This window comes from Pararhodobacter sp. CCB-MM2 (assembly GCF_001691415.1).
In the GTDB taxonomy this organism is placed as follows: Bacteria; Pseudomonadota; Alphaproteobacteria; order Rhodobacterales; family Rhodobacteraceae; genus Pararhodobacter.
The window spans coordinates 171,706-228,347 of sequence record NZ_LRRR01000005.1 but is presented as its reverse complement, the minus strand read 5'-3'; the positions used below and the strand labels follow the sequence as shown (position 1 = coordinate 228,347).

Here is a 56,642-nt window from a genome sequence, read left to right as displayed (position 1 = left end):
CGATCAGGTCGCCGGGCCCGGTCAGGCCCACGCGAAGGCATTGCTCGGTGTTCTCAAGGATCTCAAGCCCCAGCGCCAGCCGCTTTGCCCGGTGGCGGGCAAAGTCGTCCATGCTGGCGGGTTTCAGCTCTCCGCTGAAGCCGAGGATCGCGCGTTCGCTCATCAAAGTCGCATGTCTTGCTGCAGTGCAACGTGACTGTCCGACGCGAGCGCGGGGGCGTCAAGGGCGGCGCGGCGTCAGCGGTGACGCGGGGCGCGCGGTCTCGACAAGGGCGGCGCGATGGCCGATCATCGCGGCACAGGTTGGATAGGGGATCGTCATGGCCGAGAAAGCCGCCTTGGATCAATGGTATTGCATCGACAACCTCGATGACATTCCGCTGGGCGGCAGCCGCAACCGGCTGCTGGGTGTGGACCTGTCCGTGGGCCGCTCGGGCGACACGATCAGTGTCTCGGCCGAGGGGCGGAGCCTGCCGACCCGGGTACGTTACGGCTATCTCTGGACGACGTTGGGCGAGCCCGCCGCCGAAGGCGCACCGCCGATCCCCGAGGCCGATGAGCCCGACCGCCGCTATGTCCCCTGCGGCGCGATCACGGTGAAGGCCTCGGGCCTGAGGATCGTCGAGAACTTCCTCGATATGGCGCATTTTCCCTTCGTGCATACGGATATCCTCGGCTCCGAGCCGCATACCGAAGTCGAGCAATACAATTGCGAGATCCGCCGCGATGTGGACGAGGTCTGGGCGACCAATTGCACCTTCGTGCAGCCCAAGGCCGCGCTGTCGGCGGGCGGTGCGATCAAGACGGATTACATCTACCGTATCACCACGCCCTTCTCGGTGCTGCTGTACAAGACCTGCCCGAATTCGGACACGCGCTGGGACGTGATCTGCCTCTTCGTGCAGCCGCTGGACCCCGACCGGTGCCGCGCGCATCCGGTGATGTTCCTCTTGGATGATACCTCGAAGCAGGAGGATCTGATCGCCTTCCAGCAGGTGATCTTCCTGCAGGACCGCATCATTCTGGAGAACCAGCGACCGGTGCTGCTGCCGTTTGAGCCGCGGGCCGAAATCCCGACGCGCGCCGATGCCTCCTCGGTCGCCTATCGGCGCTGGCTGAAGGAGAAGGGGCTGACCTACGGCACCTCGCAGGGGGAACCAGCGCTGGGTGCGGCATGAGCCTGCGCGGCCGGGCTGTGCTGGCGCGGGGCTTCCACGCGCCCGAGGCGCCGTTGGAGGAATTCCGCGACGCGGTGATCGAGGTGGACGACGCGGGCGTGATCGCTTCGGTCCGTCATCCGGGGTCTGATCTGTATTCCGTGCCCTCGGATGTGCTGCGCCTGCCTGAGGGCACGCTGCTGCTGCCGGGCTTCGTCGACCTCCATGTTCACGCGCCGCAATATCCGCAGCTGGGCACGGCGCTCGATGAGCCCTTGGAGGTCTGGCTGCAGCGCTACACCTTCCCGCTGGAGGCGCGCTATGCCGATCTGGCCTTTGCCGAGCGAGTGTATCGGCGGCTAGTGAAGGATCTGCTGGCCTCGGGCACGACGACCGCGCTGTACTTTGGCACGGTGCATCTGGAGGCTACGCAGCGGCTGGCCGAGCTGTGCCTCGAACTGGGCCAGCGCGCGTTGGTGGGCAAGGTGGCGATGGATCATCCCGAGAATTGTCCGGATTTCTACCGCGATCCTTCGCCAGAGGCCGCCGTCGCCGGCACCCGCGCGCTGATCGACCATATCCGCGCGCTGCCGGGGAACGAGGGGCTGGTCCAGCCGGTCGTGATGCCGCGCTTCATCCCGGCTTGCAGTGATAAGGCCTTGGAATTGCTGGGCGCCTTGGCAGAGGAGACGGGCTGCCGGGTGCATACTCATGTGTCCGAGAGCGATTGGGAGCATGGTTATGTGCTGGAGCGGCACGGCAGGACGGATGCCGAGAGCCTCGCGCATTTCGGCCTGCTGACGCCGCATTCGGTGCTGGCGCATGGGAATTTCCTCTCGGCCTCGGATTTCGCGCTTTTGCAACGGCGGCAGGTCGGCGTCGCGCATTGCCCGCTGTCCAATGCCTATTTCGCGGGCTCGGTCTTCCCGCTGAGGAAGGCTTTGCAGGCGGGTGTGAGTGTGGGGCTGGGCTCGGACATTTCAGGCGGGCCGGCGGGCACGGTCTGGGAGAATGCGCGTCAGGCGGTGACCGCGGCGCGGATGCTTGAGAGCGGGGTTGATCCGTCCCTCGCGCCTGATGCGCGAGGCGGGCAGGGCGGCGCGCGGGTCGATGCGGTGAACGCGTTCCGGCTGGCAACGCGCGGAGGGGCCGAGGCTTTGGGGCTGCCCGTCGGCGCGTTCCGTGAGGGGATGGCGTTCGACGCGATGCTGGTCGACCCCTCGGTTGAGGCCGGAACGCTGCGCGTGTTCGATGAAGATGTCGAGGGCGCGCGGCTTCTGGAGCGGGTGCTCTACGGGACGTCGAAGCCGAATATCACGAGCGTCTGGGTGAACGGCGAGGCGGTGGTGGGGTGAAACCCCACCCTACGGCTTTCCGCGTGAATGGACCCACGTAGTGATCAGGCGGCTCTTGAGTCTTACCCCGGATCGCCCCCCTATCCCGCCGCGTAGGGTGGGGTTTCACCCCACCTTTCGCTCATGCCTTCAGCGCCCGCGCCAACAGGCCGCCCGACTCCTGCAATCGTTCTTCTGCGGCCGCCGCATCCATCCCCAGCGTCAGCATCACCACCGCGCGCTTGATCGTGCCTCCGGTCTCCAGCGCCCTGGCCGCGACCTCACGGCTCTCGCCGGTCAGCTCGGCCACCATCGCCACCGCCCGCGCATGGAGTTTCACATTCGTCGGCCGCATCTCGACCATCCGGCCGCGATAGACATAGCCCAGCCGGATCATCACCCCCGTCGACAGGCAGTTGAGCAGCACCTTCTGCGCCGTCCCGGCCTTCATCCGGGTCGAGCCCGCGATGATCTCGGCCCCCGTCTCGGCCACCAGCGCGATCTCGGCGGCGGTTGCCAGCGCGGCCTCGGGCGCATTGGTGATCGCCAGCGTCAGCGCACCTTGGTTACGCGCGAAGGCGAGGCCCGCCAGCACAAAGGGTGTCCGTCCCGAAGCGGCAACGCCGATCACCACGTCCTCAGGCGCCAATCCCAGCGTGGCCAGCGCCTCGGGCGCTTCGGTCAGGCTGTCTTCGGCCCCCTCGACGGCCTTGATCAACGCGCCCGCACCGCCTGCCATCAGGGCCACGGCGCGCTCATAGGGCCAGTCGAAGGTTGGCGGCAGCTCGGCCGCATCCAGCGCCGCAAGCCGACCCGAGGTCCCAGCTCCGAGGTAGATCAGCCGCCCACCGCGCCCAAGGCGCTCGGCACAGGCGTCGATCGCCTGCGCCAAGGCACCCTTGGCGGCGCCGGCGGCGGCCACGGCGGCGAGCTGCGTTTCCAGCAGGGCCGACGCAAGATCGTCCGAAGACCAATCCTCGATGCCGGCGAAACGGGCAGCGGCTTGTTCGGTGCTGCTCATCGGGCAAGCTCCTTGGCGAGGCGCGCGGCGGTGGCGGGCGCGTCGGGGGTTGGGAAGGTCAGGGCGATGCCGGGTGTTCCCGCTTCCATCGCCGTGCGGATTTCCGGGTGCAACGGCAAGACCCCGCCGATCACCGCCACAGGGGCTTCTCCTGCGCGGGCGACCAACGCGCGGGCCAGACGGGCTAGCTCACCGCCCGCGCGCGCCATCAGTTCCAAGGCCAAGGGGTCGCCCAGATGCGCGGCCTCGGCGACAGGGCGCGCCAGTCGCCCGATGGCGCCGCGATCGCCACCATAGACATGCCGGCGCGTGGCCTCCCAGTCGCTGCCGCCAATGGCGCCGAAGACGGCATCGGCGAGGATCTCGGCACCCTTCGGCGCGCTATCGTCATCGATCAATCGCCAAAGCGCGTCGAGTGCCCTGAGCGCGATCCACGCGCCCGAGCCGCCGTCATCGATGAGCGTCCCGCGCCCGCCGACCAGTGTCACGCCGCCCTCCATCGAGAACCCGACCGAGCCGGTGCCCGCCGCGACCAGATGGCCACCGCCCTCGGGCCAGACAGCCTGCCACGCCAGCACCATGTCGTTGACGATCGTCACGCTCTCTGCGGGCAGGCCCAGCACCGCGCCGGCAAGGGTGCGCAAGGTCGGATCGTCCTCGAACCCTGCGCCGGTCACGCCAAGATAGGCGCCCGCGAAGGGCCCGTCGGCGCGCATCGGTGCGAGAGCGGCCTCGAAGGCCGAACGGGCGGCGGCGTCGAAGACCAGCCCCGTCGCGCCGGCGCTTTCGCCCCGCGAGCCATCACTTGTCGCCCAGCGTGTGCCCGTGCCGCCCATGTCCACGCCGAGAAAGCGCATGAAACACCCCGTGTTATTCGGCCGCGACCCTAGCCTCGGGGCCGGGCAGGGTCAAAGGGGCCGCGTTGGACAGAGGCGGGAATTCGTCTATGCAGACGGCATGGAAAACACCCGACTCAATGCCGAGACCGTGCGCGCCGCTGCGGCCCGCGTCCTGAAGGCCGAGGCCGAGGCCGTGCTGCGCATGGCGGACGAGCTGCCCGTGGATTTCGTGCCCGCCGTCGAGGCGATGCTGGGCTGCCGGGGTCGGGTGGTGCTGTCGGGCATCGGCAAATCCGGCCATATCGCCCGCAAGATCGCGGCGACTCTGGCCTCGACCGGGACGCCCTCGCAGTTCGTCCATCCGGCCGAGGCGAGCCATGGCGATCTGGGCATGGTGACCGAGGCCGATGTCTGCATCCTGATCTCGAATTCCGGCGAGACGGCCGAACTGGGCGATCTGATCAACCACACCCGCCGCTTCTCGATCCCGCTGATCGGTATCTCGCGCAAGCTGGACAGCACGTTGATGCGCGCGGCGGATCTGAAGCTGCTGCTGCCGAACGCGCCCGAGGCCTGCTCGATCGGCATGGCGCCGACGACCTCGACGACGCTGACGTTGGCGCTGGGCGACGCGCTGGCCGTGGCGCTGATGGAGCAGCGCGGCTTCCTGCACGAGAATTTCCGCGTCTTCCATCCGGGCGGCAAGCTGGGCGCGAAGCTGGCCTTGGTGCGCCAGCTGATGCATGAGGCGGACGAGTTGCCGCTGGTGCAGCCGGAGACTTCGATGTCCGAGACCCTCTTGCGCATGAGCGAGAAGGGCTTCGGGCTGGCCTGCATGGTCGATACCGAGGGGCGCCTTGCGGGCGTGATCTCGGACGGCGACTTGCGGCGCCATATCGACGGGCTGATGGCCAAGACGGCGGGCGAGGTGGCAACGCGCAGCCCGGTCACCGTCCCGCCGGAGATGCTGGCTGCGGAATCCCTGAACATCATGAACGACCGCCGCATCACCGCGCTGGTCGTGGTCGATGAGGACCAGAAGCCGATCGGCTTGATCCGCCTGCACGTCCTTCTGAAGGCGGGTCTGGCCTAAGGTCAGAAATGTCAGGCTTTCGCAGCCTATTCGGATAAGCGATTGTGAATCTGCTAGAAATTCCACTTAGTGAATGGCGCAGCCCAGCATCTAGATGCGTGGATCCCGATCCTTGCGGGGCAGGCTGCAAAGTGCCGCGTCCCGTGATACTCAGTCGGCGGAGAACCAGATTAGGGACGTTTGCAATCGTCGGACGAGGTCCGGCTGACCGCGCGCGCCCGTCTGCGCGAACAACCGTTTCGAGGCGCTGCGGGTCGTCTCCAGTGTCCAGCCGAGGGTATCGGCGGCCTCGGCCAATGTCGCGCCGTCACAGATCTGGGCGGCGAGCCGGGCCTCGCTTCGGCTGACGCCGAGAGCTTTGGACACAATCTCTGGAGCGAGTTGTGCGGCCTTCGGCGGTTGACGGACAACACCGCGTATCACGGGTTCCAGTCCGGGGGCGGGAGGGGTGAGGCCGGGGTGAAGCCCAAGCGACAACGTGCCCCCGAGCGACACGGGGAGGGGCGTCTCGCCCCCGAACGCCCTCTCGAACGCGCGGCGCAGCTCGCGGGCGCGTTGGCCGTCGGCGGGCTCAAGCCGGCTACCTTGTGGCAGTTGCAGGCCCGGCTGAGAGGCGATCAATTTGGCGGCCGTCTCAGACAGGGCAACGACCCGAGCATTGCTGTCGAACCACAGCCAGCCAAGGCCGAGGTCGCGGCCGATGCGGCGGTCTTCAGAGGCCTGCGTGCGCTCACGGTTGAGCTGTTGCCAGTTGCGCAGCGCTTGCAGGAGATGCGGTGACAGTCGGGTCAGATGTGCCCCATCAACGGCGCGGAAGTCATTGAACCGATGGGTTATTACCAGGATGCCCTGCACACCGCCGGGGCGGCCCACGCGGATCAGGCGGCATGGCGAAGGGCTGGCGAGTTCATCCTGAGCATAGACCCGGTCGTTGCGCAGGCCGGACAGGATGTCGGGGTCGGGCAGAGAGGCCTCGCCGAAGATCAGCGGGTCCCCGCCGCTGTCGATGCGCAGTGCGGCCGTCTCGGCGCCGGTGAGGGATTTGAGCGCGCTGAGAAAGTCGTCCCAGCCCCCGTCGACCACTGGCGCGGCGGAGAGGCGCAACAGCAGGGCGACGTCTTCAGGCTGTCCCAACATCAGGCGAATTCCGGCGCAAAATCAGATGGCCCCCCATTTGGGGGGTGTTTGATGTGATGCCGATTGTTACCTCAGCCGTCAATGCCAATGACCGGGCCCGATGTGCGGGGCCCAACAAGAAGGATCCGGGAATGTCCGTGAAAACCCTGACCCATTTGCAGCGACTGGAGGCCGAGAGCATCCATATCCTGCGCGAGGTTGCTGCCGAGGCCCAGAAGCCGGTGATGCTGTATTCCGTCGGCAAGGACAGCGCGGTGATGCTGCATCTGGCGAAGAAGGCCTTCTACCCCTCGCCGCCGCCGTTCCCGCTGCTTCACGTTGATACAACGTGGAAATTCCAGGACATGTACAAGCTGCGCGACAAGGCTGCGGCCGATGCGGGCATGGAGTTGTTGGTCTACCAGAACCCGGAAGCCAAGGAGAAGGGCATCAACCCCTTCGACCACGGCAGCCTGCATACCGACATGTGGAAAACCGAGGGGCTGAAGCAGGCGCTTGACCTCTACGGCTTCGATGCCGCCTTCGGTGGCGCCCGCCGCGACGAGGAAAAGAGCCGTGCGAAAGAGCGCGTGTTCTCCTTCCGCTCGGCCAACCATCGCTGGGACCCGAAGAACCAGCGGCCCGAGCTGTGGCGCCTCTACAATGCCCGCAAGGCCAAGGGCGAGTCGATGCGGGTCTTCCCGATCTCGAACTGGACCGAGCTGGACATCTGGCAATATATCCACCTCGAAGGCATTGAAATCGTGCCGCTTTACTTCTCGGCCCCGCGTCCGACCGTGGTCCGCGATGGGCTGGTGCTGATGGTCGATGACCACCGTTTCCCGCTGAAGGACGGCGAGGAGCCGGTGATGCGCTCGATCCGCTTCCGCACGCTGGGTTGCTATCCGCTGACCGGCGCTGTCGAAAGCGAGGCGAAGACGCTGCCCGAGGTCATTCAGGAGATGCTGCTGACCACGACCTCGGAGCGTCAGGGCCGCGCCATCGACCACGATCAGGCCGCCTCGATGGAGAAGAAGAAGCAGGAAGGCTATTTCTGAGCCCTCCGCTTTTCGCACGGAATTTCAACACCCTCTGAGGTGACCTTTCATGACTGACCCGATCTACAAGACCGACGCGCTGATCGCGCAGGATATCGACGCCTATCTGGAAACCCACCAGCACAAGACCATGCTGCGCTTCATCACCTGCGGGTCGGTGGATGACGGCAAGTCGACGCTGATCGGCCGCCTGCTGTACGATTCGAAGATGATCTTCGAAGACCAGTTGGCTGCGCTGGAAGCGGACTCAAAACGCGTCGGCACGCAGGGGCAGGAGATCGACTTCGCGCTCCTCGTCGACGGCCTCGCCGCCGAGCGCGAGCAGGGCATCACCATCGACGTCGCTTACCGCTTCTTCGCCACCGAGAAGCGCAAGTTCATCGTCGCCGACACCCCGGGCCACGAGCAATACACCCGCAACATGGTCACCGGCGCGTCGACCGCCGATCTGGCCGTGATCCTGATCGACGCGCGCAAGGGCGTGCTGACCCAGACGCGGCGCCACAGCTATCTGGTCAACCTCTTGGGCATCAAGAACATCGTGCTGGCGGTGAACAAGATGGACCTTGTGGGCTACGACCAGAAGGTCTTCGACCAGATCGTCGCGGATTACACCACCTTCGCGCAGTCTATCGGCATCGAGCGCTTCACGGCCATGCCGATCTCGGGCTTCAAAGGCGACAACATCACCGCCCCCAGCGCGAACACGCCGTGGTACACCGGTCCCTCGCTGCTGCCCTATCTGGAAGAGGTCGAGGTCGACGCGACCACCGATCAGGAGAAGCCGTTCCGCCTGCCGGTGCAATGGGTGAACCGCCCGAACCTCGACTTCCGCGGCTTTGCCGGGATGATCGCCTCCGGCGCTGTGCGCCCGGGCGACGAGGTACGGGTGCTGCCCTCGGGCAAGACCTCGACGGTTGCGCGGATCGTGGCGCTGGAAGGCGACCGTGACGTGGCGGTAGCGGGCGAGTCCGTGACCATCACGCTGGCCGACGAGATCGACTGCTCGCGCGGGCAGGTGATCGTCGCGGCCAAGGCGCCTCTGGAAGTGGCTGACCAGTTCGAAGCCTCCATCGTCTGGATGGACGAGCATGAGATGGTGCCGGGCCGTGCCTATTGGCTGAAGATCGGCACGCAGACGGTCTCGGCCTCGATTGCGCAGCCGAAATACGAGGTGAACGTCAACACGCAGGAGCATCTGGCGGCGAAGACGCTGGACCTGAACTCCATTGGCGTGGCGAATATCACCACCGACCGCGAGATCCCCTTCGCGCCCTATGCCGAGAGCCGCGATCTGGGTGGCTTCATCCTGATCGACAAGATGACCAACGCCACCGTGGCCGCGGGCATCATCCACTTCTCGCTGCGCCGGGCGTCGAACATCCACTGGCAAGCCACGGATATCACGCGCGAACACCATGCCTCGATGAAGCACCAGAAGCCGGCGGTGGTCTGGCTGACGGGCCTGTCGGGCTCTGGCAAGTCTACGATCGGCAACGCGCTGGAGAAGAAGCTGGCGCGGATGAACCGGCACACCTTCCTGCTTGACGGCGACAACGTGCGCCACGGGCTGAACAAGGATCTGGGCTTCACCGAGGCCGACCGGGTCGAGAACGTGCGCCGTGTGGGCGAGGTGGCGAAACTGATGACCGACGCGGGTCTCATCGTCATCACCGCCTTCATCTCGCCCTTCCGGTCGGAGCGCGACATGGTGCGCGGCATGATGCAGCCGGGTGAGTTCGTCGAGGTCTTCGTGGACACGCCGCTGAGCGTGGCGGAAGAGCGCGACGTGAAAGGGCTTTATGCCAAGGCACGCTCGGGCCAGTTGAAGAACTTCACCGGCATCGACAGCCCCTATGAGGCGCCGGAAAGCCCCGAGATCCGCATCGACACCACGGCCTTGACGGCTGACGAAGCTGCCGATGCGATCATTGCCCGCCTGATCCCGTAATCAGGGCCGGACAACAAGATCTTCGCCGCCGCCGGGTTCTGCTCGGCGGCGGTTTGCGTCTCGGCGAAGACTTGCCTCAATCATGGGCAATTGCCTGCGAAAATGGCCCGATGGCGCGGAATTCCGCGTTTCCCGGTGGCATCAGGCGCTTTGGCCAATAAGGTGGGACAGACTCACGCACCGGCCAAAGGACAGGACCCGGCATGGCAATCTACGCCTCGATCCACCACCTGACGCATTACAAATACGACCGCCCGGTCACGCTGGGGCCGCAGATCATTCGCCTCAGGCCGGCGCCGCATTCGCGCACGCGGGTGATCTCGCATTCGCTGAAGGTCTCGCCGGGCGGGCATTTCGTGAACCACCAGCAGGACCCCTATGGCAACTGGCTGGCGCGTTTCGTCTTCCCCGAGCCGGTGACTGAGTTCAAGATCGAGGTCGATCTGACCGCCGACATGACGGTCTACAACCCCTTTGACTTCTTCGTCGAGGAATCCGCCGAGCATTGGCCCTTCGACTATCCGGAAGAGCTGCGCGAGGATCTGTCGATCTACCGCACGCCCGAGCCCGAAGGCCCGCTGCTGGCGCAGCTGATCGGCAGTCTCGACTATTCCAAGCAGCGGACGGTGGATCTGCTGGTCGGGCTGAACGCGAAGATCTCGGAAATCGTCAATTACACGATCCGCATGGAGCCCGGCGTGCAGACGCCTGAGGAAACGCTGACGGTCAAATCGGGCTCGTGCCGGGACAGCTCGTGGCTGTTGGTGCAGGTGCTGCGGCATCTGGGCTTCGCGGCGCGCTTTGTCTCGGGCTATCTGATCCAGCTGACCCCGGACGTGAAATCTCTGGATGGCCCCTCGGGCACCGACCATGATTTCACCGATCTGCACGCCTGGTGCGAGGTGTTTCTGCCGGGGGCGGGCTGGATAGGGCTCGATCCGACCTCGGGCCTTCTGACCGGCGAGAGCCATATCCCGCTGGCCGCGACCCCGCATTTCCGCAATGCCGCGCCGATCACCGGGGGCTTCACCGCGGCGGGCGAGCTGAAGACGGATTTTGCCTTCGACATGACGGTCACTCGCGTGGCCGAGCATCCGCGGATCACCAAGCCCTTCTCGGACGAGAGTTGGGACCGGCTCAACGCGCTTGGCCGCAAGGTCGATGCGGAGCTGAAGAAGGGCGATGTGCGCCTGACCATGGGCGGCGAGCCGACCTTCGTCTCGGTCGATGATTTCGAGAGTGCCGAGTGGAATACCGCCGCCGTCGGGCCCCAAAAGCGCGGCCTCGCCGACGACCTGATCCGCCGCCTGCGCCAGCGCTTCGCGCCCGGTGGCTTCCTGCATTACGGGCAGGGCAAATGGTATCCCGGCGAGAGCCTGCCGCGCTGGACCTTCTCGCTCTATTGGCGCCATGACGGGCAGCCGGTCTGGAAGAACCCGGACCTCGTCGCGCGCGAGGCGCCGTCGAAGCGGGTGACCTCGGATGATGCCGGGACCTTCATGGCGGCCTTTGCCAAGAACCTCGGGCTCGATGAGGGCTTCGCGCAGCCGGCTTATGAGGACCCGGCCGAGTGGATCTTGAAGGAATCGAACCTTCCGGCCAATGTCACGCCCGAGAATTCCAAGCTGAAAAACCCGGAGGATCGGGCGCGTTACGCGCGGGTCTTCAATCAGGGCCTGACCGAGGCCTCGGGCTATGTCCTGCCGATCCAGCGCTGGTGGCAATCGGCCGACAAGCCCGCGCAATGGCGGTCCGAGCTGTGGAAACCCCGGCGCGGCAAGATCTTCCTTATCCCCGGCGACAGCCCGGTCGGCTTCCGTCTGCCCTTGGGCTCGCTGCCCTATATCCCGCCCGCGCAATATCCCTACAGCTATCCCGCCGACCCGACGGTGCCGGTCGTCCAGCTGCCCGATTTCCACGCCGGGATCGAGGCCCGTCGCCGCGCCGTCGAGGCCGAGAAGGCCCGCATCGCGCAGGAGGAGGCCGAGCAGGCGGCGATGCTGCCGCCGGTGACGCCGGGCCATGCGCAGGGCTCGCGCCCGGGTGCGAAGGAGGCCGAGCGTCAGGCTTATCAGCCGCAGGATCTGCATCTGGGCGAGGGGGTCGATCCCTCGACCGGGGCGGTGCGCACCGCCATCGCGATGGAGCCGCGCGACGGGCGGCTGTGCCTCTTCATGCCGCCCTGCGACACGCTGGAGGAATATCTCGAGCTCATCGCCAATGCCGAGTTGACGGCGGCCGAGCTGAACCTGCCGATCCATATCGAGGGCTATTCCCCGCCGCATGACCCGCGCCTCAATGTGATCCGCGTGGCGCCCGATCCGGGTGTGATCGAAGTCAACATCCATCCCGCGCATAGCTGGGAGGAATGCGTCGCCACGACCGAGGCGATCTACGACGAGGCCCGCAACTCGCGTCTGGGGGCCGACAAGTTCATGATCGACGGGCGGCATACCGGCACCGGCGGCGGCAACCATGTGGTGGTCGGGGGCGCGACGACGCTCGACAGCCCCTTCCTGCGCCGCCCCGATGTGCTGAAATCGCTGATCCTGATCTGGCAGCGGCACCCCTCGCTCAGCTACCTGTTCTCGGGGCTGTTCATCGGCCCGACCTCGCAGGCGCCCCGGATCGACGAGGCGCGGCACGATACGCTTTACGAGCTGGAGATTGCGCTCAATCAGATCGGCGACCCGGTCAATGGCGGGCCGCTGCCGCCCGCATGGCTGGTGGACCGGCTTCTGCGCAACATGCTGACCGATGTCACCGGCAACACCCACCGGGCCGAGATCTGCATCGACAAGCTCTATTCCCCCGATGGCCCGACCGGGCGTCTGGGTCTGGTGGAGTTCCGTGGCTTCGAGATGCCGCCGCATCCGCGCATGAGCCTTGCACAGCAATTGCTGCTGCGAGCGATCATCGCGCGCTGCTGGAACGCGCCGGTGCAGGGCCGCCCGGTCCGCTGGGGCACGGTGCTGCATGACCGTTTCATGCTGCCGCATTACCTGTGGGAGGACCTGCTCAGCCTGCTCGCCGATCTGCGGCTGCATGGCTTCGACATGGACCCCGTCTGGTTCGAGGCGCAGGCCGAGTTCCGTTTCCCCTTCTGCGGCCAGATCGAGGCCGAAGGTGCGCATCTGGAGGTCCGGCAGGCGCTGGAGCCTTGGCATGTGCTGGGCGAAACCGGCGCGATCGGCGGCACGGTGCGCTATACCGACAGCTCGGTCGAGCGCCTTCAGGTCAAGCTGACGACGCTGCATCAGGACCGCTTCCGCGTCATGGTCAACCAGCGGCCGGTGCCCCTGGCGCGGACCGGAACCTCGGGCGTGGCGGTGGGGGGCGTGCGCTACAAGGCTTGGCAGCCGCCCGAATCCCTGCATCCCGTCTTGCCGGTCAACACTCCGCTCATATTCGACATCTATGATGACTGGACGGGGCGCGCGATCGCGGGCTGTACCTACCATGTGGCGCATCCGGGCGGGCGGAACTATGACACCTTCCCGGTCAATGCCTACGAGGCCGAGGCCCGCCGCCTTGCGCGGTTCGAGCCTTATGGGCATACAGCCGGTTCCTACCGCCCCGTGCCGGAAGTGCCGCATCCCGAGTTCCCGCTGACGCTGGATCTGCGGCGCCCGGCCGGTTTGAACTGATCGAAGGCTGCCGCCCATGCCCGCCGCGCGTCCCGCCAAGGAACCGGACCTGTTCTCGGACTACCACCGGATTCCGGGGGTGGCCGACGAATTGTTCGATGCCGAGGGGCGGATGCGGCCGGTCTGGGCGCGCTTTGTCGAGCGTTTCGCAAGATTGGCCCCGGCCGAGATCGCCGCGCGGTTTGAGCGCGGCAACCAGTATCTGCGCGACGCGGGCGTGTTCTACCGGCAATATTCCGGCGACCCGCTGGCCGAGCGTGACTGGCCGCTCTCGCATATCCCGGTGGTGCTGCATGACAGCGAATGGGAGCAGATCTGCACAGGGCTGGCCGAGCGCGCCGATCTGCTGGAGCAGGTGGTGGCCGATCTCTATGGCGAGGGGCGACTGGTGCGCGAGGGGCATCTGCCGGCCTCGCTGATCGCCGCCTCGCCGCAATGGCTGCGGCCGATGGTTGGGATCGAGCCTGCGGGCGGGCATCATCTGCATTTCCTCGCCTTCGAGATCGGCCGCTCGCCCGATGGCTCGTGGCTGGTCTTGGGCGACCGGGTGCAGGCGCCTTCTGGTGCGGGCTTCGCGCTGGAGAACCGGATGGCGACCGGGCGCATCTTCCCTGAGCGTTTCCCGCGCGCCTATATCCATCGGCTGGCCGGGTTCTTCGCCGATTTCCGCGCGCAGATGAAGGCGCTGGCCAAGGCCGGCGGCGACATGGAGGCGCGTGCGGCGATCCTGACGCCGGGGCCGTCGAACGATACCTATTACGAGCATACCTATATCGCGCGATACCTTGGCCTGATGTTGCTGGAGGGGGAGGATCTGCTTGTCGAGAATGGCGAGCTGAAGGTCCGGACCATCGAGGGGCCGCAGCCGATCGGCCTGCTGTGGCGGCGCATCGACGCGGCCTTCGCCGACCCGCTGGAGCTGCATTCCGGCAGCCAGATCGGCACGCCCGGGCTGGTCGAGACGGTGCGGCGCGGCAACCTCGCCATGGTCAATGCTCTCGGCGCAGGCGTTGTCGAGATGCGGGCGATGATGGCCTTCCTGCCGCGCATCTCCGAGGTGCTGACGGGCAAGCCGCTGGCGCTGTCCAACATCGCGACATGGTGGTGCGGCGGTGCGGCCGAGCGCGATTACGTCAAGAAGCACGCGGGCGAGATGCTGATCGGCCCGGCTTTGAGCCCCGATCTGCCCTATGACATCGAGACCGGCGCCGGGCTGGGCGGGCAGGGCGGTGATACCGAGGCCTGGATCGACGCTGAAGGGCCCTCGCTGGTCGGTCAGGAGGCGGTGGCGCTGTCGACCACGCCCGCATGGGTGACCGAGCCGGGCCAGCCGCTGGTCGAGGGGCGCATTCTGCCACGGCCGATGACGATCCGTGTCTTCGCTGCCCGCACGGCCGAGGGCTGGCGCTTCATGAAGGGCGGCTACGCGCGGATCGGCAAGGCGGGGGATGCCTCGGCACTCGGGATGCAGAAAGGCGGGTCGGTCGCGGATGTGTGGATCGTCTCGGACCGTTTGGTGCCCAAGGTCACGCTGACGCCGAAGGGCGAGGCGAGTTTCCAGCGGCTGGCGCACGGGGTGCTGCCCTCGCGTTCGGCGGACAACCTGTTCTGGCTGGGCCGCTATGTGGAGCGGACCGAGGACGCGATCCGCTTGATCCGCGCCTATCACCTGCGGCTGGCGGCGACGGACAATCCGGCTGATCCGCTGCTGCGGCGGCTCAGGGCCTTCATCAGCGGCTATGGCATCGACGTGGCGCAACCCATGCCCGAGGCCTTGCTCGACCGGATCGGCGCGGCACGGGCCTGTGCGGCCAAGGTGCGCGACCGCTTCTCGACCGACGGATGGGCGGCGCTGGTGGATCTGCACCGCACCGCCAGCGTGACCCTGCGCGATATCGAGGCGGGGGATGATGCGGCGCGGGCGATGTTCGTGCTGGTGCGCAAGATGACCGCGTTCTCGGGGCTGGTGCAGGACAACATGTATCGCTTTCAAGGCTGGCGCTTCCTGTCGCTGGGCCGGGCGCTGGAGCGCGCAGACGGGCTGACGGCACTGCTGCATGGTCTGGCCGAGCCCGGCGCGCCCGAAGGGGCGCTGGACCTCGCGGTCGAGGTGGCGGACAGCGTCATCACCCATCGCCGCCGCTACGCGGTCGAGACCTCGCGCGATACGGTGGTCGATCTGCTGGCGCTCGATGCCGACAACCCGCGCTCGATCCTGTTCCAGTTGCGCGTCATGCGCGAACAGGCCGCCGCCTTGCCGGGGGCCGAAGACAACGGGCGGCTCGCGGCCTTGTCGCGGGCGATCCTGCCGTTGGAGACCCGGCTCAGCGTCGTTGATATCGAGGACATCACCGCGAAACGATTGCTGTCGATGCGCGGGGCCTTCGGGGATATTTCTGACCTGATCACCGATGCTTATCTGCGGTAAGTGACGGCATGATCTACGATATCAGCCTCGCCATCGATTACGAATACGCCGCCGTCTCGGACCGGGCGCGGACCTTGATGCGGCTGTTGCCCTCTGACCTGTCGGGTGAGCAACGGGTGCTGGACACGGCGCTGACGATCACGCCGCGCCCGGATGAGCGGCGCGAGGAGCGAGACTTCTTCGGCAATTGCACCACGACGGCGGTCTGGCACGGGCCGATCGACGCGCTGCATCTGGTGCTGAAGCTGCGGGTCGAGCGGTTGACCCCGCCCGGCAGCGCCGACCTGTCGCCCTTGCTGGCGGATCTGCCGAGCACGCTGGACGGGGTGCGCGACCTTGGACCTTGCGCGCCGCATCATTTCCGCGGCCCCTCGGCCCGCGTGCCGCTGATCCCGGCGATCTCGCGCTTTGCGCAGGCGGTCATCACGAAGGCGGGCGGGACGCCGACAACCCGGCAGGCGATCGAGCTGCTGGGCCATGCGCTGCACGAGGAGATGCGCTTCGATGCCGAGGCGACCTCGGTCGAGACGGGGCCGGAGCAGGCGTTCGAGCAACGCTCGGGCGTGTGTCAGGACTTCGCCCACATCATGATCGCGGGGCTGCGGGCCTTGGGCATTCCGGCGGGCTATGTCTCGGGCTTTCTGCGCACCAATCCGCCGCCGGGACAGCCCCGGCTGGAGGGGGTGGACGCGATGCATGCCTGGGTCTGTGCCTGGGCCGGGCCGGTGACCGGCTGGATCGAGTTCGATCCGACCAACGATCAACCGGCGGGGCAGGATTACGTCACAGTGGCGCGCGGGCGCGATTACCTCGATGCGGCGCCGGTGCTGGGGGCCATGCGCAGCGCGGGCGGGCAGGCGAGCCGCCATGCCGTGGACATGGTCCCGCTGGAGGATTGAGGCCGGCGGTGCAACGCGCGCAGGCATCAGCCTTGGCAAACCTGTCGCGCCTATTGTCCGGCGTCGATCAGGAGGCCGAGGCATGGACGAGACATCCACCAATCTGAACCTTCCGTACCTGCAGGCCGCGCAGGCGCAGAAGCATGTCACTCACAATGCAGCCCTGGAGCGGTTGGATCTCGTGGTCCACCTCGTCCTTCAGGGGTTCGACGAGACGTCACCGCCGCTTAGCCCCGATGAGGGGCAGGTTTGGTCGATCGGTTCAGGCGCGATCAATGACTGGGTCGGCCATGACGGCGAACTCGCTGCCTGGTCGAACGGCGGATGGCTGTTTCTGACGCCTAAGGCTGGCTGGCGCAGTGTCGTGGGGACGGAGCTTCGGCTCTGGAACGGCTCGGCCTGGGTCGCTCCGGATCTGCCCGCGCTGCAAAACCTGTCCGGCGTCGGCATCGGCACGACCTATGATGCGACCAACAAGCTGGCGGTTGCTTCGGACGCGGTTCTGCTCAGCCATGCGGGCGCGGGACATCAACTGAAGGTGAACAAGAACGGCGTGTCAGACACAGCTTCTGTCCTGTTTCAGACGGGTTGGTCCGGGCGGGCGGAACTGGGCACTCTCGGCTCGGAGGCCTTTGGCGTAAAGGTCTCCGCCGATGGCAGCAGCTGGACCACCGCACTGTCGATTAATGCGGCAACCGGTGTTCCGGCGTTCGGACATGGCGCGGTGGTCAACGGTCCGGTGACTGGGACCGGGGTGACGCAGAGTCCGACCGACGCGACCGTGGGAAGGCTGACCAAAGTCGGGGATTTCGGGCTGGGAAGCACGTCCGGTCAGATTCTGGTCGACCTGAATGACAACACGGTGCCGAACGGCTTATACTTCTGCGTTCAGGGGACAACAGCGAACAATACGGTTGGCGGGATCGCATTCACCGGCTCCGTACTGGTGAATCAGCGGGCCAACGGTGCAAGGGTCACGCAGATTGCCATCTTTGAAGGCCTTTCGAACGGCCTTGCTTTCATCCGCGTCTACAACGGCGGTTGGGGGCCGTGGTACCGAACCTATAATCAAGCCACGATATTGGGTGCCGTTTCGCAGTCAGGCGGCGTGCCGACCGGCGCCATTCTTCAGCGCGGCGTCAATGCGAATGGAGAATTTGTCCGTTTTGCTGACGGGACGCAAATTTGCACTGTTTCCGCCGCGGCTGTCGATTGCCAAGTCACGGCCGGCACTGTCTTCACTCACGCGAGCGCCTTGGTCTGGACGTTCCCAGCAGCATTCTCGGCGGCTCCAAGTGTTTCTGGCGGTGGAGGCGATGTGACACGGTGGCTTGCGACAAGCACCCCTTCGCCAAGCGCGGTCGGCTATCGCGTGTTGAGCCATAGCAGTAGCGCAAGTCTGGCAGCGCCGGTATTGATGGCTGTCGGCCGTTGGTTCTGAGGAGGTTCCCATGCGACTGACCCTTTCACCAATCCGTGGTCTGCCGGGACAGGTTGAAACCACGCTCTCGATCTCCGGAGACATCCTATGGGTGGATGGCCCCAGCGTCGACTTTGGTTCGCTTGTGCCCGATGGCGGGGAGTTTCATCCCGACGAGGGCGATCACCCGTTCATCGGCGTAATCTCCCGCATTGACGGCGAGATACAGGCGACTGTGCGCGTCGTATTGGGTGACGACACCGCCCCCGACCAGCCGATCGATCCCGCGCATTGGCTCATCACCGCGACGGACGGGCCTGTTTCGGTCCCCGCAATCCGCACTTCCAAAGAGGACCCTCTGGCATGACTTATGTGCTCACCGGTACCACAAGGACATCTCAGGATATCGCGGCCACCAAGGTTGCTGCAGCCCAAGCCCGGATTGCCGCGGCGATAAATGCTCATGTCGAGGCGCGGGCGATAGTCATGGGGTATAACAGCGCTGCGCACCTTGCCGGCTATACCGGCAGCACTGTTTCGGACTGGGCCGAGGAAGCGCGAACCTTCGTCGCATGGCGCGACGCTGTCTGGCTCATGGCCTTCGACTTGCGTGATCAGTACGACATTACGGAAGATCTTCCTGATTCTTCGGAAGTCCTTAGTCACGTTCCAGCTTGGCCCGGCTGAGCGTCGAGCGGGAGTGTGCAGAGCACCTTCCGTCGCCTTGACTGCTGACCGTCATCCAGACAGTTGTGCGGTCAGGGCCGCGAGCGGTTCATCAAGCGATCGGCCGCGGCTTTCCATGTTCAGCCGCACCACCGGCTCGGTGTTCGACGAGCGCAGGTTGAAGCGCCAGTCGCCCATGTCGAGGCTGATGCCATCGGTCTCGTCCACGGAGCAGGCCCGGGGCTCGTATCGGGCGCGGATCGCAGTGATTGTGCCCTTGGGGTCGGCCGGGTGGAAGTTGATCTCGCCCGACGAGGGGAAGGCCGCCCTGCGCGCCGCGACCAGATCGGCCAGCGGCCCGCGACGCGAGACAAGCTCGGCCATCACCAGCCAGGGGATCATGCCGCTGTCGCAATAGACAAAATCGCGGAAGTAGTGATGGGCGGACATCTCGCCGCCATAGAAGGCATTCTCGTCGCGCATGGATTGCTTGATGAAGGCATGCCCCGTGCGCGATTGCACAGCCGTGCCACCGGCCCGGGCGACGACATCCTGCGTGTTCCAGACCACGCGCGGGTCGTGGATGATCTTCGCGCCTGGCTCCTTTTGCAGGAAGACCTCGGCCAGAAGCCCCACGACATACTCACCGTCGACGAAGCCGCCCGTATGGTCGAAGAAGAAGCAGCGGTCGAAATCGCCGTCCCAAGCCACGCCCAGATCCGCACCCTCGGCGATCACGCGCTCGGCGGTGACGGGGCGATTTTCCACCAGCAACGGGTTCGGAATACCGTTCGGAAAGCTGCCGTCCGGCGTGTGGTGCATACGGATGAAGGTCAGGGGTGCGCCCCGGAGTTCGAGGGCTGCCGCAATGGCGTCGAAGGTCGGACCGGCGGCGCCATTGCCGGCGTTGACGACGATCTTCAGGGGCTTGAGCGCGGCGACGTCGACGAAGGACATCACGCGCTCGACATAGGCGGTGCGCGCCTCGATGGCGATATCGCGGATCCGGCCGCCCGCGCGTGCCGGGCCGAAGTCATCCGCCTCGGCCAGCGCCTTGATCGACGCGAGACCCGTCGCCGCATCGAGCGGGGCCGAGCCTGCCCGGACCATCTTCATGCCGTTGTAATCCATGGGATTATGCGAGGCGGTGACGCAGATGCCGCCATCCGCGCCGAAGAACGTGGTGGCAAAATACATCTCTTCAGTGCCCGACAGTCCGAGGTCCAGAACCTCGCAGCCCTCTGCCACCAGCGCCTGCGCGACTGCGCCCGCGAGGGCCTCAGAAGAGGCGCGGATATCACGGCCCAGAACGACCTTCTTCGCGCCAAGCGCGCGGGCAAAGGCCCGACCGATGCGGTGGGCGATCTCCTCGTCAAGGTCGATGCCCAGCCGGCCACGGATGTCATAGGCCTTGAAGCAGGTCAGCGCGCTCATCCTTTCGCCCCCTGACCGCGGGCATAGACGTCCTCGTATCGGATGATGTCATCCTCGCCGAGATAGCTACCGGTCTGTACCTCGATCAGGACCATGGGTACCTTGCCGGGGTTCTCCATCCGATGGACGGCACCGAGCGGAATATAGACCGATTGGTTTTCGGTCACGAGCTGCACGCGGTCATCGATCGTCACCTTCGCGGTGCCTTCGACCACAATCCAGTGCTCGGCCCGATGATGGTGCGACTGGAGGCTCAGCGCCGCACCGGGATGGACATGGATGCGCTTGACCTGAAACCGCGACCCCAGTGCGAGGCTCTCGTACCAGCCCCAGGGTCGGTAATCGCGGGGGAGGGTCTCGGCCTGTGCGACGCCGCGCGCCTTCAGCGCGCTCACCGCCTTCTTCACATCCTGCGCACGGTCCTTGTGGGCGACCAGCACCGCGTCGGGCATGGCGATGGCGACGATGTCCTTGAGACCGATACCCACAACCTGCATCGCCTCATTCTCCGAGCGAAGCAGGCTGTCCTCGCAATCGATGGCCAGCGCGGCGCCGGCGGTGACGACGCCCGTGTCATCGCCTTCGCTCTCGCGCCAGACGGCTTCCCAGCCGCCGAGGTCCGACCATAGGCCGCCATAGGGCACGACCGAGAGGTTGTCGGCCTTTTCCATCACGGCGTAATCAATCGAGATGTCCTCGAGCGCGTCCCATTCAGCGAGGGCGAGGCGGGTGAAGGCAAGGTCCTCCTGCGCGCCGGCAAGGGCTGCGCGCACCTGCGCCAGCATCACCGGCGCGAAGGTTTCGAAGGCCGCGATCAAGGCATCGGCACGGAACAGGAAGATGCCGGCATTCCAAAGATGCCGTCCGCCCGCGAACATGGCCTCGGCGGTTTCGAGATCGGGCTTCTCGACGAAGCGCGACAGGGGTTGGGCAACAGGGCTGAAATCCGCATCCGGCGGGGCGCTGAGTTCAAGCCAGCCATAGCCGGTCTCGGCGCGGTCCGGGCGGATGCCGAAGGTGACCAGTTGCCCGGCCATCGCCGTCGGTGCGGCTGCTTGCACTGCGGCGCGGAAACGGGCGGCATCGGGGATCACATGGTCCGACGGCGCCACGAGGACCAGCGCGTCGCCGCCGATTTTCAGCGCGGCGGCCAGAATCGCCGGGGCGGTGTTGCGGGCCGAGGGTTCGATCAGGATCGATTCCTGCCGGATGCCGACCTGTCCCAGCTGTTCGGTGACGATGAAGCGGAAATCCGATCCGGTCACCACCACCGGCGCGGCAAAACCCGGCCCGGACAGGCGCTGGGCCGAGGTCTGGAATAGGCTTCTTTCGCCGGTCAGCGGGGCAAACTGCTTGGGGTAGGATTTGCGCGACAAGGGCCAGAGCCGCGTGCCGGAGCCGCCGCAGAGAAGGACCGGGTGAAGCAAGATCGACATGGCAAGGAGGCTCCCGCTACGAAAGACAAAACCGAAACACCCCCCGGGACAGGGAGGGCCGGAGCCACGTTAACCCAAGATTCCCGGCATTTGTATGTCGCGGATGCGCTGCGGGCGCGGCAGGGTCATTGGACAAGTCAGCGCGCAGGCCGAAGTTTCGCGCAACCGGGACCGGTCACTTTTGGCCGGCAGGATGGCGATGACCCCGTGCGCCGAGGCCCCAATCCCGGAAGCCTCAGACCTTGACGATCGCGGGCCGGAAGCGCGCGCCCTGCGCGATCGCGGCATAGATCTTGCGCCGAAGCGCCGGCGGGACCTGCCCCTCGCGCATCTGCCGCCGCACGGCCATGTAGAACGACACAACCCCGAGGAGGCCGCGCTCGCGCCGGTGGAACGAGGCCTCGTTGCGCGCGCCGTAGCGGAATTTCCACAGGCTCTTGGCGTTGACGAAGCCGTAGTTGACGCCCTTGTTCTCGGGCGTGTCATGGGTCACGCGGCTTTCCGGGACATAGATGCCGGGATACGAGCGCGCGATGCGGCGGGTATATTCGGCATCGTCGAACCAGATGAAATAATCCGAGATCGGCAGGCCATGCGCCGCGACGGCCCAGCGCGGGATCAGCGCCGAGACGAACGAGGCGCTGTCGACCAGCGCCCAGGCCTTGCCGGGATGGACGAAACGCGGCCAGTCCCAGACCGCGCGCGGCGTGTTCATCTCGCACATCGTGCCGTCGATCCATTCCACGCGGGAGCAGGCGAAGCTGGGGCGGTTGCCGGTCTCGGCCTCGAACTCGGCATAGGCCGACAGGAGTTTCTCGATCGCGTCCGGCAGCGGATAGGCGTCGTCGTCCGAGATCCACATGAAATTGACCCCGGAAGCATAGGCCGCTTTCATCCCTTCGTGGAAGCCGCCGGCACCGCCGACATTCTTCGGCAGGCGGATGTAGCGGATCTCGGGCAGGCTGCGCGCGCGATCCGCCACCAGATCGCCGGTGTCGTCGGTCGAGGCATTGTCGACGACGAAGATCAGGTCCGGCCGGACCGTCTGCTGCGCCAACGTATCCAGCACGTTCATCAACTTGGCCGAACGGTTGAAGGTGACGATGACGGCCGCGGTCGAGGTCAGGAAAGTGGTCATGGATCAGGCCTCGATATCGTGATGCGCGTTCGTCCGAGGGGCAGAGCCGCCCTCGGCCTGAGCCGGCAGAGCGCCAAGCGCTTCGTCCTCGGCTTCGATCCGGGCGAGGGTCTGGCGATAAAGGCCCGAGATCACCTCCTCCGCCGTCGGATCCGCCGCAAGCCGGTGGTGGCAGGCGTTCAGCGCCGCGTGCTGGGCGGCGAGGAAGGCCTCGTCGCGCCACAGCCGGTCGACGACGCGTACGGTCTCGCGCACACAGGCCATCGAGGCGAGCGGGACCAACAGGCCTTCGGGGACGATCTCGGATTGCGAGCCGACATCCGTCGAGATCGGGATGCAGCCATGCTCGACCGCCTCGTAGCAGACGAGGGCCAGCCCCTCGTTGTTCGACGGCAGGATCAGGATGTCCGAGCGTTTCAGCAGCGCCGGAATATCCGAGGTGGTGGCCTGCCCCTATCGGGTGGTCCGGTATCAATTTTAGTGCATGACAGGTATCCGTGCCAATGCGGATGCCTGCGGCGGGGCTGATCCGCGCCGGCGAGACGGCCAGTGGACAGCCTCCGGCGTCGGCGGCCGATATCCGAGCGATGAGTGAGGCCTGACCGTATTGTAGTGGACCCGCCATGCCTCGATCACGGCGCGAGCCTCCGCCAGGGAGTAGAAGATCTCGCCATTGAGCAGCTCGTCACGGAGCTTCGAGTTGAAGCTCTCGCAGTAGCCGTTCTCCCATGGGCTGCCGGGCTCAATGAATGCCGTCTTCGCGCCCACCGCGTCGATCCAGTCGCGCACCGCCTTTGCGATGAACTCTGGCCGTTGTCCGAGCGAACATGACCCGGCACGCCGCGAAGGATGAACAGGTCGGTCAGGACATCGATCACGGCGGTCGAATTAAGCTTCCGGTCGATCCTGATCGCCAGGCACTCCCGGGTGAACTCGTCTATGACATTGAGCATGCGGAACTTCCTTCCATCATGCGTCCGGCTCTCGACGAAGTCGTAGGACCAGACGTGGTTCGGACGCTCCGGCCGCAGACGGATGCACGACCCGTCATTCAGCCAGAGCCGGCCTTTCCTTGGTTGCTTCTGGGGAACCTTCAGCCCCTCCCGTCGCCAGATCCGCTCGACGCGCTTCACGTTCACGGCCCAGCCAGCATCTCGCAGCATGGCTGCGATCCGGCGATAGCCGTAGCGCCCATACTGGCTGGCCAGCGCGACGATGTCCGCAGTCAGCGCGTCTTCATCGGCCCGGCCGCGTGGGGCTTTGCGCTGGGTCGAACGATGCTGGCCGAGCACCCGACAGGCAAACCGTTCCGACACGCCGAACTTCTGCCGGACATGCTCGACATAGGCCCGACGGCGAGCGGGGCTCAGAAGTTTCCCGAGGCGGCCTCCCGGAGGATCAGCTTCTCGAGCGTGAGATCGGAAACCGCCTTCCGCAGCCGCTCGTTCTCCTTCTCGAGCTCTTTGAGGCGCTTCACCTGGTCGGTCTTCAGCCCGCCGAACTCCTTGCGCCAGCGGTAATAGGTGAACTGGTTCGGCATGGCACTCGGACCTATGGCGTGCTCATGCCTCACCCCCGATCGACCGCACCGCTTCGGCCACCGATCGGCCTTGCGATACCAGCACGTCGACCTGCCGAAGCTTCGCGACGATCTCCTCAGGCTTATGTCTCTTCTGTCCCATTCTTCGTCCTCCATACGGCTCCAAAGCCTACTCCAGGGAGGACCACTTTTCAGGGGGCAGACCAGTGCCGCGACGGGCGGCGGCGGTAAGCGTGGCGCTGGAAAGTTGGGGGCTGGCAAGGGCGGTGGCGGCAAAGCCGGCGGCGCGAAGCGCGCAGGCGATGGTGGCAAGGCCCGCATGGGCAAGGCTAACCGCGGCAAACGCAGTGCGGAGGCGGGCGTCGCCCAAGGGGCTGCCATGGCTGCCGTGAGCGGTGAAGGCGGTGCCAAAGGGCAGGGCAAGGGAAAGGGCCTGCGCGGCGGGGCCGGCGCGAAGGGTGCTGGCAAGAGGCGCGATCAGGGACCCGGGCAAGCGCATGGCCAAGGGCGCATGAAGGCCACGGCCTCGGATAGCGCTGGCAAGGGCGATCTCTGAGCGAGCGGTGCATGCGCCTGCAGGAGGCGGGCGCGCGCGGCCTGATTGCGCCTTCACGTCTCGGGGCCGTCCTGTTATGGTCCCGACGACCTGCACCACCCTTTGAGACAACTCACTGTCTTATAACGTCAATTTCAAACTGGTGTTTTCCCTGTGAAGATCGAAAAGACTGCCCTTCCCGATGTTCTCATCTTCGAGCCCGCCCGTTTCGGGGACAGCCGTGGATGGTTCAGCGAAACCTGGAATGCGTCTCGGATGGCGGAGGCCGGGCTGCGCCTCGACTTCGTCCAGGACAATCACTCGTTCTCGGCTGCCAAAGGCACGCTGCGCGGGCTGCACTACCAGCGCCCGCCGCATGCGCAGGACAAATTGGTGCGCTGCACGCGCGGCGCGATCTTCGACGTGGCCGTCGATATCCGTCGCGGCTCTCCGCATTATGGCCGCTGGACCGGCGTCGAGCTGACGGCCGAGAACGGCCGGCAATTGCTTGTGCCCAAGGGGTTCCTGCACGGCTTCCTGACCCTGACGCCGGATTGCGAAGTGCAGTACAAATGCACGGATGTCTATGCCCCGGATTGTGATGGCGGCATCCGTTGGGATGATCCGACGATCGGTATCGACTGGCCGCTGGCGCCCGGCGAGGCGCCGCAACTCTCGGCCAAGGACAGCACTGCGCCCGGTCTTGCCGATTTAGACACGCCTTTCGTCTGGGAGGGCGCGGCATGAAACTGCTCGTCACTGGTGGTGCGGGCTTCATCGGCTCGGCCGTAGTGCGCCTCGCGGTGTCGCGGGGCCATGAGGTCGTGAACCTCGACGCGCTGACCTATGCCGCCTGCCTCGACAACGTGGCGCCCGTGGCCGACAGCCCGCTTTATCGCTTCGAGCAGGCCGATATCCGGGATCGTGCGGCGCTGGACCGGATCTTTGCCGAACACGAACCCGATGCGGTGATGCATCTCGCAGCGGAAAGCCATGTCGATCGCTCGATTGACGGTCCGGGCGATTTCATCGAGACCAACATCACCGGCACCTACAACATGCTGGAGGCCGCGCGGACCTACTGGACCCGCAAGGGCCGGCCCGAGAGCTTCCGCTTCCACCATATCTCGACGGACGAGGTCTTCGGCTCTCTGCCCGCGGATCCGGCGGTGAAATTCACCGAGGACACGCCCTACGATCCGCGCAGCCCTTACTCGTCGTCGAAGGCGGCATCGGACCACCTTGTCCGCGCTTGGCACGAGACCTATGGCCTGCCGGTCGTGCTGACCAATTGCTCGAACAATTACGGCCCCTACCACTTCCCCGAGAAGTTGGTCCCGGTGATCATCCTCAATGCCTTGGCCGGAAAGCCGCTGCCGATCTATGGCAACGGCCAGAACATCCGCGACTGGTTGTTCGTCGAAGACCATGCCGACGCGCTGCTGCTGGTCGTCGAGAAGGGCGCATTGGGCCGCAGCTACAACATCGGCGGCGAGAACGAGCGGACCAATCTGGAACTGGTCAAGGCGCTTTGCGCGATCCTCGACCGGCTGCAGCCGAAGGCCGACGGGTCCTACGCCGAGCAGATCACCTTCGTCGCCGATCGTCCGGGCCATGACGCCCGCTATGCGATCGACCCGACGCGTATCCGTGAGGAACTGGGCTGGCGTCCCTCGGTGACGGTCGAGCAGGGGCTGGAGCGCACCGTGCGCTGGTATCTCGACAACGAGGCCTGGTGGCGCCCGCTGCAGGTGCGGCAGGGCGTGGGGCAGCGGCTCGGGACCAAGGCATAAGGATGGCGCCCGGCCGCTTGGCGGTCGGGCCTCATGGGCCAAGGGGACTGCCCCCCGACGATCCGGCCTCCATCCGTTCATCCGCCTGAAGACGCACAGGCGACAGGAGTAGTCATGACCCTTCTCATCTTCGGAACGACCGGGCAAGTCGCCTTGGAGTTGCAGAGGATCGCGCCAGAGGCCCGGTATCTGGGCCGTGCTGAGGCGGATCTTTCCGAGCCTGAGCGCTGCGCGGAGGCCATTCGAACCTTCCGCCCCTCGGCGGTGATCAACGCCGCCGCTTGGACTGCCGTCGACCGCGCCGAGGCCGAGGAAGACGCGGCTTTGGTGGTCAACGGACAGGCCCCCGGCGCGATGGCCGAGGCCTGCGCGGCTTTGGGGGTGCCCTTCGTCCACATCTCCACCGATTACGTGTTCGACGGGACGGGCGAAGACGCCTTCAAACCCGATGATCCGACGGGGCCGCTCGGGGCGTATGGGCGCACCAAGCTGGCCGGCGAACAGGCCGTGAGGGCGGCAGGTGGCCCGCATGCGATCCTGCGCACATCGTGGGTATTCTCGGCCCATGGCAACAATTTCCTGAAGACAATGCTCAGGCTCGGCCGCGAGCGTGAGGCGCTGACCGTCGTCGCGGATCAGGTCGGGGGCCCGACGCCGGCCCGCGCGATTGCCGCAGCGTGCCTTGCCATCGCGCACCAGCTGCAGGACGATCCGGAGAAGACCGGGACCTATCATTTCTCGGGCGCGCCGGATGTCTCGTGGGCCGACTTCGCGCGCGAGATCATGATCCAGGCGGGGCTCGCCTGCACGATTGGTGACATTCCGACCAGTGCGTACCCGACCCCTGCGAAGCGGCCGGCGAATTCCCGCATGGATTGCGCGTCGCTGTCGGTTTTCGGGCTTGACCGTCCCGACTGGAGAGTAGCAGTTCAGGAGGCATTGACAGACCTCGGAGCTATTTCATGACTTCTTCTTCGTCGAGCACACGCAAAGGCATCATTTTGGCCGGCGGCTCGGGAACGCGTCTTTATCCTTTGACCATCGGAGTCTCAAAGCAACTCCTGCCGGTCTATGACAAGCCGATGATCTACTATCCCCTCAGCGTGCTCATGCTGGCGGGGATCCGCGAAATCGCGATCATCACCACCCCGCATGACCGCGACCAGTTTCAGCGCACGCTGGGGGATGGCTCGCAATGGGGCATCTCGTTGACGTGGCTCGTGCAGGAAAGTCCCGACGGCTTGGCACAGGCCTATCTGCTGGCCGAGGACTTCCTCGCAGGCAGTCCATCGGCCATGATCCTGGGCGACAACATCTATTATGGACACGGGCTGACGCGGCAGCTGCGGGCCGCCTCGGCGCAGGAGGCGGGGGCGACTGTCTTCGGCTATCATGTCTCGGATCCTGAGCGCTACGGCGTCGTCAGTTTCGATGCCGATGGCAAGGTCGAGAGCATCATCGAGAAACCGGCGAAACCGGCGTCCAACTACGCGGTGACCGGGCTCTATTTCATGGATGGCACGGCCTCGGCCAAGGCGCGTAACGTCACGCCGTCCGCCCGTGGCGAGTTGGAAATCACCTCTCTGCTGGAGATGTATCTCGCCGAAGGCAGCCTGTCGGTAGAGCTGATGGGCCGCGGCTATGCGTGGTTCGATACGGGCACCCATGGAAGCCTGCTCGACGCCGGGAATTTTGTGCGCACACTGGAGTTGCGGCAAGGAATGCAGACGGGTAGCCCCGATGAGATTGCCTTCGAACAGGGCTGGATCACGCCTGAGGCGTTGCGCGGGCGGGCGCGCAAGTTCGGCAAGAACGCGTATGGCGCCTATCTGGATCGGCTGCTCGACAGCTGACGGCCCTGACCTGTGGTCTTCGGCACGATCCGTGGCGGAGACCTCATTGACTTCGCGACGAGAAAGCAATGTCGGACATCACCTGGGATCTGAATGACCTTGAGCAGGGGCCGCGTTTCCGCGGCGCCGTTGATGGCATGACGGACGAATGGATCTTTGGCTGGGTGATCGAGGCGGCCTCTCCACGGACGCCCGTCGAGGTTGAAATCTACCTCTATGATCAGGCCGTCCTGAGGGCCGTCTGTGACATCAACCGCAACGACATCGGTGCTCTGGTCGGCATGCCGGTGACAGCCGGGTTCTCGGCACCGCTGCGCGACGTCGCTCCCAAAGCCGCCGAGGCGGTCCTCACGCGCCTCAAGGCCGATGGTCCGGGCGAGGTTCGCATCGCAGACATCCTGCGCATTGAGGTGCTCGGCACCAGCATGTCCTTGCCGATATCGGCGCATGTCGGCTCGATCACGCGCGAGGCGCTCTACAAAGCTCTTGCGCCGCGTCCATCGAAGTTCCCGGGCGGCAAGGGCGGGCGGCAACGTTTGCTCGATGGTTTGCTGGCACCTGAGATGAGCCACGAGCCCCCCGCGGTCGGCGTCATCGCTTACTATACGACTGTCTTCGCCCCCGATGGCGAACGTGGTGGCTTGCGCGGCAGCGGCGCGGCGGACTGGGCGGATGTCGCCGCAGCCCAGCCCTTGTTCCCGGGACATGGCCAACCCAACCTGCCGGCCGATCTGGGATTTTACGACCTGCGTATCGATCAGGTCCAGAGTGATCAGGTCGCGCTGGCCCGGCGCTATGGGGTCTCCGGATTCTGCTACGAGATCCATCGCGTCGAGGATCAGATTCTGGGGGTGTTGCCGGTCGATCGTCATGTCGCGATGGATCTTGATCTGGACTTCTGCCTTTCATGGGTGGTCGAGGGCAGCCCGGACGGGCTCGCGCAGGAACAGCGGCGCGGTCATGCCGACGATACTGACTTCATCCATGCTCTGATCCCCTATTTTCGCGCCAAGCGTTATCTGACCATCGACGGGGCGCCTTTGCTGCAGGTCGAGGGTCTGGAAAAGTTGCGCCATCCGGCGGCGACCGTGGAGCGCTGGCGCCAGATCCTGCAAGACGAGGGCTTCCCCGGTTTACATCTGTGTCTCGTCGAGGGACCCGATGCACCGAACCCGCAGGCCTACGGCTGTGACAGCAGTTGTCAGGATCCGCGCCGCGACACACGGTGTCCGACCATCAACGCGCGCATCCCCGACCTCGCCAGCGGTTTCACGGGGGCGATCCGGGACTACGCCGATCTGTTGCGACAGGAGCTTTCTGAGACTCCGGCGGCCCATCTGCGGTTTCGGACTGCTCTGCCGGGCTGGGATCAGACCTGTCAGCGCGGCCTGCAGGGCAATCTCTATACCGGAGCCTCGCCTGCCGGGTTCGAGACCTGGATGAGCCATCTCGTCGGTGAAGCTCGTGGGCACCTGCCCGAAGGGGCGCGGCTGGTGTTCGTGCGCTCGTGGAACGACTGGCCGCAGGGCGCCTATCTGGAGCCGGACCGGCGGCACGGCCATGAGGCGCTTCAGGCCATCCGGGCGGCGGTGTCTCCACGCAACCTGGCGCTGGCGCCGTTGCGTCCGGTGGCCGAAGGCGCTGCGGATCCGCTGGTCGAGACCCGGCGCTATGTCGAAAGCCTGATCCGTGCCAATGCGGTGCTGAGCGATCTCATCGCACAGGGCCCGGTCGGCCTGCACGCCTACGAGGCGTCGGGCTTCGTCCCGATCCCCGACGTCATGCTTCGGATCGAACGTCTCACCGGGCAGAAGTTCGAGATCGAAACGGTGAACGGGCGCCGCCCCCCTGCGGACGCGGCGCTGCCGGTGCCTCTCTGGCAGGGCGTGACTCTGTCGGGGTGGTTCCTGATCGACGATGTCGCCCGTGGCGAAGCGATGATCGCGCTGCGCAATCTGGACATGGGCGGCGAGCGTTATCTGGCCTCGGTTCCGGCGCGTCAGGCGCGGGACGACGTTGTCGCGTTACTCGGGCTGGGTCCGCGGGCACAGGGCTGCGGATTCCACCTGAGGGGCCGTCTGCAAGGTGTGCCGCCCGGTCGCTACGAGGTCGAGATCCTGATCCCCGGAGAGGTCGGTCCGCGCCGCGCTCTGGCGATCAATACCGATCTGACGCTGATACTCGGGTGACAAGCATGGAGCTTTCGCCGCTGGTCAGCGTGGTCGTCCCGGCCTATTGCCACGCCGAGTTCATCGAGGATTGCCTGCGCTCCATCCATGCTCAGACCTATCCCGAGATCGAGCTGATCGTCGTCGATGATCTGTCCACCGACGATACCTTCGCCCGCGCGGAGGCGTTGCTGCAGGGCGATTTTGCGGCGCGATTCCGGCGTGTGGCCCTGCTGCGCAACGAGCGTAATCTTGGCGCACATGACGCGATCAACCGCGGCATCTCGGAATCGCAAGGCAGCTATATTGCCCTAATCAATTCTGATGATCTCTATCATCCAGACCGCGTGAGCGCCTTGATGGCAGCCTTGTCGGAAACCGGTGCGGAACTGGGGTTCTCTCTGGTCGAGGTCATGACGAAGCGTGACGAGGTCCACTCGATCGAGCCGTATTTCCAACTCTTCGCGCCGCGGCAGATGCTGGCGCTCCAGCGTGATCCCAGCATCGGGTTCGCCCTGATGCGGCTGAACGTGGCGATCTCGAAAGGTAACTTGTTGTTTTCGCGTCAACTATATGATCGGATTGGACGCTTCAGTCCGATGAAGTATTGCCATGACTGGGATTTCTTATTGCAGGCGCTGTGGTGGACAGAGCCGGTCGTTGTTCCGCAGGAGCATTATCGCTACAGGCTGCACGGCACAAACTCCTTCTCCTCGCTGGGTTACCTCGCCTCGACGGAGATCGAGGCCGTCCTGTGCCGGTTCTCTCGCCTGGGGCTACGCGGCGTGTCCCCCAATCGGCAGTTCCCTTGCGAGTTCAACTGGCCGGGCGTCTTTGAACTCTATGTGCGGCAATGCGGGCATTTGAGATTCCTTGACCGCGAGCGAGGCAAGATGAATATCGCTTCAGTGCCGTGAGAACAAGCGCCCCTCCAGGGGGATCAGCGTCCGGACGTCGCAACGAAGTTGGCCGCGCTCTGGCTGTGATTGCTTGAGGTACCTCGGTCGGCCCAGAAGTCGTCCCACAGTCAGGGGCGAGTCTGGTGCACCTGAGGTTCCACGCGCTGACGCAAGCGTTCGGGCGCCCGGGCAGGTTCGGTGTCAATTGGCCTGCAAAACTGACCCCCTATTGGAGTGAACCCCATGGACTGGACCACGGGGGCTGAAGATCTGATACGCTGGACGGGCCTTGCATGGAGAAAACCCCATGACGTCCCGAGGTCCTTACCGTCGACATTCGACACCGTTCAAATTGCAGCTTTGCCAAGACATAAGGGCGGGCATCATCGGACGCCGCGATGCGCAGCGCAGCCATGACCTCTCTGCCAACCTCATCCAGCTTTGGCTGACGCAGTTCGACCGGGGAGAACTGACAAATGAAGAAGCCAAGGCCAGCGTAATCGCCGAATACGAGGTCCGCATCGCCGCACTGGAGCGCAAGGTTGGCCAGCTCACAATGGAGCTGGACCTTGCCAAAAAAACACCGCGGATGCCGACCGTCAACGGCAGCGAGAGATCATCCGTGATCAGCGGCCCCGCGCCTGCTCCATCCGGCGGGGGTGCAAAGCCATGAACCTGCCGCGCAGCACCTACTACTATCGCGCGGTCGCCAAACCCGAAGGGCTGTCGGATGCCGAGCTGACGTCAATCATCGAAGACATCCCGGATGAACTGCCCTGTTATGGCTACCGGCGTGTGACACACGAACTGAAGCGTCACGGATTGATCATAAATCACAAGAGGGTAGCCCGCGTCATGCGGCTGGCCGGACTTGGTATAAAGCCCCGCAGGCGCTTTGTGCGGACAACCGACAGCCAGCACGACTCGCCTATCTTTCCGAACCTCTACCGCAACGCCATCCCGGATCGGCCTGACCGGATATGGGTCGCGGACTTCACCTACATCCGGGTAGCGACCGGCTTCTGCTTCCTCGCGGCTATCCTCGATGCCTGCAGCCGCGAGGTCGTCGGATATGCTCTGTCACAACGCCTCGACACGCCTCTGGCGCTGGCGGCGTTGCGCGCGGCGGTGGCAAACAGGGCTCCTCCGGCGGGCTGCATCCATCATACGGACCGCGGCAGACAATACGCATCTCAGACCTACCGCGATGCCCTTGCGGATGCGGGCCTCCAGGGCTCCATGAGCGGCGTCGGGAACCCCTATCACAACGCGCAGGCAGAAAGCTTCATGAAGACGCTGAAGGTCGAAGAGGTCTATCGGGCCGGATACGAGACCTTCACCGATGTCGCCACCCGCTTGCCCCGGTGCATCGAGCAGGTCTACAACCCAAAACGACTGCACTCAGCACTCGGGTACCGATCCCCCGAGGAATTCGAAACCCAACTCGCCCGCGAGGCGGCTTAGGTCGGAGACCCTCCGTGGTCCAGTCCATGGGGTTCACTCCACTAAGGGGTCAAAGTTGCACGCCGAAACACACTATCTGCACGCCAGAGAGACCGGCTCGCAGGCCAAGGCCGGGGTTGGACGATGTATCATCTTCTACAACCACCAGCGGCCCCACGCCGCCCATGGCGGACAGCCACCCGCCGTGCTCTACTTCAACCAGCTCGAAACCCACCAGCAGGGGCAGAGAGTAGCTTAAATTATCCCGGAAACTGTGCAAGTGACGGGGAGTAGCTCACGACCGAGGTATTTCGATGCCCGCAGTGCTTCGTTTCGTGCGACCGCGCCGGCGGTGACTGTCTTCCACGGTTTGGCGTTCTTACGGGGTGGAATGACAGCGTGGGGGCCGCGGTCAGCGATGGCATCGTGGCATTCGCGGGTGTCGTAGGCACCGTCGGCGGTGACGCTGCCGATCTGCTCGTGCGCAGGAATCTGTTTGAGCAGGTCGGGTAACACCGGCGCACCGGCGATGTGGCTTCCTGTGATCTCCATGGCCCGAACCTCCAGCGTTTCCTCATCAATCTCCAGATGGATCTTGCGCCAGACGCGCCGTTTCGGGCCGCCATGCTTGCGGGCGTGCCACTCGCCTTCGCCCTCGACCTTGATGACATCAAACGTTATAGCACCGTCAAATTTGTCTACATCGACTTCGACGCTGGCGAGGTCGCTCCTGTCTGGACAGCCTATCCGATTGCGTTGCAGCCCCGTCACGGGACCCGGATAGCGTGATCGCCATGCCGCAACCAGATACAAGGTTTTGCAGAACATCTGCAGACGTCGTGCCGCATCGCCATTCGTCCGCTTCCCGCCCTCAGTAGCGGTTGGCACTTCGCTTTGGCGAAGGAAGGAAAAAATGCGGCATTTGTTCGCCTATTGGGTGTGAAATGCAGCAGTGGAAAATGGTGTATGCGTGGCTCAAGCCACTGGGCCACGTCCGGTGGCTCGGGCGTGTCGTCGCTGCCATTTGGGGGGCGGGCCGTCCGACTACATTGGTGCTGGTGTCTGGTTATCCGAAACTCCGGGTACTTCGAGCTCCCCATCCCCGACTTCCTGATGCCAAGTGTCTGCGAACCGGGTCACCTCTCCTTCTTCAGGGGCGTTCATCAACATGCCACCGCAAATTTCGGCAACGCTCCCATCCCGGAATGTAACCTGGACCGAAGATGTGTTTGAGCGGCGCCAGCGCCAGCCACTGAAGCGCGCTCGAAGGAATCGAAGAAGCTGCACGAGTTGGCTCCCGAAGGTCAGTCCGCCGGGCTGAACATCAAGCCGTGGATCTCCGAGATTTTCTGCTTCAAGGTGTGGTTCTCTGTCCGGATTTCGTGGAGTTCGTTCGCGAGCTGCTCGAGGATCCCTGACAACCCGGCGGTGGTCTCGTTCGCTTGGTTCAGGGCTGTGCGGTGCTCTTCCCGGAGGCTCGTTGCTTGCCGCAGATCCTCCGAGATACGCTGAAGAGCCTCGATCAGAGCTTCGCCAAGCTCGGACATCGGGTGATCGGGGTCGTCCAACAGGCTGGTCAGCGGCAGAAGCTGATCCACTTTGCCGTCCGTCGTTAGCAACGTTTTCAGCAATACCTCGTGGTCCGGGGGCAGGGCCAAGGAGGACATCGTCTTTCGCATGTTCGAACTCCATCAAGGGTTTCGTGTGGGGGAGGAGGGTCTTCAGAATCGCCTGTGCGCTGAGCCGCAGTCGGAGACGGTGCAGGGCATGGGCATGTGCCATCCGCCTCTCGAGATGGCGCGGCTCCCAGGCAGGGCCGAGCTCGCCACCTAAGAGCTGCACACCATCCACGCTGAAGAGATGCGTTTTCCTTCCATATACGTTGCGGATTGTGGTGCGCAGGATTACGGGGGATTGCCGCGCCAGCGCATCATCTAGGGCGTCGAGAGTTCTCGGGCGATCGCTTGTGAAGATGGCACCCAGTACCGCGCTCAGTCGTTTTCTGGGTTCCGTCGTCAGCCGACGGCTGATGACCGGAGGATCAAGTTGCGGGACCTGGGGGTTGAAGTAGTCAGGGACGGGCAAGCCAAGGAGCCGGGCCAGCGTTTGATGATTGCGACTGGTCCGGATGTCCCCGGTCTTGGGGTGCAAGGATGATCCGTCAAATCCTCGCAAACCGATGGCGACATGCACATGGTCGCAGTTGGCATCGGTGTGGCGGGCTGCGATCCACGGCGCGCGCAGGGCTGGCAGACCCGTCATATCGAGCTGCGCCATGACGATCGCGTGCCAAATCTCCCGGCTGGCGCGCAGACCCTCCGGCAGCGAGAGTGTCATGTGCATCACCCCCGCACCATCCGCCAGCCGATCCAGCCGGTCGCGAAGGACGACGGGTTTCGCCTTCGGGATCGTCCCACCTATGAACTCGGCGCCTTGGCGCAGGTCATAGTCAGACAGGACGCCGGCGGTTTTGTGGAAGGTGTTGTGGGCGCGCATCGATCAGGTCCTCTGCATCTTGCGGAGGGCCTGAGTGAGGTCGAAGAGGAGGTCCGCCAAATGCTCGAGCTTCTTAGGCGCGATTTCTTCAGCGTTGAGGGTCACACCGATCTGACCGACAAGAGCCGCGATTGCGCCGGTTCCGATCTCTGGTTCCAGAGCCTTTCTGCGGACAAACACAGCGCAGCTCTCCGATCCCGCAGATTGGCGCAGCGTTTCCAGCCTTGAGAACTCGTCTTCCGTGAAGCGGACCTTCACGAGCTTATCCCGCCGGGTACTCATGACGGCCACCCGTCCGTGAGAGTTCTGCCCAGGAGATGGATCAGACACTTGGGGCCAGGGTAGGAGCAGCAGTCGACGATCAGGTTCGAAGTCACAGCGGTCAGTCTTCTTTTAGTTGCGTTGATCGACAGTATATCTGCTGCCGGATGACCAGGGTTGCCCGAATGGCGCGTGGAGGCCCTCTCGTGTCGCTATTATGTGGACAACTATGCTGCTTGGGCGGCCGGAGGTGCTGTGGGCGGATTCGGGATTCTGCCGCTTGGCCAGCGCAGGCAAAGAATCCGTATTTTCCACGAAGGGGGCAAAGGCCGAAGTAGCCCCATTTCGAATGGTTATTGGATCGCAATTGTCGCTTTGTACCAAACTCGGGAGCGTCGCGCGCGTAAGGACCTAAGGGGGAGGGCCCTGACTTCGGTATTCGCGGGCCGAAGCTCCGGAGATGTCAAAAGTGACTTTCCGACCCTTACGGGACGACCCGCGCTATCCGTCACCCCGTTCGACAGGTCTTCATCGCACCAGGGGCTCGGAACAGCCGCGGCAACTTCGCGACCACACCTCTCATCACGGTCATCGACGTGGCGACATCATATTGCTCGTCATGCACGTCGCCGCCGATATGCCCGACAAGGTCGCGGCGCTGCTTGTCGCTGACCTCGGGCAGCTCTTTCAGGTGCGCGATGACATAATGTCGAAACGAGTGGAAGCAGAGTTCCCTCGGGTTGCCGTTCAGCTGTCGCACGAGTGCCTTCGCCCAGTTGTAATAGATCTTGTCGCCGAAGGACTGGCTCTCATTTGTCGCGATCAATTCGGGGAAGAGGGCCGCAGGTGAACCGCACCGGGTTTGCCGGAGGCTCCAACTCCTGAGTAGCAACTGTGTTTCAAACGATGGCGTCTCGGTAGGCCGTTCCAGTTTTGATCATTGCGTTGAGAACGGTCAGGAGCTTGCGCGCGCAAGCGACGATGACGGGCTTTTTGGCCTTTCCAGCCGCAAGCAGGCGCTCCTTGAACGCCCTGAACCGCGGGTCGAACCTGCTGGCGGTGAGTGCTGCCAGATAGAGGGTGCGCCTGATCGTGCCGCGTCCACCCCATATGCTGCGTTTTCCGCGTCGATGTCCGGAGTCATTCGCATGTGGTGCGAGCCCGGCGAGAGCCGCGATCCTTCGGCGGTCAAGCTGACCAAGTTCAGGGAGCTGCGCGATCAAGGTTGCTGAGACGACGGGCCCGATCCCTTTGACTTGGCGTAGGCGCGCGGCTTGCTCCCGCAAATCGCCCTGTCCTTGATATTCGGGGTCGGCACTACGGGCGCCCCTTGCAACTGTTCAGGTTCAAATGGCGGCGGCGCAAATGGGCCCCTTGCTACTCAGCGGGATCTGCCTCCCCGGGATGGAACGGGGTCCCACCTGCGTTCCCAGTATGCCCGACCTTGAACACACAAGGATGGAGCATCATGAGCAAGACGACGAACAAGTTTTCCCCCGAAGTGCGTGAGCGTGCTGTGCGCCTAGTTCTCGACAATGAGGGTCAGCATGGATCGCGCTGGCAGGCAGTCATGTCGATTTCCGCGAAGATCGGCTGTGCGCCGCAGACCCTGAACGAGTGGGTCAAGAAGGCCGAGGTCGACAGCGGCAAGCGCGCTGGCATCCCGACCGACATGGCAGAGAAGATGAAGGCGCTGGAGCGGGAGAACCGAGAACTGCGCCAGGCCAACGAGATCCTGCGCAAGGCGAGCGCATATTTTGCGATGGCGGAGCTCGACCGCCGGTCGAAGTGATGGTCGGGTTCATCCATTGCCGGCAGGCGTTTGCCTGCAAACGCCGAGAGGGACGATCAGCGAGGGAAGCACGGGGTCGAGCCGATCTGCAGGGTTCTGCCGATCGCCCCGTCCACCTACTACGATCACCTGGCGAAGCGGGCCGATCCGGCCCGATTGTCGGATCGCACCCGGCGTGACGCAGCCCTGCAGCCCGAGATCGAGCGTGTCTTCGAAGAGAACTGGCGCGTCTACGGCGTGCGCAAGGTCTGGCGTCAGCTGGATCGGGAAGGCTTCGATGTCGCCCGTTGCACAGTCGCCAGACTGATGAAGGACATGGGTATTCAAGGCATCATCCGGGGCAAGCCGCACAAGACCACGATCCCCGACAAGAAGGCCTCGTGCCCGCTGGACAAGGTGAACCGGAAGTTCCGCGTACCTGCGCCGAACATGCTCTGGGTCAGCGATTTCACTTACGTCGCCACCTGGAAGGGGTTTGTGTATGTCGCCTTCGTCATCGATGCCTATGCCCGCAAGATCGTCGGTTGGCGGGCAAGCCAAACAGCCCACGCAGGCTTCGTGCTTGATGCCCTCGAACAGGCGGTTCACGATCGACGCCCGGTCAAGGGCGCGGGGCTCGTCCACCATTCCGACCGCGGGTCGCAATACCTGTCCATTCGCTACACCGAGCGGTTGGGCGAGGCCGGCATCGAACCATCCGTGGGCAGCGTCGGCGACAGCTACGACAACGCCTTGGCGGAGACGATCAACGGTCTCTTCAAGGCGGAGGTCATCCATCGACGCGGGCCGTGGCGCAGCTTAGAGGCCGTTGAATATGCCACCCTCGAATGGGTCGACTGGTTCAACAATCGCCGCCTGCTCGAACCGATCGGGAACATCCCGCCGGCGGAAGCGGAGGCAAATTTCTACGCCGCTCTGGAAACTGAAGACATGGCCGCCTAACTAACCCCAATCAGCCTCCGGCAAACCCGGCGCGGTTCAGATCGCAATACTGCTCGGTCGACTATCAGTCGCTGCTCCGCAGACGGGGCATCCTGATCTCGATGAGTGGGCGCGGTAACTGCTATGACAACTCGATGGTGGAAACGTTCTTCAAGACCATCAAGTCAGAGCTGATCTGGCCGGTCGCATGGCAATCCCGCCAGCAGGCCGAAAACGCCGTCGCCAGATACATCGACGGGTTCTATAACCCCGTCAGACGGCATTCATCGCTCGGCTTCCAGAGCCCCATCGCCTTCGAGCGAAAGGCCCGGGAAGTGAGCTAAACGCTCTCCAAAAAAACCGGGCAAGTCCACAGCACCTTGTCAACCTGCGGCGCCGGGCCTTAGAAAAGCCCGGTGTGCCAGAGAAAGAAAAGCGTGCCGATGAAGCCCCATCGTTTCAACAAGATCTGTCCCGAGCTAAAGGGCTGCCTGTTCCTCGTCACGTATGGCCGCTCCGGCTCGACCTTGCTGCAGAACGTGCTGATGACCATTCCGGGCTGCACGATCCGTGGCGAGAACTTCAATGCACTCGGTTCGATCTACGATACCGTCGCGCGGGCGCGCAGGGCGAAGAATACTTGGGGCAAGACCGCGCACGATGCACAGCATCCCTGGTTCGGTGCCGATGCTATCGTGGCCAAGAAACTGGGGGCTGGGATGGTCGATGCGTTTTTCGCGCATGTGCTTGCGCCGCCCGCTGACGCCCGTTGGGTCGGCTTCAAGGAGATCCGCTACCAGAACATGCAGCGTCAGGCGTTGTTCGGGCAGCTCGATTTCATGCGAGCGCAGTTCAAGAATGCCCATTTCGTGTTCAATACCCGGTCGGCGGAGGCCGTGATGAAATCCGCCTGGTGGGCCCGGCACGACCCTGATGAAGTGCGCGCGCTGGTGGCCAAGGCCGACAAGAATTTCGCGGAGTATGCTGAGAAGAACCCGGAGTATTCCCGCCTCGTTCGCTACGAAGATTTCACGCAGGATTCTGCGGCGTTCAAGCCGATCTTCGACATGCTGGACGAGCCCTTCGATGCCGAGGCCATCGCCAAGGTCATGAATACCAAGCTGACGCATTGAACCGCCCCGCAGCGGTGCAAACTTTTTTCACGAGGTCTTTATGTCCCAAAAATTTTTGATGGTCGGCGCCGGTCTTTCCGGTGCAGTGATCGGCCGCCTTCTGGCCGAGGCCGGGCATACGGTTCAGGTCGTGGACGGCCGTTCGCATGTCGGTGGCAATTGCCATACCGAGCGGGACGCGAAGACCGGCGTGATGGTCCATGTCTACGGCCCCCACATCTTCCACACGGACGATGCCGAGGTCTGGGAATACGTCAACCGCTATGAGACGTTTCTGCCCTACAAGAACCGGGTGAAGACCACCTCGCGCGGGGCGGTCTATTCGCTGCCGGTGAACCTGCATACGATCAACCAGTTCTTTGGCCAGACCCTGCGCCCCGACGAGGCGAAGGTCTTCCTCGAAGGGCAGGCCGACACGACGATCGCGGAGCCGGCGAACTTCGAAGAGCAAGCGCTGCGCTTCGTCGGCCGAGACCTCTATGAGGCGTTCTTCAAGGGGTACACGCTGAAGCAATGGGGCTGCGATCCGACCGAGTTGCCGGCCTCGATCCTCAAGCGCCTGCCCGTGCGCTTCAACTACGACGACAATTATTTCTTCCACAAATTCCAAGGCATGCCCGAGAATGGCTACACGGCCATGATCGCGCGCATTCTTGATCATCCGGGTATCTCGGTGACGCTTGAAAAGACCGTCTCGCGTGAGATCGCAGGCGAATATGACCACGTTTTCTATTCGGGCCCCATCGACGGCTGGTTCGACTATCGGCTGGGGCGCTTGGGGTACCGGACCCTCGATTTCGATCGGTTCGAGTATGACGGCGATTATCAGGGCTGCGCGGTGATGAATTACGGCGACGTCGACGTGCCCTTTACCCGTATCACCGAGCACAAGCATTTCTCGCCTTGGGAGAGCCATCAGGGCTCGGTGCTTTACCGGGAGTTCTCACGGGAATGCGGGCCAGATGACATTCCCTATTACCCGATCCGTCAGGTCGCCGAGAAGTCGCTGTTGGCCGATTATGTCGCGCTCGCCGAGGGCGAGACGAATGTCAGCTTTGTCGGCCGGCTCGGAACATATCGCTATCTCGATATGGACGTGACGATCCGCGAGGCGTTGGACGCGGGGCGGCGCTTTCTTGGATGCCTGCAGGACGGGGCGAAGGCGCCGACCTTTTTTGTGCAACCCCTCTAAAGGGCCGGGTCGATCCGGCTGCACTTTGCGTCAAGGGAAAGTGGCCTCTGGGGCGTATCAGAAGGCCGCTTCCGGGCATCTTCGGTCACCTTGCTCTCCCGTCATCGGCGGCGGCCATTGTGCGTCGCTCCGCCCGTGCCGGTCGGTTTGCAGGGGACGCGCCGTGACGCGCAGGAACCCAAGCGTTCAGCTTAAAAGGGACATCGCAGCCGATCCGGGCGACGCAGAAGCACACACCGGACCCGAGCGGCAAGTTGTCAATCGCCGCGTTCCGACGCCGTGGCGATGTCGCGGAACAGGATGAAGGCACCGGCGGGGGGCATCATCGGTTCACGGTCGGCGATTGGGTGGATCTCGATCGACAGGGGCTTGCCCTCGTAATCGCCCGACGCGGTGATCACGGCGGAGGTGCCGATGGCCTTCCCCGCGGCCTGCGGCAGGTCGATGAACGCCAGCCGCGGGCCGATGACGCCCAGGCGCCGGTTCACGTCATGCGGCTCCAGCGCGAAACGCAGCGCGACTTCCTCGCTGAAGCGTTGCACGCTCAGGCGGCGGTCGACGACCAGCACACCGATCCCGAGGATGCTGAACAGGGATTCAGTCTCATTGTTCAGGGACGACAGCTCGGTGATCTTGCGCTCATGCTCGGCCGAGACGGTGACCAGCTCCTCGTTGACCGCGTGCAGTTCCTCGTTGGCACTTTGCAGCTCCTCGTTCGAGGCCTGCAATTCCTCGTTCGAGGCTTGGAGCTCTTCGTTGGAGGCCTGCAGCTCCTCGCCCGAGGCCTCCAGCCGTTCGGTGACGTGCTGCAGTGTTTCCTCGGTCAGGCGCAGGTCGCGCTCCAGCTCATGCACCCGTTTCGACAAAAGCTGCCCGTCGGCGTCGGTGATGCGCTCGCCGTCCTTCGCTTCGGTTTGCGAATGCTGCAGCTCGTCCGCCTCCAGCCGCAGGCGGATCAGCAGAAGGGCAGGGCGGTGGACGCTGTCGAGGGTCTCGAAAGTCAGGGTCAGCGGTTGGGACTGGCCGCTGGACAACGTGACACCGACCCGGCGCGAGAAGCCCTCGGTCTCACCGGTGCGCAGTTTTTCCAAGGCGACGTTGATGACGAAATGCAGATCGCGGTGCAGGATCTGTTCGACCGACCATTCCGTCAGGTTGTTGTGCGTGTCGACAAAGGCCGAGGCGGCGCCGAACCACGCCAGAACCTCGCCGTCCGAGGTGACGATGATCGACGAGGGCGCATGGCTCTTCAGCAGTAGGTCATAGGCCCGCAGCAGCGCCTCGCGTCCCCGAACCTCGGCGAATTCGTGCAGGGCGGCCGACATCCGGCCCGAACTTGACCCGATGCGGGCGCGCTCCGGCAATTCTTGCCGGGAGAACTGCCGTTCCAGCCTCTTGGGCAGCATCTCGCGGTCAAAGTGACGCCGGCCCGAGGATTTTCGGAACAGCCGCCAGCGCGCGTTGATGACCTCGAACTCCTCGTCGAAATGGCCGAGCGTCTCAGAGGGGCCGAGGAACAGCGCCCCATGTTTGCGCAGGCCGAAGAGGAACATCGAAATCACCCGCGCCTACGCCTTTTCCCGCAGATAGATCAGCAGGTTGCGGCACGAGACGAGGTCGAGGTCCAGAAATGGCGGATCGGTCAGCGTGTCATGGACCGAGAAGATGATCTTCTGGCGCAGGTTCGGCACGATCAGGAAATGCTTGCCGCGCCGGTCGAAATAGCGCGTGCGCAGATGCTCGGGCACGTTCTCGACCTGATCCTCGGTGTAGCGCCCGGTCGACGCCCGGTCGATCGACTGGCGGTGTACATCCGTGGCGATGATACGGAAGCCACGGGTATTGCCGGCGGCGCGCATCGCTTCGGCCATCTCCATGCCGATGGTATAGGCTTCCTCGCCACTGGCGCAGCCCGCGACCCAGACCCGGACCGGCGCCTCACTGTCGAAATCCTGCGCGAACTTGTCCAGCACGTTGCGGCGCAGATCTGCGATCGCCTCGGGGTCGCGGTAGAACTGCGTCACGCCGATCAGCAGGTCCTGATACAGTTCGTTCACCGCCTCGGGCTCTTCGCGCAGCAAGGTGAGGTAATCGTTCATGTCGCCGATCCCGCGCAGGTGTTGGCGGCGGGTGATGCGGCGCTGGACGTTGGTTTCCTTGTACGAGGTGAAATCCAGATTGTGCTGCTTCTCCAGTACCCGGAAGATCTCCTTGTTCAGGTCGGCCTCGGCGGCAAGGGGGCTCGGCGCATAGCGGATGCCGGTCTCGAAGATGTCCTGAATCGCACCGGGGATGTCCGCGGCATCGAGGACACGGTCATGGATGCCGAGGCTCAGGATCGCGCGGGGCATCGAGGGGAAATCGGCCTCGGCCGGGTTCTGCACCACCAGCGCTCCGCCGGCGGCATGCATCAGCTGCGCCCCGCTGGCCCCGTCGCTGCCCGAGCCCGACAGGACCACCGCCACAGTCTTCTCAGTCGCGCGCGTGGCCAGCGAGGCGAACAGGCTATCGATGGGCAGATGCGGCACCTGATCGTCCTTGCCGTAGACGAAGGTGCGGAACACGTCGCCCTCCAGCACCGACCCGGTATTGGGCCGGTTGAGGAAGATCGTGTCAGGCTCGATCTTTATTCCATTTTCGATATGTTTGATTTTAAGCCCGGTCTTCCGGCCCAGCAATTCATCCATCACCGACCGGTAATCCGGCGAGAGATGCTGGATGACAATGTAGCACCAGCCTGCTTTCTCCGGGGCATGGGAAAAGAATTGCTCGAGCGGAGTCAGGCCTCCGGCAGAGGCTCCGATGGCAACCACAGGAATTCGTGCGTTTTCCGGGCCGTTTCGGGTGTCCTCGACGGTCTCACGCATGCTTTTTCCTCGTAATTACCTTGTCGCATGGCCTCCCGTCCCGCATATTACACGACAACATTGGATGCGGGGTCGACCATGGCACGTCTACTGATCGCTGACGACGATATCGATTATTGCGTCGCCTTCAAGACCGGGATGTCCGCGCTGGGGCATGATGTGGATTTCGTTCACAGTGGCGCAGAGGCTGTTGCGAAACTGAATGACGCGCCGACGCATTACGATGTGATCTTTCTTGACGTGTTGATGAGCAATGGCGGTGGCGCCAGCACCTTGCACGCCATTCGGAATTTCTCGGACGATTTGCCGGTGGTGGTGATCACCGGCCGATCCGAAATCCTCGACAGTCCGATCTTCAGCAACGGCCTACGACAGGCACAGAAGCGCATGTCGAAATCCAGCAAGCTGAGCGCCCTGCACGAGGCGGTGACCGAATTGGTCTGACGCGCCGGGGACTGAGCTTGATCGCGGCCTTCCGGCGGACCGGCGGGCAAAGCCACCCAGCGCGGAGGAGCCGCCCCGTATGTCGTCGCCTGTACAGTCCCCGGTAACGGCCCGCGTTTCGGCCGATAATCTCGACCTGCACCCTGATCACCCTGAGCCGCCGCTGGGTGATCCCCCGGCAGCTGCCCCTTGGCAACGGGCTTTCCCGTTGGATGCGACCCACGCCTCTGTCGCCTGTGCGGTGATGGCGGCCTTGGCGGCGCTCGCCGTCCTCGTGGTGCAGCCGCGATTCCCGGACCTGCCGATCGCCCGCCTGCACGAAGGCTATGCTGCGATGGTCCCCGGCACGGCCTGGCCGGTCCTGGCGCTGGCGCTGGCGGTGCTGGTCGCCATCTCGCCGCGCGTCGGGCCCCGTTTGGTCGGGGCGCACAATCCGAGCATGAGCCTGCGTGCGGGCGGCTGGCTGGCGTTGGTCACGGCGCTGGGGGTGCTGGCTTATGGGCTGTGGAGCCTTGGCTACGACATCTTGACCCGGGTCTCGCTGGTCGGGGCCGAGGATCGCGTCTCGCTGGCCACGGCCCTGTCGCTGACCCTGCTGTCCATGGGCCTGATGGCCCGGCTGCTCAGCCCGACGGGACGCCCGTCGAGGCGGGTCACCCTCCCGACGACCTTGGTGCTGACCGTCGCCTTGATCTCATTGTCGGGCTATGCCTTCGACGCGCCGCGACTGCATGAGGTGCTGATCTTTTCGGGCATGTCGGTGCTGACGGCGCTCAGCGTCTTCGCCTTGGCCCTGTCGATCCTGCTGCTGGGCATGCATGACAACTGGCTGCGCCACCTGATCGGCCCCAACACCAGTGCCCGCGCCGCCCGTGCCGCGCTGTTGCCCCTGATGCTGGGGGCCTTCGTCCTAGCCGCCGCGCTGCTGACGGCCGCCAATCGGGGCTACATGACGGTCAACTTCAGCCATGCGCTGCTGGCCGATCTGCTGGTCGTTTTCGGCATCATCTCGATCCTGTTGATGGCCGCCAACCACGCGGCCGAGGAGCGGCGGACCGCCAACAGCCTGACCTGGCTGCGCAACATCATCGACGCGACCGAGGTTGCGGCCATCGTCACCGATGGTCACGGCAAGGTCATCCTCGCCAACCGCATGGCCGAGGATCTGGCCGCCGCCTCGGGCGGGCCGGCAGTCTGGCTGGACAAGACGCCGTTCTTCGTGCCGGGCTCGATGGATCTGCTGCTTGATGGCCGGCATCCACGCGAACTGGCCCGTCCATCGGCGAATAGCCGGGGCATGCAGACCTCGTGGATGGATAGCGGGGGGCGGTTGCGCAGCTTGCGCCTTTATGCCCGCACGATCCCGGATGCGGCTTTCATCGGCCGGCAGGTGACGATCCTCACCATCATCGACGAGACCGAAAGCTGGAATGCGCGCGACAACCTCGCCCATGTCGAACGGCTGGAGGCGATGGGGCTGATGGCTGGCGGCGCGGCGCATGAATTCTCCAACGTGCTGGGGGTAATCCAGCTGACCGCCGATGTGGGGCTGATGAAGACCGACGGCCTCGCCCATGACCAGTTCGAGGCCGTGGCCCGCGCCTGCGAGCGTGGTGAGCAGGTGACACGACGGCTGCTGAACCTGTCGCGCGACAGCTCGCCGGCGATGGCGGTGCATGACGTGGCCGAGATCCTGCGTGCGGCACCCAAGCTTCTGGTCCCGGTTCTGCCGGAGAAGCTGAAGCTGGTGCTGCAGCTCCCCAGTGAGCCCCTGCGCGCGATCTGCGACCGGGCCGAGTTGGAGGGCGCCTTGCTGAACCTGACACTGAACGCGGTCAACGCGTTGAGCGAGCGGCCCTATGCCCCTCCCGAGATCGTGCTCTCGCTGACGCAGGAGGGGAGCTGGCTGCAGATCGGCATGCAGGACAAGGGCGTCGGCATGGACGGCGAGACGCGCACGCTGGCGACGCAGCCGTTTTTCACCACGCGGGGCGGGAAGGGCGGCACCGGGCTGGGCCTGTCGATGGTCGAGGCCTTTGCCCGTCGCTCGGGCGGCACGCTGTCGATCAAGAGCGCGCCGGACGAGGGCACGCTGGTCCGCCTGCGGCTGCCGGTGTTCGAAGGCGCGGCCCATGCCCAGCCCGACGAGGTTCTGAGCCCCGCCCCCGATCTGACCGGCGTGTCGATCCTCGTGGTGGAGAACGATCCGCAGTTCCGCCAGACCCTGCCGCAGGCCCTGTCCCTGATGGGGGCGACGGTGGCGGTGACCGACAACGCGGTCTCGGCCCTGTCGATGGCCGCCAAGGAGCGTTACGATCTTTTGTTGTCGGACATCCGGATCGAGGGGGGGATGAACGGCCTCGGCTTGTCCTCGGTGATCGCCGAGCATTTCCCGCATATGGCCCGGCTGTTGATGACCGGCTTCGACGATGTGCCGGCCTCGATGCAGTCGGCTGAGGGGGACGCGAGTGCCGATCCGGTGCCGTTGACCGGCGATGGCTCGGGCGATGTGCCGATCCCGACCGGGGGCTCGGGCACGTTGACGCCGATCCGGGGCGGCAAGATCCCGCTTCGGGTGGTCGAGCAGCGGGCCGTCGCGCCGGGTCTGCCTGCCGACAAGGTGCAGAAGGGCGGTGGGGTGATGATCCTGCGCAAGCCCGTCGGTTACCGGGTGATCGGCAATGCCATCCGCATCACGCTGGACACTCAGAAAGCGTCGAGAGGGGCGGGCCGCGCGAAGTAATAGCCCTGCGCCATGTGGCAGCCCTGCTGGCGCAGCAGCTCGGCCGTCGCCGCATTCTCGATCCCCTCGGCGATGACCGTCAGCTCCAGCGTGCGCGCGACGTCGATCAGGGCTTTCGACAATACGGCATCGCGCGGGGTGCGGGTGGCCTCGGCGATGTAGGAGCGGTCGATCTTCAGGATGTCGACCGGCCAGTCGCGCAGATGGGTCAGCCCGCCATAGCCGGTGCCGAAATCGTCCAGCGCCACCCGTGCGCCCCGGCGACGCAGCTCGCTGAGGTTCTGGAAGATCGGCCCGCTCACCGCACCCAGCATGGTGGTTTCCGTCACCTCGATGACGATCCGGTCCCAGTCGATCTGGTAGCGGTTGAGCTGGCTTTGCAGGTCGAAGACGAATTCCTGCTTGATCAGATCCGCCGTGCCGAGGTTCAGCGCCAAGGTCTCGTCGGCCATTTCCGGGCGGGCGGCGATGGCGGCAAAGGCCTTCTCGAACACATGCTCGGTCAGTTTCTCGGCCAGTTCTGGCGCGGTCAGGACCGAGGAGAACTGCCCCGGTGTCAGCAGTCCGCGCTGGGGGTCCTGCCACCGGGCGAGCAGTTCGAACCCGTGGCGCTGGCCCGTCGCCAGATCGATGACCGGCTGGAAGAACGGCAGGATGCGGTCCTGTGCCAAGGCCTCGAGGAACCGGGGCCGGACCAGCAAAGCGCTGAAATTCGCATGCTGATCGCCGCAATAGATCGTCCCGGCCGATTTGCCCGAGGATTTGTTGGCATAGAGCGCGGCATCGGCCTCCAGCATCAGCGCATCGAGGTCAGGGCGTCCGCCGTGCCGCAAAGTGCTGCCGATGCTGATATGCCCGAGGCTGGGCTTGCCCATCTTCGCAACAACCCGTTGCACATCGCTGGCGCAGGACAGCATCAGCCGCTCCAGATGCGTGTCACTGCGACCGGGCAGGCTGACGAGGGCACCGAACTCGTCTCCGCCGATCCGGCCCACCAGCGACGTGGCGGGCAGGGCACGGCGCAGGGCGCGGGCGATCTCCTGCAGATAATGGTCGCCGAATTGGTGGCCGTAGATGTCATTGACCAGTTTGAAATTGTCGACATCGATCATCAGCAGCGCATGTGAGGCGTCCTCACTATTGCCCAGCCGATCCATGCATTGTGTCTTGAAGGCTTGATGCCCCAGCAGCCCGGTCAGCCCGTCCTGTTCGGCCAGCGTCATCAGATGGCGCGAGCGACGCAACTCGGCCGCGTAATCCAGCTCCAGCATGTGAAAGCTGTGCCAGCGGTCGATGACATGGGCGATGGCGGCCGAGCCATGGTTCAGGCGCTGCCGGTCGATGCTACCGGCTGTCGCGTCCTCGGTGAGGGTCAGCGCGAGGGTACCGAAGAGCAGATCGCCGGGCGAGGCAATCCGGTTCAGCACGATCGGCGGCGCCCCGGCATTTCGGGCCGCAAAGGAGAAGGGGGCCGCCTGTGCTCCGTCGGAGGCCTTGGCCGCCCGGATGTCGGCGAGAAGGCGGTCGCGCAGGTCGATGACATTGGAGCCGGGCGGCAAGGACAGGATCGGCGGCAGTTGCGGCAGGTTCTCCGGCAGTGAGGGCAGGAAAGCCGCGGCCTCGATCGCGCCACCGCGCATCAGCGACAGAATATGGTCGATTTCGTCGTGCAGGCCTTGGGCGGCGGGGCCCAGATGGCGCTGCGCGTCGCTGACAAGGGGGGCAAAGGACAAACTCACACCTCGTACCTGTACGTCACCGATCGGTGGGCAAGGCGAGGGCCACACGTCACCGGCCATCGCGCCGATGCTTCTTGGACCGAACAGGCTCCGCAAGGCGCGAATGTGATGATACTACAGCAACTTTTGCGTGTGTCGAGACTTTCATCCCCTCCGCCCTGAGGACGGAGGGGACGTGCCTGTCCCGGAAGGCCGGTGTCAGTCGTTCAGTGCGGTGACAAGTTTCGTCTCCAGATAGGCCGCGACCGCTTCCGAGCCGCCCTCGGTGCCATAGCCGGAATCCCGGATGCCGCCGAAGGGCAGTTCCGGCAGCGCGAGGCCGAGGTGGTTGATCGTGACCATGCCGGCCTCGACCGCCTGCAACGCCTGCTGGTTTGCCGCCGAGCGCGTGTAGGCATAGGCGGCAAGGCCATAGGGCAGGCGGTTCGCCTCGGCGATGATCTCGTCGCGGCTGTCGTAGCGGTTGACGACGGCCAGCGGGCCGAAGGGCTCCTCGTTCATCACCCGCGCGTCAAGCGGCACGTCGACCAGCACGGTCGGCTCGAAGAACCAGCCCTTGTTGCCGATGCGGTTGCCGCCCGTGGCCAGCGTCGCGCCCTTGGCAACGGCGTCCTGGATAAGTTCTTCCAGCGCCGGGATGCGGCGGTCGTTGGCCAGAGGGCCCATCTGCGAGGCCGGGTCGAAACCCTCGCCCACGACGACCTTCTTCGCCTCGGCCACGAAGCCGTCGATGAAGCGGTCAGCCGCGCCCGATTGCACGAGGAAACGGGTGGGCGAGACGCAGACCTGACCGGCGTTGCGGAACTTGTGCGCGGCGATCTCGGGGATGGCGCGGTCCAGATCGGCGTCGTCGAAAACCATAACCGGCGCGTGGCCGCCCAGCTCCATCGTCGCGCGCTTCATATGCGCACCGGCCAGCGCGGCGAGGTGTTTGCCGACGGGGGTGGAGCCGGTGAAGCTGATCTTGCGGATCACCGGATGCGGGATCAGGTATTCCGAGATTTCGGATGGCACGCCATAGACGAGGCCGATCACGCCCGCCGGGATGCCGGCATCGGCAAAGCAGCGGATCAGGGCTGCGGGCGAGGCCGGGGTTTCCTCGGGCGCCTTGACGATGATCGAGCAGCCCGTGGCCAAAGCGGCCGAGAGCTTGCGCACAATCTGGTTGATCGGGAAGTTCCACGGCGTGAAGGCGGCGACGGGGCCGACCGGCACCTTGATCGTCATTTGCGTGACGCCACCGCGACGGGCAGGGATGGTCTGGCCATAGGTGCGGCGGGCTTCCTCGGCGAACCAGTCGATGGTGTCGGCGCCGCCCAGCACCTCCATCTTCGCCTGTGCGAGGGGTTTGCCCTGTTCCAGCGTCATGATCGCCGCGATCTCGTCCGAGCGTTCGCGCAGCAGCTGCGCGGCCTTGCGCATCAGCTTGGCCCGCTGGAAGGCCCCGGTGGCCGACCATGTGGCAAAGCCCTTCTGCGTGGCCGCCAGCGCGCGGTCCAGATCGGCGATGCCGGCATGGGCGATCTGGCCGATCTCTTCGCCGGTGGCGGGGTTCATCACGGGCAGGCGGCGGCCGTCGGCAGCGTCACACCACGCGCCATCGATGAAAAGCTGGGTGTCGGGGTAAGCGGTCATGCAAGGGTCTCCAATGGCTTGCCCCATATCTCGGCAGCTTGACGGCAATGTCCAGAGGGCGGCGGGGCCTTTCGTCCGTCCCGCCATGGCGCTACACCTGCCGCAACGCCCGAGGAGCCGCCATGACCGACCTTTCGCTCACCGAGGATTTCGACCTCCAGCCGCATCACACCTTCGGCTTGCCGTCGCGCGCGCGCTGGGGCGGGTTCCTGCACCGGCCCGAGCATATCGCCGAGGCGCTGGGCTTCGCACAGGCACGCGGGTTGCCATTCTTCCTGCTTGGCGGGGGCTCGAACGTGGTGCCCTTGCCGTTTGTCGACGGCGTGGTCGGTGTACTGCGCCTCTCGGGCCGGTCGCTGGCGCGGGGGGCGGATGGCGTTGTGCGCCTGACAGCGGCGGCGGGGGAAAGCTGGCCCGAGCTGGTGGCCTGGACCGTGGGGCAGGGCATCGGCGGGTTGGAGAACCTGTCGGGCATTCCCGGCACCGTCGGCGCGGCACCCGTGCAGAACATCGGCGCCTACGGCACCGAAATCGCCGAACTGGTGGACAGCGTTAGGGTTCTGGACCTCACCGACCTGTCGCAGCAGGTGATCGCGGGGGCCGATTGCGCCTTCCGCTATCGGCAGAGCCGCTTCAAGGACGAACCCGGCCGGTACGCCATCCTCTCGGTCACGCTGGCCTTGCCGACAGACTGGGCGCCGAACCTGGGCTACCGGGGCCTCGACACGCTGCCCCAGACAGCGACGCCGGCCGAGGTGGCCGAAGCGGTGCTGGCAATCCGGGGCTCTAAACTGCCGGACTGGCGGGTGTTGGGCAATGCGGGCTCTTTCTTCCACAACCCGGTCGTCGCCGCCGATCATCCCGCCGCCCAGATCGAGGGCGCGCCGCGCTATCCGGCGCCGGACGGGGTGAAGCTCTCGGCCGGCTGGCTGCTGGAGCAGGCGGGTATGAAAGGCCACCGCTTGGGCGGCGCGGGTTTCCACGCGGGCCATGCGCTGGTGATGGTCAACCACGGCACCGCGACCTGCGAAGACGTGGCCGCGCTGACCGCCGAGGCTCAGGCCGCCGTTCAGGCGAAGTTCGGGGTCGCGCTGGTGCGCGAGCCGCTAACCCTGGGCTAAGGGCGTCCCGACCGGATGCAGCGGCGCGCCGGTCTCCGCGAAGCTGGAGGCATTGGCAAGCGTCGTCTCGCTGATTGCCGCCAGCGCCTCGCGGGTGAAAAAGGCCTGATGCCCGGTGACCAGCACGTTGGGAAAGGTCAGAAGCCGCGCGAAGACGTCATCGGGGATGATCCGGTCCGATTAATCGTCGAAGAACAGGTCGCCCTCCTCCTCGTAGACATCGAGGCCCAGACTGCCGATCTGCCCTGATTTCAGCCCCCGGATCGCGGCCTGCGTGTCGATGACCGCGCCCCGGCTGGTGTTGATGACCATCACACCGGGCTTCATCGCCGCGATGGCTTGATCATCGATCAGGTGATGCGTGTCGGGCGTCAGCGGGCATTGCAGGGTGAGGATATCGGCCTCGGCGAACATCTGCGGCAGCGGGACATAGCGGGCCGCCAGCGAGGGGTCGGGGAAAGGATCATAGGCCAGCACCCAGCAGCCGAAGCCGTTGAGGATTCCGACCAGCACCCGACCGATCTGCCCGGTGCCGACGACGCCCACGGTCTTGCCGTGCAGATCGAAGCCCAGAAGCCCGTCCAGTTCGAAATTCCCCTCGCGCACACGGTTCCAGGCCCGGTGGGTCTTGCGGTTCAAGGTCAGGATCATCGCCACGGCATGTTCGGCCACGGAATACGGCGAATAGGCTGGCACCCGCGCGACGGTCAGGCCAAGCCGCGCGGCTGCGTCGAGGTCCACATGGTTGTAGCCGGCCGAGCGCAGCAAGATCAGCCGGGTGCCGCCGTCGGCCAACCGCTGCAGGGTGCGGGCGTCCAGACGGTCGTTGACGAAGGCGCAGATCGCCTCGGCGCCGTGCGCCAGAACCGCGCTGTCCGCGTTGAGATGCGCCGCATGGTAGCGCAGATCATGGCCGCAGGTCACGTTGGCCGCGTCGAAGGAGCTGCTGTCATAGGGTTTCGCCGAGAAGAGGTCGATGCGCATGAGGCCCTCCGGGGTTCGGGTCGACCACCAGCCTAGCCCCGGATGCTGCGCTGCCGCAACAGGCGCGTCGCCCGTAGGGTGGGGTTTCACCCCACCTGTCGCTGGCTCAGAAGAACTGGAAACCCTCGCCGCGTTTCCAGCGCAGATAGGCCTGCACGCTGGGCCATTCCGGCCGCGTGAAGCCCGCTTGCGGGATGTCTTCGGGGGCAATCAGACGGACATCGGCGGTCTCGCCGTCATTGCCCCCCAGCGTCCCCTCCAGCAGTGCCGCCCGCGCGAGGATTGACACGTTCTGGATCTGATCGCCGTTGGGATAGGTGAAACTGTCCGCCACGGGGTCGGACGAAATCCCGAAGACCTCGATGCCCTCCAGCCGCGCATTGGCTTCCTCATGCGCCTCGCGATGGATCGCATCGGTCAGGGACTCGCCCAGCTCCAGCGCGCCGGCGGGCAGGCCCCAATCCTTCGTATCCGTGCGATGGACGATGACGATCCGTCCTTGCGCGTCCTCGATGAACACCCGGACCCCGACCGCGATCAGCGGCCGGCTGCCCACCGCGGCGCGAAGCTGTCCAAGGTAGCTTTCGGCAAATCCCATGCGTCGTTCCTTCTGGCCCGTTGCCCTTCTCTAGGCTGCCGGGCATGGCGGGGATGTGACGCCAAGGGGGCCTTTCTCAGCCGCCCTTGATCTGCTGCATCAGGAAGACCTCGCTGTCTTCCCCGACGGGCGTCTGGCGCCCGCCGGTGATGACCTCGCCATCGACCGCGACCGAAATCCCGGCCTCGATCACCGGGCCCAGACCCGGATGCGTGGCAATGAGGGCGTCGAGGACCTGACCCACTGTCTTGCCCTCGACCTCGACGATCTCAGCCCCGTCGGTGAACTTGCGCAGCCCCGACCAGAGGTTGACCTCGACCATGCTCAGCCTTTCGCCTTGATCGCCGCCAAGACGGCGGGCGGGTTCATCGGCAGCGCTCGCAGGCGCGCACCGGTGGCCGCGTGGATGGCGTTGGCGATGGCGGGCAGGGGGGGCGTGATGCCGGTCTCGCCGACACCGCGCACGCCGAAGGGATGGCCCGGATTCGGCACCTCGACGATCACCGTGTCGATCATCGGCAGGTCCGAGGCCACCGGCACGCGGTAGTCGAGGAACACCGTGTTCTGCAACCGACCGTCCTCGCCATAGATATAGCCCTCATTGAGCGCCCAGCCGATGCCCTGCGCGGCGCCGCCCTGATACTGGCCTTCCACATATTGCGGATGGATCGCGCGGCCCGCGTCCTGCGTCACGAGGTAACGCAGCACGGTCACGCGGCCGGTCTCGGGATCGACCTCGACATCGACGACATGGGTGCCGAAGGACGGACCCGCGCCCGAGGGCGTCGACTCGTGGTGGCCCGAGATCGGCCCCCCGGTCTTGCCCATCTCACCCGCGATCTCCTTGATCGACAGGGGCTCGAACTTGCCGGCGTTGTCGCCCGCAGGCCAGGCCGCGCCGTCCTTCCAGGTGACGGCCTCGGGGTCGATGTCCCATTTCTGGGCCGCCCGCTTGCACATCTCCTTGATCGCGCCCTGCGCCGCTTCCCACATCGCCTTGCCGCTGGCGAAGGTCGCGCGCGAGCCATGGGTCGGCTCGTTCACGCCCAAGGCGCCCGTCTCGACGATGTTCACCCGGACATTCTCATAGGCGATGCCCAGCGTTTCCGCCGCCATCAGCGCGATGGACGCGCGCGAGCCGCCGATATCGGGCGTGCCGACCGAGACCTGAGCGGTGCCGTCTTCCGACACGGCCAGCGACACCGAGGTCTCGCCGCCATGGTTGAACCAGAAGCCCGAGGCGACGCCGCGGCCTTGGTTCGGACCGAGAGGCGCTGCGTAGTTAGGATGCGCCTTCGCGGCTTCCAGCGTCTCGGCGAGGCCGATCTTCTTGAATTTCGGCCCGTAGGAAGCGCGCACGCCCTCTTTCACGCCGTTCTTCAGACGCACCTCGATCGGGTCGAGGTCCAGCTCGCGGCAGAGCTCATCCACCAAGCTCTCCACGGCATAGGCCGCCATCGGCGAGCCCGGCGCGCGGTAGGCGGCGCATTTGGGACGGTTCGCCAGAACTTCCCAGCCGACATGATTCAGGTTCGCGATGTCGTAACAGGCGAAGGCGCAGGACAGGGCCTCCCCCACGGGCGAGGCACCGGGGAAGGGGCCGCCCTGCATGCGGAAGTTGACCTCGGCGCCGGTGATCGTGCCGTCCCTCTTCATGCCCATCTTCACGTCCATCGACGCCGAGGCGGTCGGGCCGGTGGCGCGCAGCACCTCGGCGCGCGACATGACCAGCTTCACCGGACGCCCGCCCGCCTTCTTCGACAGCGCGAGCGGCAGGGGCTCCATGAAGATCGTGGTCTTGCCGCCAAAGCCGCCGCCGATTTCCGAGGGCGTCACGCGCAGCTGCGCCGGGTCGGTGCCCAGCACGGCCGAGCACATCTTGCGGATGTACCACTGCCCTTGGGTGCAGACCCACATCTCGCCCTTGCCGTCCGAACCCATCTGGCCCACGGCCGCATGCGGCTCGATATAGCCCTGATGCGTGGCCTCGGTGGTGTAATGGCCTTCGCGCACGAGGTCCGCCTCGGCATAGCCGGCGGCCAGATCGCCGCGCCCGAATTCGATCATCCGGGCGACGTTGGGGGCAGAGCCTTCGGGCACCGAATGGTCGGCGCAGCCCGGCAGGATCACCGGCGCGTCCTTGGCCATCGCCTTGTCCACATCGGTCACATGCGGCAGGACCTCGTATTCGACCTCGATCAGCTGGGCCGCGTCATGGGCCAGCAGCTGCGAGGTCGCGGCGACGGCGGCGACGGCATGGCCATCGTACAAAGCCTTCTCGCCGGCGAGGGTGTTTTCCTGCAGATACAGATCCTCGCCCGTCAGGCCCGTGGGCAGGTCGGCGCGGGTGACGACGGCCTTCACGCCCTTCAGCGCCAGCGCTTTTGATGCGTCGATCTTGACGATCCGCGCATGGGCATGGGGCGAGCGCACCACGGCCGCGTACAACATGTTCGGAAGGTTGAAATCGGCGCCATAGCGCGCGCGGCCGGTGACCTTGTCCAGACCGTCCGGGCGGTCAGGAGTGGTGCCGATCCATTTGAATTCCTTGCCGGAAATCTCGTCCTTCGCCATCACGCAGCCCCCCGCATCTCTGCCGCCGCGTCCTGAACGGCGCGGACGATCTTGTCATAGCCCGTGCAACGGCACAGGTTGCCCGCGAGCCAGAAGCGGATTTCGCTCTCGCTCGGGTCCGGGTTCTTTTCCAACAGCGCCTTCGCGGCGACGAGGAAACCCGGCGTGCAGAAGCCGCATTGCAACGCGGCATGTTCAATGAATTTGCGCTGCAACGGGTGGAGTTCATTGCCGTCGGCCATGCCCTCGATGGTCGAGATCTCGGCCCCTTCGGCCTCGACCCCCAGCACCAGACAGGACGACACCAGCCGCCCGTTCAGCATGACCGAGCAGGCGCCGCAATCGCCGGTGCCGCAGCCTTCCTTGGCGCCGGTCAGGTCCAGATGGTCGCGCAGGCAGTCGAGCAGCGTCTCGCGCGGATCGGCGAGGAACTCGACGGAATCGCCGTTCACCGTGGCTTGGACGTGGATCTTGCTCATGCTTTGGCCCTCTCATAGGCGATCTTCGCCGCGCGGCGGGCCAGCACCCCGGCCACATCCACGCGGAATTCCTTGGGGCCGCGCTTGTCGCTGATCGGCTTCGCAGCGGCCGAGGCGGCGGCGGCGAGCTTGTCGAGCGCGGCATCGTCCAGCGTCGTGCCGATGATCGCGTCGGCGCAGTCCTGCACCAGCAGAACGGTCGGCGCGACGGCGCCCAGCGAGATACGGGCGGCGGTCACTTTGTCACCGTCCAGCACCAGCGAGACGGCGCAGCCGACGACTGCGATGTCCATCTCGGTGCGCGGGATGAAGCGCAGATAGGCGTCACCGGCGGATTTGCCGCGGGCGGGCAGGGTGATCGCGGTGATGATCTCGCCGGGTTCCAGCGCGGTCTTGCCGGGCTTCACCGGCACCTGCTCGACCGGCAGCTCGCGCGTGCCGTTCGGGCCTTGGATGGTGACCGTGGCGCCCGCCGCGACGAGGCCGGGCACCGAATCCGCCGCGGGCGAGCCGTTGCACAGGTTGCCGGTCAGCGTCGCGCGGCCCTGCACCTGGGTCGAGCCGACCAGCTCCATCCCCTCGACGACGCCGGGCCAGTCGGCGACCAGCTCGGCATGGGCGCCAAGCTCCGCGCCCGAGACCGCGATGCCGATGCGCCAGCCGCCGTCGGGCAGGCGGGTGATGTCATGCGTGCCGGGGATCTTCTTCAGGTCGATGAGGTCGTCGGGCGTGACCATGCCTGCGCGCAGCTGCACGAGGACATCGGTGCCTCCGGCCAGATACCGCGTGACGCCA

At 65.2% G+C, this 56,642-nt stretch carries 47 protein-coding genes, 6 pseudogenes and 1 other annotated feature (2 of these 54 only partly in view); of the genes and pseudogenes, 28 read left to right on the top strand and 25 right to left on the bottom strand.

Annotated elements, in window-relative coordinates:
* A protein-coding gene (locus BCY78_RS08440) for a hypothetical protein (RefSeq protein WP_083194903.1) crosses the window boundary here: on the bottom strand, positions 1-163 show its 5' portion. 113 nt of this gene lie to the left of the window's left edge; only the first 163 of its 276 coding nucleotides appear in the window; the start codon lies at positions 161-163; the stop codon falls past the left edge of the window.
* A 157-nt stretch (positions 164-320) separates the two neighbouring features.
* Between BCY78_RS08440 and BCY78_RS08435 the strand changes: the two genes are divergently transcribed.
* Positions 321-1,178, top strand: coding sequence for an aromatic ring-hydroxylating dioxygenase subunit alpha (locus BCY78_RS08435; protein WP_068300300.1), 858 nt, complete (start codon positions 321-323; stop codon positions 1,176-1,178).
* Positions 1,175-2,512: a guanine deaminase gene (gene guaD / locus BCY78_RS08430; RefSeq protein ID WP_068300298.1), complete on the top strand. Its 1,338-nt coding sequence runs from the start codon at positions 1,175-1,177 to the stop codon at positions 2,510-2,512. Before BCY78_RS08435 ends, guaD begins: the two co-directional genes overlap by 4 nt.
* 121 nt (positions 2,513-2,633) lie before the next feature.
* Here guaD and BCY78_RS08425 read toward each other — a convergent pair whose 3' ends face one another.
* The gene (locus BCY78_RS08425; RefSeq protein WP_068300296.1) at positions 2,634-3,512 is read right to left on the bottom strand and encodes an N-acetylmuramic acid 6-phosphate etherase; all 879 of its coding nucleotides are present in this window, start codon (positions 3,510-3,512) and stop codon (positions 2,634-2,636) included.
* The gene (locus BCY78_RS08420) at positions 3,509-4,369 is read right to left on the bottom strand and encodes an N-acetylglucosamine kinase (protein ID WP_068300294.1); all 861 of its coding nucleotides are present in this window, start codon (positions 4,367-4,369) and stop codon (positions 3,509-3,511) included. Before BCY78_RS08420 ends, BCY78_RS08425 begins: the two co-directional genes overlap by 4 nt.
* Before the next feature lie 100 nt (positions 4,370-4,469).
* Here BCY78_RS08420 and BCY78_RS08415 point away from each other — a divergent pair, with 100 nt between their 5' ends.
* On the top strand, positions 4,470-5,444 hold the full coding sequence (locus tag BCY78_RS08415; RefSeq protein ID WP_068300292.1) for an SIS domain-containing protein: 975 nt from the start codon (positions 4,470-4,472) through the stop codon (positions 5,442-5,444).
* Positions 5,445-5,594: 150 nt separating this feature from the next.
* Here the strand turns inward: BCY78_RS08415 and BCY78_RS08410 are convergent, their stop codons facing one another.
* Positions 5,595-6,581 (bottom strand): hypothetical protein, encoded by a 987-nt coding sequence (locus BCY78_RS08410; protein WP_068300290.1) that lies wholly within the window; start codon positions 6,579-6,581, stop codon positions 5,595-5,597.
* A gap of 131 nt (positions 6,582-6,712) precedes the next feature.
* On the opposite strand from BCY78_RS08410, the gene cysD reads away from it, so the two are divergent.
* The 8 genes from cysD to BCY78_RS08370 all read left to right on the top strand — a co-directional run bounded on the left by cysD (position 6,713) and on the right by BCY78_RS08370 (position 18,650).
* Positions 6,713-7,618: a sulfate adenylyltransferase subunit CysD gene (gene cysD / locus BCY78_RS08405; RefSeq protein WP_068300289.1), complete on the top strand. Its 906-nt coding sequence runs from the start codon at positions 6,713-6,715 to the stop codon at positions 7,616-7,618.
* A 49-nt stretch (positions 7,619-7,667) separates the two neighbouring features.
* On the top strand, positions 7,668-9,569 hold the full coding sequence (gene cysN, locus BCY78_RS08400; RefSeq protein ID WP_068300288.1) for a sulfate adenylyltransferase subunit CysN: 1,902 nt from the start codon (positions 7,668-7,670) through the stop codon (positions 9,567-9,569).
* A gap of 203 nt (positions 9,570-9,772) precedes the next feature.
* Complete coding sequence (locus BCY78_RS08395; protein WP_068300287.1) at positions 9,773-13,216, top strand: DUF2126 domain-containing protein; 3,444 nt, start codon at positions 9,773-9,775, stop codon at positions 13,214-13,216.
* A 16-nt stretch (positions 13,217-13,232) separates the two neighbouring features.
* Positions 13,233-15,644, top strand: a complete 2,412-nt coding sequence (locus BCY78_RS08390) for a circularly permuted type 2 ATP-grasp protein (protein WP_068300285.1) — start codon at positions 13,233-13,235, stop codon at positions 15,642-15,644.
* 8 nt (positions 15,645-15,652) lie between these two features.
* Positions 15,653-16,543, top strand: coding sequence for a transglutaminase family protein (locus tag BCY78_RS08385; protein WP_068300283.1), 891 nt, complete (start codon positions 15,653-15,655; stop codon positions 16,541-16,543).
* Positions 16,544-16,625: 82 nt separating this feature from the next.
* A complete protein-coding gene (locus tag BCY78_RS08380) occupies positions 16,626-17,984 on the top strand; it encodes a DUF2793 domain-containing protein (protein ID WP_068300281.1) in 1,359 nt (452 codons plus the stop codon).
* Between the two features lie 10 nt (positions 17,985-17,994).
* Positions 17,995-18,330: a hypothetical protein gene (locus BCY78_RS08375; RefSeq protein WP_068300280.1), complete on the top strand. Its 336-nt coding sequence runs from the start codon at positions 17,995-17,997 to the stop codon at positions 18,328-18,330.
* Positions 18,327-18,650 (top strand): hypothetical protein, encoded by a 324-nt coding sequence (locus BCY78_RS08370; protein ID WP_068300278.1) that lies wholly within the window; start codon positions 18,327-18,329, stop codon positions 18,648-18,650. Before BCY78_RS08375 ends, BCY78_RS08370 begins: the two co-directional genes overlap by 4 nt.
* Before the next feature lie 51 nt (positions 18,651-18,701).
* Here the strand turns inward: BCY78_RS08370 and BCY78_RS08365 are convergent, their stop codons facing one another.
* The 6 genes and pseudogenes from BCY78_RS08365 to BCY78_RS25205 form a co-directional block, all read right to left on the bottom strand.
* Positions 18,702-20,063: a phosphomannomutase/phosphoglucomutase gene (locus tag BCY78_RS08365; RefSeq protein WP_068300276.1), complete on the bottom strand. Its 1,362-nt coding sequence runs from the start codon at positions 20,061-20,063 to the stop codon at positions 18,702-18,704.
* Positions 20,060-21,499 (bottom strand): mannose-1-phosphate guanylyltransferase/mannose-6-phosphate isomerase, encoded by a 1,440-nt coding sequence (locus tag BCY78_RS08360; protein ID WP_068300273.1) that lies wholly within the window; start codon positions 21,497-21,499, stop codon positions 20,060-20,062. The genes BCY78_RS08365 and BCY78_RS08360 overlap by 4 nt, the downstream gene beginning before the upstream one ends.
* Positions 21,500-21,734: 235 nt before the next feature.
* A complete protein-coding gene (locus tag BCY78_RS08355; RefSeq protein ID WP_068300270.1) occupies positions 21,735-22,637 on the bottom strand; it encodes a glycosyltransferase family 2 protein in 903 nt (300 codons plus the stop codon).
* Between the two features lie 3 nt (positions 22,638-22,640).
* A complete protein-coding gene (locus BCY78_RS08350) occupies positions 22,641-23,069 on the bottom strand; it encodes a glycosyltransferase (protein WP_083194901.1) in 429 nt (142 codons plus the stop codon).
* Between the two features lie 45 nt (positions 23,070-23,114).
* Positions 23,115-24,319 (bottom strand): annotated as a pseudogene (locus tag BCY78_RS24565) (IS3 family transposase).
* Between the two features lie 27 nt (positions 24,320-24,346).
* Entirely contained in the window at positions 24,347-24,670 is a 324-nt protein-coding gene (locus BCY78_RS25205; protein ID WP_139103116.1) for a hypothetical protein, read from the bottom strand.
* Positions 24,671-24,886: 216 nt separating this feature from the next.
* Between BCY78_RS25205 and rfbC the strand changes: the two genes are divergently transcribed.
* The 9 genes and pseudogenes from rfbC to BCY78_RS25960 all read left to right on the top strand — a co-directional run.
* Positions 24,887-25,459, top strand: coding sequence for a dTDP-4-dehydrorhamnose 3,5-epimerase (rfbC, locus tag BCY78_RS08330; protein ID WP_068300263.1), 573 nt, complete (start codon positions 24,887-24,889; stop codon positions 25,457-25,459).
* Positions 25,456-26,505, top strand: a complete 1,050-nt coding sequence (gene rfbB / locus BCY78_RS08325) for a dTDP-glucose 4,6-dehydratase (protein ID WP_068300261.1) — start codon at positions 25,456-25,458, stop codon at positions 26,503-26,505. Before rfbC ends, rfbB begins: the two co-directional genes overlap by 4 nt.
* A 114-nt stretch (positions 26,506-26,619) precedes the next feature.
* Positions 26,620-27,471 (top strand): dTDP-4-dehydrorhamnose reductase, encoded by an 852-nt coding sequence (gene rfbD, locus BCY78_RS08320; protein ID WP_068300259.1) that lies wholly within the window; start codon positions 26,620-26,622, stop codon positions 27,469-27,471.
* Positions 27,468-28,358, top strand: coding sequence for a glucose-1-phosphate thymidylyltransferase RfbA (rfbA, locus tag BCY78_RS08315; protein ID WP_068300258.1), 891 nt, complete (start codon positions 27,468-27,470; stop codon positions 28,356-28,358). Before rfbD ends, rfbA begins: the two co-directional genes overlap by 4 nt.
* Before the next feature lie 68 nt (positions 28,359-28,426).
* A complete protein-coding gene (locus BCY78_RS08310) occupies positions 28,427-30,547 on the top strand; it encodes a glycoside hydrolase family 99-like domain-containing protein (RefSeq protein WP_068300256.1) in 2,121 nt (706 codons plus the stop codon).
* Positions 30,548-30,552: 5 nt separating this feature from the next.
* Positions 30,553-31,443, top strand: coding sequence for a glycosyltransferase family A protein (locus tag BCY78_RS08305; protein WP_068300255.1), 891 nt, complete (start codon positions 30,553-30,555; stop codon positions 31,441-31,443).
* A gap of 289 nt (positions 31,444-31,732) precedes the next feature.
* Positions 31,733-32,098: a transposase gene (locus BCY78_RS25965; RefSeq protein WP_068300254.1), complete on the top strand. Its 366-nt coding sequence runs from the start codon at positions 31,733-31,735 to the stop codon at positions 32,096-32,098.
* Positions 32,041-32,889 carry an IS3 family transposase gene (locus tag BCY78_RS08295; protein ID WP_369808698.1) on the top strand — a complete coding sequence of 283 codons (849 nt, stop codon included), beginning with the start codon at positions 32,041-32,043 and terminating at the stop codon, positions 32,887-32,889. Before BCY78_RS25965 ends, BCY78_RS08295 begins: the two co-directional genes overlap by 58 nt.
* A 64-nt stretch (positions 32,890-32,953) precedes the next feature.
* Positions 32,954-33,127: pseudogene (locus tag BCY78_RS25960) on the top strand (integrase core domain-containing protein); the annotation flags it as partial.
* A gap of 32 nt (positions 33,128-33,159) precedes the next feature.
* Here BCY78_RS25960 and BCY78_RS08290 read toward each other — a convergent pair.
* Positions 33,160-33,534 (bottom strand): annotated as a pseudogene (locus tag BCY78_RS08290) (transposase); the annotation flags it as partial.
* A 638-nt stretch (positions 33,535-34,172) separates the two neighbouring features.
* Positions 34,173-34,547 (bottom strand): hypothetical protein, encoded by a 375-nt coding sequence (locus BCY78_RS08285; protein WP_068300248.1) that lies wholly within the window; start codon positions 34,545-34,547, stop codon positions 34,173-34,175.
* Positions 34,548-35,055: 508 nt separating this feature from the next.
* On the opposite strand from BCY78_RS08285, the gene BCY78_RS25200 reads away from it, so the two are divergent.
* Positions 35,056-35,592 (top strand): hypothetical protein, encoded by a 537-nt coding sequence (locus tag BCY78_RS25200; RefSeq protein ID WP_139103114.1) that lies wholly within the window; start codon positions 35,056-35,058, stop codon positions 35,590-35,592.
* A 541-nt stretch (positions 35,593-36,133) separates the two neighbouring features.
* Here the strand turns inward: BCY78_RS25200 and BCY78_RS08275 are convergent.
* Both BCY78_RS08275 and BCY78_RS08270 read right to left on the bottom strand, forming a co-directional pair.
* Positions 36,134-36,451 (bottom strand): hypothetical protein, encoded by a 318-nt coding sequence (locus tag BCY78_RS08275; protein ID WP_068300246.1) that lies wholly within the window; start codon positions 36,449-36,451, stop codon positions 36,134-36,136.
* A 73-nt stretch (positions 36,452-36,524) separates the two neighbouring features.
* Positions 36,525-36,890 (bottom strand): annotated as a pseudogene (locus tag BCY78_RS08270) (transposase); the annotation flags it as partial.
* A 203-nt stretch (positions 36,891-37,093) separates the two neighbouring features.
* Here BCY78_RS08270 and BCY78_RS08260 point away from each other — a divergent pair.
* The 4 genes and pseudogenes from BCY78_RS08260 to glf all read left to right on the top strand — a co-directional run bounded on the left by BCY78_RS08260 (position 37,094) and on the right by glf (position 40,663).
* Positions 37,094-38,359 (top strand): annotated as a pseudogene (locus BCY78_RS08260) (IS3 family transposase).
* Positions 37,375-37,528 (top strand) — a sequence feature (AL1L pseudoknot). (Overlaps the previous pseudogene by 154 nt.)
* Before the next feature lie 41 nt (positions 38,360-38,400).
* Positions 38,401-38,682: pseudogene (locus BCY78_RS08255) on the top strand (integrase core domain-containing protein); the annotation flags it as partial.
* 99 nt (positions 38,683-38,781) lie between these two features.
* Positions 38,782-39,471, top strand: a complete 690-nt coding sequence (locus BCY78_RS08250) for a sulfotransferase (protein ID WP_068300237.1) — start codon at positions 38,782-38,784, stop codon at positions 39,469-39,471.
* 40 nt (positions 39,472-39,511) lie between these two features.
* Entirely contained in the window at positions 39,512-40,663 is a 1,152-nt protein-coding gene (glf, locus tag BCY78_RS08245; protein WP_199523131.1) for a UDP-galactopyranose mutase, read from the top strand.
* Between the two features lie 257 nt (positions 40,664-40,920).
* On the opposite strand, the gene BCY78_RS25955 is transcribed toward glf, so the two are convergent.
* Together BCY78_RS25955 and BCY78_RS25950 are read right to left on the bottom strand one after the other, a co-directional pair.
* On the bottom strand, positions 40,921-42,216 hold the full coding sequence (locus BCY78_RS25955) for a hypothetical protein (RefSeq protein WP_233499370.1): 1,296 nt from the start codon (positions 42,214-42,216) through the stop codon (positions 40,921-40,923).
* A gap of 15 nt (positions 42,217-42,231) precedes the next feature.
* On the bottom strand, positions 42,232-43,530 hold the full coding sequence (locus tag BCY78_RS25950; RefSeq protein ID WP_233499369.1) for a chemotaxis protein CheB: 1,299 nt from the start codon (positions 43,528-43,530) through the stop codon (positions 42,232-42,234).
* A 27-nt stretch (positions 43,531-43,557) separates the two neighbouring features.
* Between BCY78_RS25950 and BCY78_RS08235 the strand changes: the two genes are divergently transcribed.
* Positions 43,558-43,974: a response regulator gene (locus BCY78_RS08235; RefSeq protein ID WP_233499368.1), complete on the top strand. Its 417-nt coding sequence runs from the start codon at positions 43,558-43,560 to the stop codon at positions 43,972-43,974.
* Between the two features lie 208 nt (positions 43,975-44,182).
* A complete protein-coding gene (locus BCY78_RS08230) occupies positions 44,183-46,717 on the top strand; it encodes a PAS domain-containing sensor histidine kinase (protein ID WP_068300234.1) in 2,535 nt (844 codons plus the stop codon).
* Here the strand turns inward: BCY78_RS08230 and BCY78_RS08225 are convergent.
* Entirely contained in the window at positions 46,681-48,450 is a 1,770-nt protein-coding gene (locus BCY78_RS08225) for a bifunctional diguanylate cyclase/phosphodiesterase (RefSeq protein WP_068300346.1), read from the bottom strand. The two genes, BCY78_RS08230 and BCY78_RS08225, sit on opposite strands and share 37 nt — an antisense overlap.
* A gap of 204 nt (positions 48,451-48,654) precedes the next feature.
* Positions 48,655-50,091 (bottom strand): NAD-dependent succinate-semialdehyde dehydrogenase, encoded by a 1,437-nt coding sequence (locus tag BCY78_RS08220; protein WP_068300232.1) that lies wholly within the window; start codon positions 50,089-50,091, stop codon positions 48,655-48,657.
* A gap of 122 nt (positions 50,092-50,213) precedes the next feature.
* On the opposite strand from BCY78_RS08220, the gene murB reads away from it, so the two are divergent.
* On the top strand, positions 50,214-51,212 hold the full coding sequence (gene murB, locus BCY78_RS08215; RefSeq protein WP_068300230.1) for a UDP-N-acetylmuramate dehydrogenase: 999 nt from the start codon (positions 50,214-50,216) through the stop codon (positions 51,210-51,212).
* Here the strand turns inward: murB and BCY78_RS26260 are convergent.
* The 7 genes from BCY78_RS26260 to BCY78_RS08185 all read right to left on the bottom strand — a co-directional run.
* Positions 51,198-51,338, bottom strand: a complete 141-nt coding sequence (locus BCY78_RS26260) for a hypothetical protein (RefSeq protein ID WP_304441976.1) — start codon at positions 51,336-51,338, stop codon at positions 51,198-51,200. The genes murB and BCY78_RS26260 overlap by 15 nt on opposite strands.
* Positions 51,339-51,392: 54 nt before the next feature.
* Complete coding sequence (locus tag BCY78_RS08210) at positions 51,393-52,196, bottom strand: 2-hydroxyacid dehydrogenase (protein ID WP_304441975.1); 804 nt, start codon at positions 52,194-52,196, stop codon at positions 51,393-51,395.
* Between the two features lie 106 nt (positions 52,197-52,302).
* Entirely contained in the window at positions 52,303-52,794 is a 492-nt protein-coding gene (locus BCY78_RS08205) for an NUDIX domain-containing protein (protein WP_068300229.1), read from the bottom strand.
* Between the two features lie 76 nt (positions 52,795-52,870).
* Positions 52,871-53,116 carry a MoaD/ThiS family protein gene (locus tag BCY78_RS08200; RefSeq protein ID WP_068300227.1) on the bottom strand — a complete coding sequence of 82 codons (246 nt, stop codon included), beginning with the start codon at positions 53,114-53,116 and terminating at the stop codon, positions 52,871-52,873.
* Between the two features lie 2 nt (positions 53,117-53,118).
* Complete coding sequence (locus tag BCY78_RS08195; protein WP_068300225.1) at positions 53,119-55,368, bottom strand: xanthine dehydrogenase family protein molybdopterin-binding subunit; 2,250 nt, start codon at positions 55,366-55,368, stop codon at positions 53,119-53,121.
* Entirely contained in the window at positions 55,368-55,847 is a 480-nt protein-coding gene (locus tag BCY78_RS08190; RefSeq protein WP_068300224.1) for a (2Fe-2S)-binding protein, read from the bottom strand. The genes BCY78_RS08195 and BCY78_RS08190 overlap by 1 nt, the downstream gene beginning before the upstream one ends.
* Positions 55,844-56,642 carry the 3' portion of a xanthine dehydrogenase family protein subunit M gene (locus BCY78_RS08185; RefSeq protein WP_068300222.1) on the bottom strand. Its footprint extends 59 nt past the window's final position, so the window shows 799 of its 858 coding nt (coding positions 60-858); its start codon lies off the right edge, out of view — the gene reads right to left on this strand; it ends in the stop codon at positions 55,844-55,846. Before BCY78_RS08185 ends, BCY78_RS08190 begins: the two co-directional genes overlap by 4 nt.

What these genes read in the sequence shown, in the direction of transcription:
- BCY78_RS08435 (WP_068300300.1), top strand. Translation starts at nt 321, where the DNA reads ATGGCCGAGAAAGCCGCCTTGGATCAATGGTATTGCATCGACAACCTC.
- guaD (WP_068300298.1), top strand. Translation starts at nt 1,175, where the DNA reads ATGAGCCTGCGCGGCCGGGCTGTGCTGGCGCGGGGCTTCCACGCGCCC.
- BCY78_RS08425 (WP_068300296.1), bottom strand. Translation starts at nt 3,512, where the DNA reads ATGAGCAGCACCGAACAAGCCGCTGCCCGTTTCGCCGGCATCGAGGAT.
- BCY78_RS08420 (WP_068300294.1), bottom strand. Translation starts at nt 4,369, where the DNA reads ATGCGCTTTCTCGGCGTGGACATGGGCGGCACGGGCACACGCTGGGCG.
- BCY78_RS08415 (WP_068300292.1), top strand. Translation starts at nt 4,470, where the DNA reads ATGGAAAACACCCGACTCAATGCCGAGACCGTGCGCGCCGCTGCGGCC.
- BCY78_RS08410 (WP_068300290.1), bottom strand. Translation starts at nt 6,581, where the DNA reads ATGTTGGGACAGCCTGAAGACGTCGCCCTGCTGTTGCGCCTCTCCGCC.
- cysD (WP_068300289.1), top strand. Translation starts at nt 6,713, where the DNA reads ATGTCCGTGAAAACCCTGACCCATTTGCAGCGACTGGAGGCCGAGAGC.
- cysN (WP_068300288.1), top strand. Translation starts at nt 7,668, where the DNA reads ATGACTGACCCGATCTACAAGACCGACGCGCTGATCGCGCAGGATATC.
- BCY78_RS08395 (WP_068300287.1), top strand. Translation starts at nt 9,773, where the DNA reads ATGGCAATCTACGCCTCGATCCACCACCTGACGCATTACAAATACGAC.
- BCY78_RS08390 (WP_068300285.1), top strand. Translation starts at nt 13,233, where the DNA reads ATGCCCGCCGCGCGTCCCGCCAAGGAACCGGACCTGTTCTCGGACTAC.
- BCY78_RS08385 (WP_068300283.1), top strand. Translation starts at nt 15,653, where the DNA reads ATGATCTACGATATCAGCCTCGCCATCGATTACGAATACGCCGCCGTC.
- BCY78_RS08380 (WP_068300281.1), top strand. Translation starts at nt 16,626, where the DNA reads ATGGACGAGACATCCACCAATCTGAACCTTCCGTACCTGCAGGCCGCG.
- BCY78_RS08375 (WP_068300280.1), top strand. Translation starts at nt 17,995, where the DNA reads ATGCGACTGACCCTTTCACCAATCCGTGGTCTGCCGGGACAGGTTGAA.
- BCY78_RS08370 (WP_068300278.1), top strand. Translation starts at nt 18,327, where the DNA reads ATGACTTATGTGCTCACCGGTACCACAAGGACATCTCAGGATATCGCG.
- BCY78_RS08365 (WP_068300276.1), bottom strand. Translation starts at nt 20,063, where the DNA reads ATGAGCGCGCTGACCTGCTTCAAGGCCTATGACATCCGTGGCCGGCTG.
- BCY78_RS08360 (WP_068300273.1), bottom strand. Translation starts at nt 21,499, where the DNA reads ATGTCGATCTTGCTTCACCCGGTCCTTCTCTGCGGCGGCTCCGGCACG.
- BCY78_RS08355 (WP_068300270.1), bottom strand. Translation starts at nt 22,637, where the DNA reads ATGACCACTTTCCTGACCTCGACCGCGGCCGTCATCGTCACCTTCAAC.
- rfbB (WP_068300261.1), top strand. Translation starts at nt 25,456, where the DNA reads ATGAAACTGCTCGTCACTGGTGGTGCGGGCTTCATCGGCTCGGCCGTA.
- rfbD (WP_068300259.1), top strand. Translation starts at nt 26,620, where the DNA reads ATGACCCTTCTCATCTTCGGAACGACCGGGCAAGTCGCCTTGGAGTTG.
- rfbA (WP_068300258.1), top strand. Translation starts at nt 27,468, where the DNA reads ATGACTTCTTCTTCGTCGAGCACACGCAAAGGCATCATTTTGGCCGGC.
- BCY78_RS08310 (WP_068300256.1), top strand. Translation starts at nt 28,427, where the DNA reads ATGTCGGACATCACCTGGGATCTGAATGACCTTGAGCAGGGGCCGCGT.
- BCY78_RS08305 (WP_068300255.1), top strand. Translation starts at nt 30,553, where the DNA reads ATGGAGCTTTCGCCGCTGGTCAGCGTGGTCGTCCCGGCCTATTGCCAC.
- BCY78_RS25965 (WP_068300254.1), top strand. Translation starts at nt 31,733, where the DNA reads ATGACGTCCCGAGGTCCTTACCGTCGACATTCGACACCGTTCAAATTG.
- BCY78_RS08285 (WP_068300248.1), bottom strand. Translation starts at nt 34,547, where the DNA reads ATGCGAAAGACGATGTCCTCCTTGGCCCTGCCCCCGGACCACGAGGTA.
- BCY78_RS25200 (WP_139103114.1), top strand. Translation starts at nt 35,056, where the DNA reads ATGCACATGGTCGCAGTTGGCATCGGTGTGGCGGGCTGCGATCCACGG.
- BCY78_RS08250 (WP_068300237.1), top strand. Translation starts at nt 38,782, where the DNA reads ATGAAGCCCCATCGTTTCAACAAGATCTGTCCCGAGCTAAAGGGCTGC.
- glf (WP_199523131.1), top strand. Translation starts at nt 39,512, where the DNA reads ATGTCCCAAAAATTTTTGATGGTCGGCGCCGGTCTTTCCGGTGCAGTG.
- BCY78_RS25955 (WP_233499370.1), bottom strand. Translation starts at nt 42,216, where the DNA reads ATGTTCCTCTTCGGCCTGCGCAAACATGGGGCGCTGTTCCTCGGCCCC.
- BCY78_RS25950 (WP_233499369.1), bottom strand. Translation starts at nt 43,530, where the DNA reads ATGCGTGAGACCGTCGAGGACACCCGAAACGGCCCGGAAAACGCACGA.
- BCY78_RS08235 (WP_233499368.1), top strand. Translation starts at nt 43,558, where the DNA reads ATGGCCTCCCGTCCCGCATATTACACGACAACATTGGATGCGGGGTCG.
- BCY78_RS08220 (WP_068300232.1), bottom strand. Translation starts at nt 50,091, where the DNA reads ATGACCGCTTACCCCGACACCCAGCTTTTCATCGATGGCGCGTGGTGT.
- murB (WP_068300230.1), top strand. Translation starts at nt 50,214, where the DNA reads ATGACCGACCTTTCGCTCACCGAGGATTTCGACCTCCAGCCGCATCAC.
- BCY78_RS08210 (WP_304441975.1), bottom strand. Translation starts at nt 52,196, where the DNA reads ATGCGCATCGACCTCTTCTCGGCGAAACCCTATGACAGCAGCTCCTTC.
- BCY78_RS08205 (WP_068300229.1), bottom strand. Translation starts at nt 52,794, where the DNA reads ATGGGATTTGCCGAAAGCTACCTTGGACAGCTTCGCGCCGCGGTGGGC.
- BCY78_RS08200 (WP_068300227.1), bottom strand. Translation starts at nt 53,116, where the DNA reads ATGGTCGAGGTCAACCTCTGGTCGGGGCTGCGCAAGTTCACCGACGGG.
- BCY78_RS08195 (WP_068300225.1), bottom strand. Translation starts at nt 55,368, where the DNA reads ATGGCGAAGGACGAGATTTCCGGCAAGGAATTCAAATGGATCGGCACC.
- BCY78_RS08190 (WP_068300224.1), bottom strand. Translation starts at nt 55,847, where the DNA reads ATGAGCAAGATCCACGTCCAAGCCACGGTGAACGGCGATTCCGTCGAG.